Annotated in this window: 49 protein-coding genes and 1 tRNA gene (1 of these 50 running past the window's edge); 30 read left to right on the top strand and 20 right to left on the bottom strand. The window is 67.7% G+C overall.

Annotation, left to right across the window (positions count from 1 at the left end; genetic code table 11):
* Positions 1-94: 94 nt before the first annotated feature.
* The 3 genes from KQH53_04535 to KQH53_04545 all read left to right on the top strand — a co-directional run bounded on the left by KQH53_04535 (position 95) and on the right by KQH53_04545 (position 2,598).
* Positions 95-280, top strand: a complete 186-nt coding sequence (locus KQH53_04535; GenBank protein MCB2225925.1) for a DUF2080 family transposase-associated protein — start codon at positions 95-97, stop codon at positions 278-280.
* 10 nt (positions 281-290) lie between these two features.
* Positions 291-1,223, top strand: coding sequence for a DUF89 family protein (locus tag KQH53_04540; GenBank protein ID MCB2225926.1), 933 nt, complete (start codon positions 291-293; stop codon positions 1,221-1,223).
* Positions 1,224-1,353: 130 nt separating this feature from the next.
* The gene (locus tag KQH53_04545; GenBank protein ID MCB2225927.1) at positions 1,354-2,598 is read left to right on the top strand and encodes a Tm-1-like ATP-binding domain-containing protein; all 1,245 of its coding nucleotides are present in this window, start codon (positions 1,354-1,356) and stop codon (positions 2,596-2,598) included.
* Positions 2,599-2,839: 241 nt separating this feature from the next.
* Here KQH53_04545 and KQH53_04550 read toward each other — a convergent pair.
* The 8 genes from KQH53_04550 to KQH53_04585 form a co-directional block, all read right to left on the bottom strand.
* Positions 2,840-2,914: transfer RNA gene (locus KQH53_04550), tRNA-Val, on the bottom strand.
* Positions 2,905-3,720, bottom strand: a complete 816-nt coding sequence (locus KQH53_04555) for an rRNA pseudouridine synthase (protein MCB2225928.1) — start codon at positions 3,718-3,720, stop codon at positions 2,905-2,907. Before KQH53_04555 ends, KQH53_04550 begins: the two co-directional genes overlap by 10 nt.
* Before the next feature lie 5 nt (positions 3,721-3,725).
* The gene (gene scpB / locus KQH53_04560; GenBank protein ID MCB2225929.1) at positions 3,726-4,610 is read right to left on the bottom strand and encodes an SMC-Scp complex subunit ScpB; all 885 of its coding nucleotides are present in this window, start codon (positions 4,608-4,610) and stop codon (positions 3,726-3,728) included.
* Positions 4,607-5,377, bottom strand: a complete 771-nt coding sequence (locus KQH53_04565; GenBank protein MCB2225930.1) for a segregation/condensation protein A — start codon at positions 5,375-5,377, stop codon at positions 4,607-4,609. The genes scpB and KQH53_04565 overlap by 4 nt, the downstream gene beginning before the upstream one ends.
* A gap of 15 nt (positions 5,378-5,392) precedes the next feature.
* Complete coding sequence (locus tag KQH53_04570) at positions 5,393-6,064, bottom strand: site-2 protease family protein (GenBank protein ID MCB2225931.1); 672 nt, start codon at positions 6,062-6,064, stop codon at positions 5,393-5,395.
* Complete coding sequence (locus KQH53_04575; protein ID MCB2225932.1) at positions 6,064-8,640, bottom strand: CBS domain-containing protein; 2,577 nt, start codon at positions 8,638-8,640, stop codon at positions 6,064-6,066. The genes KQH53_04570 and KQH53_04575 overlap by 1 nt, the downstream gene beginning before the upstream one ends.
* 90 nt (positions 8,641-8,730) lie before the next feature.
* Positions 8,731-9,651, bottom strand: a complete 921-nt coding sequence (gene xerD, locus KQH53_04580; GenBank protein ID MCB2225933.1) for a site-specific tyrosine recombinase XerD — start codon at positions 9,649-9,651, stop codon at positions 8,731-8,733.
* The gene (locus KQH53_04585) at positions 9,635-10,738 is read right to left on the bottom strand and encodes an aminopeptidase P family protein (GenBank protein MCB2225934.1); all 1,104 of its coding nucleotides are present in this window, start codon (positions 10,736-10,738) and stop codon (positions 9,635-9,637) included. The genes xerD and KQH53_04585 overlap by 17 nt, the downstream gene beginning before the upstream one ends.
* A 147-nt stretch (positions 10,739-10,885) precedes the next feature.
* Here KQH53_04585 and KQH53_04590 point away from each other — a divergent pair, with 147 nt between their 5' ends.
* The 4 genes from KQH53_04590 (at position 10,886) to KQH53_04605 (ending at position 15,456) form a co-directional block, all read left to right on the top strand.
* The gene (locus tag KQH53_04590) at positions 10,886-12,292 is read left to right on the top strand and encodes a sigma-54 dependent transcriptional regulator (GenBank protein ID MCB2225935.1); all 1,407 of its coding nucleotides are present in this window, start codon (positions 10,886-10,888) and stop codon (positions 12,290-12,292) included.
* Between the two features lie 76 nt (positions 12,293-12,368).
* Positions 12,369-13,181: a pyrroline-5-carboxylate reductase gene (gene proC / locus KQH53_04595; GenBank protein ID MCB2225936.1), complete on the top strand. Its 813-nt coding sequence runs from the start codon at positions 12,369-12,371 to the stop codon at positions 13,179-13,181.
* A gap of 46 nt (positions 13,182-13,227) precedes the next feature.
* Entirely contained in the window at positions 13,228-14,517 is a 1,290-nt protein-coding gene (locus tag KQH53_04600; GenBank protein ID MCB2225937.1) for an IMP cyclohydrolase, read from the top strand.
* A gap of 18 nt (positions 14,518-14,535) precedes the next feature.
* A complete protein-coding gene (locus KQH53_04605; GenBank protein ID MCB2225938.1) occupies positions 14,536-15,456 on the top strand; it encodes a mechanosensitive ion channel family protein in 921 nt (306 codons plus the stop codon).
* Between the two features lie 7 nt (positions 15,457-15,463).
* Here the strand turns inward: KQH53_04605 and KQH53_04610 are convergent, their stop codons facing one another.
* Positions 15,464-16,810, bottom strand: coding sequence for an ATP-dependent 6-phosphofructokinase (locus tag KQH53_04610; protein ID MCB2225939.1), 1,347 nt, complete (start codon positions 16,808-16,810; stop codon positions 15,464-15,466).
* Between the two features lie 196 nt (positions 16,811-17,006).
* Between KQH53_04610 and KQH53_04615 the strand changes: the two genes are divergently transcribed.
* The 4 genes from KQH53_04615 to recN are packed head-to-tail and all read left to right on the top strand — an operon-like array spanning position 17,007 to position 21,889.
* Positions 17,007-18,167, top strand: coding sequence for an iron-containing alcohol dehydrogenase (locus tag KQH53_04615; protein ID MCB2225940.1), 1,161 nt, complete (start codon positions 17,007-17,009; stop codon positions 18,165-18,167).
* 28 nt (positions 18,168-18,195) lie between these two features.
* Complete coding sequence (locus KQH53_04620) at positions 18,196-19,389, top strand: DegT/DnrJ/EryC1/StrS family aminotransferase (GenBank protein MCB2225941.1); 1,194 nt, start codon at positions 18,196-18,198, stop codon at positions 19,387-19,389.
* A 2-nt stretch (positions 19,390-19,391) separates the two neighbouring features.
* Entirely contained in the window at positions 19,392-20,138 is a 747-nt protein-coding gene (gene kdsB / locus KQH53_04625) for a 3-deoxy-manno-octulosonate cytidylyltransferase (GenBank protein ID MCB2225942.1), read from the top strand.
* A 44-nt stretch (positions 20,139-20,182) separates the two neighbouring features.
* Positions 20,183-21,889 carry a DNA repair protein RecN gene (gene recN, locus KQH53_04630; GenBank protein MCB2225943.1) on the top strand — a complete coding sequence of 569 codons (1,707 nt, stop codon included), beginning with the start codon at positions 20,183-20,185 and terminating at the stop codon, positions 21,887-21,889.
* A 74-nt stretch (positions 21,890-21,963) separates the two neighbouring features.
* Here the strand turns inward: recN and KQH53_04635 are convergent, their stop codons facing one another.
* The 5 genes from KQH53_04635 to KQH53_04655 all read right to left on the bottom strand — a co-directional run bounded on the left by KQH53_04635 (position 21,964) and on the right by KQH53_04655 (position 28,588).
* Complete coding sequence (locus tag KQH53_04635) at positions 21,964-22,926, bottom strand: hypothetical protein (GenBank protein MCB2225944.1); 963 nt, start codon at positions 22,924-22,926, stop codon at positions 21,964-21,966.
* A gap of 86 nt (positions 22,927-23,012) precedes the next feature.
* Positions 23,013-23,291: an acylphosphatase gene (locus tag KQH53_04640; protein MCB2225945.1), complete on the bottom strand. Its 279-nt coding sequence runs from the start codon at positions 23,289-23,291 to the stop codon at positions 23,013-23,015.
* Positions 23,292-23,294: 3 nt separating this feature from the next.
* Positions 23,295-25,658: an NAD-dependent DNA ligase LigA gene (ligA, locus tag KQH53_04645; GenBank protein ID MCB2225946.1), complete on the bottom strand. Its 2,364-nt coding sequence runs from the start codon at positions 25,656-25,658 to the stop codon at positions 23,295-23,297.
* A gap of 44 nt (positions 25,659-25,702) precedes the next feature.
* Positions 25,703-27,457: a sensor domain-containing diguanylate cyclase gene (locus KQH53_04650; GenBank protein MCB2225947.1), complete on the bottom strand. Its 1,755-nt coding sequence runs from the start codon at positions 27,455-27,457 to the stop codon at positions 25,703-25,705.
* Between the two features lie 72 nt (positions 27,458-27,529).
* Positions 27,530-28,588 carry a DUF1786 domain-containing protein gene (locus KQH53_04655; protein MCB2225948.1) on the bottom strand — a complete coding sequence of 353 codons (1,059 nt, stop codon included), beginning with the start codon at positions 28,586-28,588 and terminating at the stop codon, positions 27,530-27,532.
* Positions 28,589-28,832: 244 nt separating this feature from the next.
* Between KQH53_04655 and ffh the strand changes: the two genes are divergently transcribed.
* From ffh to KQH53_04735, 16 genes are all read left to right on the top strand, one after another.
* The gene (gene ffh / locus KQH53_04660; protein MCB2225949.1) at positions 28,833-30,173 is read left to right on the top strand and encodes a signal recognition particle protein; all 1,341 of its coding nucleotides are present in this window, start codon (positions 28,833-28,835) and stop codon (positions 30,171-30,173) included.
* Between the two features lie 53 nt (positions 30,174-30,226).
* Positions 30,227-30,502 (top strand): 30S ribosomal protein S16, encoded by a 276-nt coding sequence (rpsP, locus tag KQH53_04665; protein MCB2225950.1) that lies wholly within the window; start codon positions 30,227-30,229, stop codon positions 30,500-30,502.
* Positions 30,503-30,572: 70 nt separating this feature from the next.
* Complete coding sequence (locus KQH53_04670) at positions 30,573-30,803, top strand: KH domain-containing protein (GenBank protein ID MCB2225951.1); 231 nt, start codon at positions 30,573-30,575, stop codon at positions 30,801-30,803.
* Positions 30,804-30,805: 2 nt separating this feature from the next.
* Entirely contained in the window at positions 30,806-31,354 is a 549-nt protein-coding gene (gene rimM, locus KQH53_04675; GenBank protein MCB2225952.1) for a ribosome maturation factor RimM, read from the top strand.
* Positions 31,351-32,097, top strand: a complete 747-nt coding sequence (gene trmD, locus KQH53_04680; GenBank protein ID MCB2225953.1) for a tRNA (guanosine(37)-N1)-methyltransferase TrmD — start codon at positions 31,351-31,353, stop codon at positions 32,095-32,097. Before rimM ends, trmD begins: the two co-directional genes overlap by 4 nt.
* An 85-nt stretch (positions 32,098-32,182) precedes the next feature.
* Positions 32,183-32,530 (top strand): 50S ribosomal protein L19, encoded by a 348-nt coding sequence (rplS, locus tag KQH53_04685; GenBank protein ID MCB2225954.1) that lies wholly within the window; start codon positions 32,183-32,185, stop codon positions 32,528-32,530.
* Between the two features lie 3 nt (positions 32,531-32,533).
* Entirely contained in the window at positions 32,534-33,169 is a 636-nt protein-coding gene (locus KQH53_04690; GenBank protein ID MCB2225955.1) for a ribonuclease HII, read from the top strand.
* The gene (locus KQH53_04695; protein ID MCB2225956.1) at positions 33,166-33,534 is read left to right on the top strand and encodes a YraN family protein; all 369 of its coding nucleotides are present in this window, start codon (positions 33,166-33,168) and stop codon (positions 33,532-33,534) included. Before KQH53_04690 ends, KQH53_04695 begins: the two co-directional genes overlap by 4 nt.
* A 2-nt stretch (positions 33,535-33,536) precedes the next feature.
* The gene (gene rsmI / locus KQH53_04700; protein MCB2225957.1) at positions 33,537-34,691 is read left to right on the top strand and encodes a 16S rRNA (cytidine(1402)-2'-O)-methyltransferase; all 1,155 of its coding nucleotides are present in this window, start codon (positions 33,537-33,539) and stop codon (positions 34,689-34,691) included.
* A 20-nt stretch (positions 34,692-34,711) separates the two neighbouring features.
* The gene (gene ptsP / locus KQH53_04705) at positions 34,712-36,475 is read left to right on the top strand and encodes a phosphoenolpyruvate--protein phosphotransferase (GenBank protein MCB2225958.1); all 1,764 of its coding nucleotides are present in this window, start codon (positions 34,712-34,714) and stop codon (positions 36,473-36,475) included.
* 9 nt (positions 36,476-36,484) lie between these two features.
* Positions 36,485-36,940 carry an SsrA-binding protein SmpB gene (gene smpB / locus KQH53_04710; GenBank protein ID MCB2225959.1) on the top strand — a complete coding sequence of 152 codons (456 nt, stop codon included), beginning with the start codon at positions 36,485-36,487 and terminating at the stop codon, positions 36,938-36,940.
* A gap of 246 nt (positions 36,941-37,186) precedes the next feature.
* Complete coding sequence (gene mnmA / locus KQH53_04715) at positions 37,187-38,221, top strand: tRNA 2-thiouridine(34) synthase MnmA (protein ID MCB2225960.1); 1,035 nt, start codon at positions 37,187-37,189, stop codon at positions 38,219-38,221.
* 9 nt (positions 38,222-38,230) lie between these two features.
* On the top strand, positions 38,231-38,683 hold the full coding sequence (locus tag KQH53_04720) for an Rrf2 family transcriptional regulator (GenBank protein MCB2225961.1): 453 nt from the start codon (positions 38,231-38,233) through the stop codon (positions 38,681-38,683).
* A 39-nt stretch (positions 38,684-38,722) separates the two neighbouring features.
* Complete coding sequence (locus tag KQH53_04725) at positions 38,723-39,901, top strand: homocysteine biosynthesis protein (GenBank protein MCB2225962.1); 1,179 nt, start codon at positions 38,723-38,725, stop codon at positions 39,899-39,901.
* 32 nt (positions 39,902-39,933) lie between these two features.
* Positions 39,934-40,341 (top strand): 4Fe-4S binding protein, encoded by a 408-nt coding sequence (locus KQH53_04730; GenBank protein ID MCB2225963.1) that lies wholly within the window; start codon positions 39,934-39,936, stop codon positions 40,339-40,341.
* Between the two features lie 73 nt (positions 40,342-40,414).
* The gene (locus tag KQH53_04735) at positions 40,415-43,747 is read left to right on the top strand and encodes a glycosyltransferase family 39 protein (protein ID MCB2225964.1); all 3,333 of its coding nucleotides are present in this window, start codon (positions 40,415-40,417) and stop codon (positions 43,745-43,747) included.
* Positions 43,748-43,749: 2 nt separating this feature from the next.
* On the opposite strand, the gene KQH53_04740 is transcribed toward KQH53_04735, so the two are convergent.
* The 4 genes from KQH53_04740 to KQH53_04755 all read right to left on the bottom strand — a co-directional run bounded on the left by KQH53_04740 (position 43,750) and on the right by KQH53_04755 (position 50,765).
* On the bottom strand, positions 43,750-46,815 hold the full coding sequence (locus KQH53_04740) for a hypothetical protein (protein ID MCB2225965.1): 3,066 nt from the start codon (positions 46,813-46,815) through the stop codon (positions 43,750-43,752).
* Positions 46,812-49,238, bottom strand: coding sequence for a hypothetical protein (locus tag KQH53_04745; protein MCB2225966.1), 2,427 nt, complete (start codon positions 49,236-49,238; stop codon positions 46,812-46,814). The genes KQH53_04740 and KQH53_04745 overlap by 4 nt, the downstream gene beginning before the upstream one ends.
* Positions 49,235-49,699, bottom strand: coding sequence for a hypothetical protein (locus tag KQH53_04750; protein ID MCB2225967.1), 465 nt, complete (start codon positions 49,697-49,699; stop codon positions 49,235-49,237). Before KQH53_04750 ends, KQH53_04745 begins: the two co-directional genes overlap by 4 nt.
* A gap of 79 nt (positions 49,700-49,778) precedes the next feature.
* Positions 49,779-50,765 (bottom strand): flippase-like domain-containing protein, encoded by a 987-nt coding sequence (locus tag KQH53_04755; GenBank protein MCB2225968.1) that lies wholly within the window; start codon positions 50,763-50,765, stop codon positions 49,779-49,781.
* A 151-nt stretch (positions 50,766-50,916) separates the two neighbouring features.
* Between KQH53_04755 and asnB the strand changes: the two genes are divergently transcribed.
* The 3 genes from asnB to KQH53_04770 all read left to right on the top strand — a co-directional run bounded on the left by asnB (position 50,917) and on the right by KQH53_04770 (position 55,712).
* The gene (gene asnB / locus KQH53_04760) at positions 50,917-52,782 is read left to right on the top strand and encodes an asparagine synthase (glutamine-hydrolyzing) (GenBank protein ID MCB2225969.1); all 1,866 of its coding nucleotides are present in this window, start codon (positions 50,917-50,919) and stop codon (positions 52,780-52,782) included.
* A 440-nt stretch (positions 52,783-53,222) separates the two neighbouring features.
* Positions 53,223-53,615, top strand: a complete 393-nt coding sequence (locus tag KQH53_04765; GenBank protein MCB2225970.1) for a hypothetical protein — start codon at positions 53,223-53,225, stop codon at positions 53,613-53,615.
* A 9-nt stretch (positions 53,616-53,624) separates the two neighbouring features.
* Positions 53,625-55,712, top strand: coding sequence for a flippase-like domain-containing protein (locus KQH53_04770; protein MCB2225971.1), 2,088 nt, complete (start codon positions 53,625-53,627; stop codon positions 55,710-55,712).
* A 280-nt stretch (positions 55,713-55,992) separates the two neighbouring features.
* On the opposite strand, the gene KQH53_04775 is transcribed toward KQH53_04770, so the two are convergent.
* Positions 55,993-56,955: a hypothetical protein gene (locus KQH53_04775; GenBank protein MCB2225972.1), complete on the bottom strand. Its 963-nt coding sequence runs from the start codon at positions 56,953-56,955 to the stop codon at positions 55,993-55,995.
* Between the two features lie 5 nt (positions 56,956-56,960).
* A protein-coding gene (locus KQH53_04780; GenBank protein MCB2225973.1) for a DUF362 domain-containing protein crosses the window boundary here: on the bottom strand, positions 56,961-57,059 show its 3' portion. 963 nt of this gene lie beyond the right edge of the window; 99 of the gene's 1,062 nt are visible here — the last part of the coding sequence; its start codon lies off the right edge, out of view — the gene reads right to left on this strand; the stop codon is at positions 56,961-56,963.

Below are 57,059 nucleotides of genomic sequence, written 5' to 3' on the forward strand. Positions count from 1 at the left end.
CGCCACCGGGGTCACCATCGACGAGCTGCCCATCACCCCGGAGCGAGTGCTCATGTCCCTGAAACGTAAAGGTCTGGGGAAGTAGGGGGGAGTCATGGAGCGGGCCGCCAAACCGACCTGCCGCCGGGGAGCCGAGAAACCCCGGGTACGGCCGGTGCGCTTCGAGCTCTACGGCGAGGAGATCGTGGAGAAGCAGGTGGCGGCCAGCGGCAAGAGCGGACGGGTATACCTGCCCGTGGAGTGGCTGGGCAAGAGGGTGAAGATAATCAGGGTGAATTGATAGGGAGGGCATGACTCAGTCGCCTTTTGAGCGGGGGCAATTTCTTAAGCCATTTCCCACGTGCCGCCTGTGTCTGGAAGAGCTGACCAATACCGCGGCGGAGCTGGCTGCCGGAGACGACCCTGAACTGCGCCGCCGGGCTCAAACGGCGGCAAGGGCGGCACTGGGGCAAAGCGAAGGCCCGCGCCTGTCCTCGCCCGAGGTGGCCAACCGCATCCTGCGCGCCATTCGGCAAGAGACCGGAGTCCAGGACCCCTACCAGGACTTCAAGGCCAAGGAGCAGGCCACCGGCAAGCAGGTCGCCGCCCGGGCGCGGAAGCTGATAGGCGCCGACCTGGAGTCCCTGGTCAAACTGGCCGCCCTGGGCAACAGCCTGGACTTTTTCAAGCCGCCGCACGAGGCCATGGCCGAGGTGGAGCGCAACCTCGCCGCTGGGGTGGAGTTGCATCGCAACGACATCCCCCGTTTAGATCAGTTCTTGGCCCAAAAGCGCGGGACGGCCCTTTACCTCACCGACAACTCGGGCGAGATATTCTTCGACCTGCCGCTGTACCAGCACCTGGCCCGCCATTTTGAACGGGTGGTCCTGGTGGTCAAGGGAGGCCCGGCCCTCAATGATCTCACCCGGCTTGACTTGCGAGCCTCCGGTCTCATGCCGATGTTCCCCCATCTGGCCGACACCGGAGTCGATGGCGCCGGGGTGGAATGGAACCTGGCCTCCCAGGAGTTCAAGGAGCTGGTGGCCCGGGCCGATCTGATCGTAGCCAAGGGCATGGCCAACTTTGAAACGCTATGCCCCCTCAACCTGCCCGGTCCGTTTTTTCATATATTCCGCGTCAAATGCCAGCCCATGCGCGATTATTTGCACGCTCCTCCAGAAAGCCATTGGGCCCTGTGGCGCGAGGCCGGCACGGCCTGCCAAGCTCCGGAATCCGAGCCCTAGCCCGCATATTTTCTGAGGATTGGGCGGCAATGAGCGGCGAACCTGTATTCATGGGGCCTTTATAAAAAGGCGCCAGGGTGATTGGGATCATGCGGGCTGGCAGCCTGGAGGGGGGGTAGGGGAGATGGTTATGGGGGACGATCCGCGGGTTCTTTTGTTGGCCACCATGGACACCAAAGGCAACGAGGCCATTTTTGTGCGCGACTGCCTGTGCGGGGCCGGTGCGGCGGTGCGAGTCATGGACGCGGGCATACGGGGCCAAAGCCCGGTTCCCGTGGACATAAGCCGGGAGCAGGTGGCCTCCGCCGCCGGGACCACCTTGGAGCAGGTGCAGAAGGTGGGGCACGAGGGGAAGGCCCTGGACTTCATGATCGCGGGGGCTACCACCCTGGCCAAGCAGGCCTATGAAAGCGGCGAAATCGCCGGGGTACTGGCCCTGGGAGGGTCCATGGGCACCACTTTGGGCACGGCAGTGATGCGCGTTTTGCCTCTGGGCGCACCCAAGGTGATGATCTCCACCATGGCCTCGCGGGACACCCGGGCCTTTGTGGGCACCAAGGACATCATGATGCACCACGCGGTCTGCGACCTGGCGGGCCTCAACCGCATCACCCGTATGGTGCTGCGCAACGCGGCCCTGGCCATGGCCGGCATGCTGCGGGCCGGGCCCCAAGAGACCGCCCCGGTCCGCCCCTTGGTGGCCCTGTCCACCCTGGGCACCACCGAGGCCTGCGCCCAACTGGTCCGGGCGCGTCTGGAGCAGGCCGGCTTCGAGGTGGTGATCTTCCACACCGTTGGCTCAGGTGGCCAAGCCATGGACGAGTTCATTGCCAGCGGCCAGGTCGACGCAGTGGTGGATCTATCGCTTCACGAACTGGCCGACCATGCATTTGGCGGCGATTATGACGCCGGGCCGGAACGGGCCAAGGTGGGCCTGTCCCGGGGCCTGCCCACCGTTCTGATCCCGGGCAACATCGATTTTCTGGTAACCGGCCCCATGCATCATGCCGAGCGGCGCTTTCCGGGGCGCCAGTATCACGCGCACAACGCGGCCATAACCGTGGTCAATAGTCAGACAGAGGAGCTGGTAAAAATGGCCGCTGTTTTGGGCGACCTGCGGGCCGGAGCTTCTGGTCCGGTGGAGGTCATGATCCCGGCCAAGGGGCTCTCCGCCTTTGGCGCCGAAAAGGGCCCCTTTCACGATCCGGGTAATATGACGACGTTCATCGAGGCGGTGCAATCCCACCTCGGGGAAAAGGCGACGATTTTACCCTGGCATGTCAATGACCAGGAGTTTGGCCTAGCTGTAACTGAAGCCCTGCTGCGTCTCTTGGGGCATGAAAATAACAATCTTCCGTCAGGGAGTATCGTATGAGGCCTAAATTGTCGGGTGATTACCGTCACGGAACAAAAAGGTTAGTCGGATTGACGGCTACCGGCATGCCAAGCGCTGCCTAGAACTCATTGGGGCCGAGATTGATGATGATGTGTTCAACTTGCTATGATTTGGGGGAAACCAAATAGCCTGCGGATAGCCTACAGATAGCCTACATTTTCACGCCGAAAAACGGAAAGGAGTTAGCCCCAAATAGAAGCTAACTCCTTAATATTAATAATGGTAGGCCGGACGGGATTTGAACCCGTGACTTCCACCGTGTGAGGATGGCACTCTCCCGCTGAGTTACCGGCCTTTATGTGCTTTCCCAGAGGGGCTTCCGCCGCTCCGAGGGCTCTTTTTTACACCATCATCCGGTGCTTTGCAAGAGGTCTTAAGCCCTGCGGCCCGCTTAAGTGCGGCCAACTCGCCGCCCTTGAGCTGGCGCGAGGCGCCCACCGGCAGGTCGCCCAGGCGCAGGGGCCCCAGGGACATGCGCACCAGGCGCTTGACCGGATGGCCCACCGCCGCGCACATGCGCCGGATCTCGCGCTTTTTGCCCTCGATGAGGGTGAAGCTCAGCTTGCTGCCGCTCTTGGTGGCGGATTTGATGCCCACCTTGGCGGGCGCGGTCTTATGTCCGCCGATCTCCACCCCGGTGCGCAGGGCCTCCAGGGCCCGTTGGCCCGGGCGGCCTTCCACCCAGACCAGGTAGCGCTTTTCCACCTCGTGGCGGGGGTGCATCAGCCGCTGGGCAAGCTCGCCGTCGTTGGTGAGCAGGATGAGCCCCTCGGAGTTGAAGTCCAGCCGCCCCACGGGATAGAGCCGGGCATCGGCCTCCGGGGGCAACAGGCCCAACACAGTGGGCCGCCCCTCGGGGTCTTCCACCGTGCTCACCGCCCCGGCGGGCTTGTGCAGCAGCCAGTATTGCTTGTGCTCGGGCGGGGGCAGGGGCTTGCCGTCCAGGGTGATGCGCTGGCTGGCCGGGTCGGCCGAAGCGCCGGGCTGGTCTTGCACCACGCCGTCCACCGCCACCCGTCCGGCGGCGATGATCTCCTCGGCCGCGCGGCGGCTGGCCACGCCGGCCTTGGCCAGAATCTTTTGCAGGCGTTCGCTGGGCATGGGCCTCAGGCCGTACGGGGTTCCGGATCGGGTTCGGGCTCCGGATCCGGATCGGGTTCGGGCTCGGAGGGGGCCTCCGGGGCTGCTTCCTCGGTGGGCTCGGGCTCGGGGGCGGCAGCCTCCTCCGCCGCGGCCTCCTGGAGCTCGGGGGACGCGGCGGCCTGATCGCCCTCGGGCTGGGGCGGCTCCAAAAGGGGCTTGCGCACCGGCTGGCGGGCCACGGCGGCGGCCTCCTCCAGCACCTTTTGCTCCGCTTCGCTCAGGGGCTTAAGCGGGGTCTCCAAGGGGATGAGATCGTCCAGGGAGGGAGCGGCGGGCACGCCCAGGGGCAGGCCCGGGGCTTCGTCGTCGGTGGGGTCGCCGTCGATGCCGGCCAGGTTCTCCAGCTCCTCCACGGTGGGCAGGTCCTTCAGGTCCTGAAGGTCGAACACCTCCAAAAAGCGGCGGGTGGTGGAGTAGATCAGAGGCTTGCCGGGCAGGTCCTTGCGCCCCGCCACCCGGATGAGGCCCTTTTCCATGAGGGTGCGCAGGATGCCGCCCACCTCCACCCCGCGGATGCGCTCCACCTCGGCCTTCAAGACCGGCTGCTTGTAGGCCACGATGGCCAGGGTCTCCAGGGCGGCCTTGGACAAGCGGGTGACCTGCTGCTTGCGGAGCTTGCGCAGCCAGTAGGCCAGGTTGGGCTTGGTGCGGAAGCTGAAGCCGCCGGCCACGGCCACCAGCTCGAAGGAGCGCTCCATTTGCTGGTACTCCTCGATCAGCTGGTCCAGGGCCTCCTTGACCGCCGCCCGGTCCTCGGCCTCCATCACCTGGCAGATCTGGGCCAGGCTCAGGGGGCTGTCCGAGACGAACAGCAGCGCCTCCACGATTCTTTTGGTGTCCCGGCTCAAGCCTCGCTCTCCCGTTCTCCGGCCGAAATTTGGAAATACACGCGCAGCACGCCCCACTGGGCTTCCTGGCCCGGCGGCGCGGCCATCCGCTCCTGGTAGAGCCGGATGAGGCCCAGGCGGGTCAGCTCCAGGAGGGCCAGGAAGGTGACCACCAGTTGGGGCCGGGAGCGCGCCTTTTCGAAGAACTCTTCAAAGGTCATGGTTTGGCGGCGGCGCAAAAGTTCCAGCATCTGACTGATGCGGTCCTCCAGGGAGACCCGGTCCTTGGGCAGCTCCAGCACCATCTGCTCGTGGCGGCGGGTCATGAGCTGGCGGAAGGCCTCGATCAGCTCGAAGACGCCCGCCTCGATGACCTCCTCCTGGTCGGCCTTGGCCTTTTCCAGCTCCTTGTGGCCGCCCCCGCGCGCGAACACGTCGCGGTCCAACCACACCCGCTGCTCCAGCTTGTCGGCCGCGGCCTTGATGCGCAGGTGCTCCTTGAGCCGCTCCACCAGGTCGGTGCGGGGGTCGTCCTCCTGCTCGTCCTCGCTGGAGTCGTAGGAAGGCAGGAGCATCCGGCTCTTGATGTGCAGCAGGGTGGCGGCCATGACCAGAAAGTCGCCGGCCACCCCGATGGACAGATCGCGCATCAGGTCCAGGTACTCCAGGTACTGATGGGTGATCAGGGCCACCGGGATGTCGTAGATGTCCACCTCGTTCTTGCGGATGAGGTGCAACAGAAGGTCCAGGGGACCTTCGAAGATTTCTAGTTTGACGGCTACATCCATGCCCGGCCCACCTCTTTAGTAGGGCAACAACAGGTTTAGCACGGAATGGGCCGGATAGAGAACCAGGATGCTGATGAGGTCCGGCATCCCCGGCAACCAGCGGGGCAAGAAGATCAGGGCCAGCAGGATGACGAAGCCGTAGCGGCTTAGCTCCTGGTAGCGCATCGCCGCCCGGGGGCTGAGGAGCCCGGCCAGGATGCCCGAGCCGTCCAGGGGCGGCAGGGGGATCAGGTTGAAAAAGGCCAGGATCACGTTGACCGTGACCCCGGTGAGGAACATCTGGGCCAGGAACCACTTCCAGGTGGCGTAGCCCGCGAAGACCCCGCTGCTAACCAGGAAGTAGAGCACCACCGCGATGACGATGGCGAACAGGATGTTGCTCACCGGCCCGGCGGCCGAGATCCAGATCATGTCGCGGCGGGGATCGCGCAAGCGGCGTCCGTCCACGGGCACCGGCTTGGCCCAGCCGAAGCCCGCCCCGAACCAGGCGGTGACGAAGAACACCAGGGTGCCGGCCGGGTCCAGATGGCGCAGGGGGTTTAGGCTCAGGCGGCCGCGCATCTTGGCGGTGCCGTCGCCCCGAAGCCAGGCCACCAGGGCGTGGGAGGCCTCGTGCACCGTGAGGGCCATGAGGATGGGCGGGGCCAATACGGCCACCTTGATGAGGAAATCGGTTATGCCACCCATTACGCCGTCGACTCCTCCGGAGAAAATTCGCTATGCACCAACTGAACCTCCTGCTCCTTGGTGAGCACTTCGCCGTCCAGGCGGGCCGCCTGCACCCGGTCCAAGATGCGCTTGAACAAGGGGCCGGGCCTGAAGCCCATGGCCTTCAAGTCGTCGCCGCCCAGCTCGGGCCGCACCCGGGCCAGGCTGGTCAGATATTGGCTCACCGCCCGCTTGGCCCACTGGCGGGTGGCTTTGGCCATGATGAACAACTGATACTCCGGGGCCAGGGGATGCAGCCGGAAGTATATCTCCGAGGCGCAGGGTTTCTTGCGCTGCAACAGGTTGAGCGATTGCAGGGCCCGTTGCAGCTCGGCCTCCATCTCCTCGCGCTGCTTGGGCGAAAAGCCCAAACGGCGGCCCAGGGCCTGGCGCTGATCCGCTTCCAGGCAGTCGCCCAGGCCCAGGTAGTATACCAGCCATTGGCTGACCGGCTGGTCCAGGAAGGAAAGGCGGTGCCAGGCCAGGGCCTCTTCCAGGTCCTCCAGCAGCTCCTCATCTTTGGGCAAGATCTTCAGCTCGGGGTTGAACACGTACAGGAGCTTGAGCTCCCGAAGGCGGCGCAGGCAGTCCACGGCCCGCTCTTCCTCCAGCATCTGGCGGAACTCGCCGAAGAGCCGCCTGCCGGAGAGGCGCTTGAAGGCCTGAATCTTGTTGGCGTTCTTGATCAGCCCCTCGGTGAGCTTGCCGATGCGGAAGCCGAAGCGCTGCTCAAAGCGCACCGCCCGGAACACGCGGGTGGGGTCTTCCACAAAGGAAAGGTTGTGCAGCACCCGCACCGCCTTTTCCTTGATATCGCGCAAGCCGTCGAAGAAGTCCACCAACTGGCCGAAGCCCTCGGGGTTGAGCACCACGGCCAGGGTGTTGATGGTGAAGTCACGGCGGTAAAGGTCCAGCTTGAGGCTGGACATCTCCACCACCGGCAGGGCGGCCGGGGAGTCGTAGTACTCCAGGCGGGCGGTGGCCACGTCCATGCTCAGGCCGGACTCGAAGGTGAGGTTGGCGGTGTTGAACTTCTTGTGGGTGCGCACCTTGACCCCGGGGTGCAGCTCGCCGTAGCGGCGGGCAAAGGCGATGCCGTCGCCCTCCACCACGATGTCCAGGTCCAGGTTCTCCCGCCGGAGGAACAGATCGCGCACCGAGCCGCCCACCAGATAGGTCTTGAACTCCAGGTCCCGGGCCACCGAGCCCATCTCCTTGAGGATATTCATGACCCGCCGGGGCAGGCGCTCGCCCATGAGGCTCTTGATGTTCTTGTTGCGCACCGGGCGGGGGGCCTCGTGGCGCTCGGTGATCAGCGGGTTTTCGATCAAGGTGTTAAGCAGGTCGGTGCGGGTGATCACCCCCAGGAGCTTGGGGCCGTCCATCACCGGCACCAGGCGCATGCGGCGCTCCACCACCGCCTCTTCCACCTCCACCAGGGTGGCGTTGGGCGAGAGCACCTCCACGCCCGGGGTCATGTACTCCACCACCGAGAGATCGCCCAGGCCGTGGAACACCGCCTTTTCCACGGTCATGCGGGTGATGATGCCCCGCACCTCGCCCCCGCCGCTCACCGGCATGACGTTGACGTTGTAGCGGGTGAGCACCTGCTCCGCCTCCTTGAGGGTGGTCTCGGGCGGCACGGTGATCACTGGGCTGGTCATCAGGTCCTTGGCCAGGATGGTGGGGTTGATGGAGCTGAGCAAGAGGCTCTTGAGCCGCTCGCCAGCCTCCACCAGGGTCATGTCTTTGAGGGTGGCGCTGGCCGCGCTGGGGTGGCCGCCGCCGCCCATGGCCGAGGCGATGGTCCCGGCGTCCACCTCGGGCAGGCGGGAGCGGGCCACCAGGTAGATGCGCCCCTCCATGCGGGCCAGGGCGAACAGGGCGTCCAGGTTCTCCATGTCCATGAATTTGTGCACCAGCACCGCGAACTCGGGCACGTAGGTATCGCGGCTCACCTGGCTGACCACGATGGAGATCCCGCCCACGTTCACCGTCTCGGCCGCCTCGATGAGGTCGTGCAACAGGCCCACTTCGTCGGCGCTGAGCTCCCGGGTGATGAGGTCGGAGATCACGTTGAGCATGGCCCCCTGGCTGACCAGCCAGGCGGCGGCCTCGAAATCGGCCGGGGTGGCCGAGACGAAGTGGAAGGAGCCGGTGTCCTCGTAGATGCCCAGGGCCAGAATGGTGGCCTCGTCCTCGCTGAGGGCGATGCCCTCCTTGCGCAGCAGCTTGGTCATGATGGTCACCGTGGACCCCACCATTTCCACGATCTGCAAATCGGCCTGAACGTCGTTGTCCGAGTCCGGGTGATGGTCGTAGGCGATCACCTCCACCTCGGGTTCGTCGGCCAGGCGGGCCAGCTCGCCGATGCGGTCCTTTTGGCGGTTGTCCACCAGGATCAGGCGGCCCACCCGCTCAAAGGGCACCTGCTTGATCTTCACGAAGTTGTAGAGAAAGCTCACCGACTCCACGAAGAAGTTGCGCAGATTGCGCTCCTGGGCCCCGGGGAAGACCAGCATGGCCTCGGGGTAGAGCTTGGCCGCGGCCAGCATGGAGGCCAGGGCGTCGTAGTCCGCATTGACGTGGGTGGTGATCACTTCCAGGTCGCGGGGCGGTTTTTTCTGGGTGTCGCTCACTAGGGGCTAGCCTCGCGGGTGGAAGCGGTGGTGCACCTGGACCAGCCGCTTGGTGGTGACGTGGGTGTAGACCTGGGTGGTGCCGATGTCCGCGTGGCCCAGCATGAGCTGCACCGAGCGCAGGTCGGCCCCGCCCTCCAGCAGATGGGTGGCAAAGGTATGCCTGAGGGTGTGGGGGGTCACCGGGCCGGTGACGTTCGCCAGCTTGTAGTACTTGGTGACGATCTTCCACACTCCCATGCGGCTTAAGCGGCCGCCCCGGTTGTTGAGGAATATCTCCTCTTGCCGCCGGCCCTTGAGCAGGCGCTGGCGCGCTCCCTCCAGATACTCGGTGAGCACCTTGAGGGCCGTCTCGTGCACCGGCACCAGACGCTCCTTGTCGCCCTTGCCCCGCACCAACAGGCAGCCGATCTGAAACTGCACGTCGCCCACTCCGATGCCCAGCACCTCGCTGACCCGAAGCCCGGCCGCGTACATCAGCTCCAGCATGGCCCGGTCGCGCGCCCCCAGGTCGGTCTTGGGGTCGGGCGCGGCCAGGAGGCGCTCCACTTCCTCGCGCGAGAGGAAGTAGGGCAGGCCGCCGGGCAGGCGCGGGCCGCTGAGCCCGGCCAGGGGGTCGGCCCCCAGCTCCTGGCGCTTTTGCAGATAAGCCACCAGCCCGCGCAGGGCCGAGAGCCGCCGGGCCCGGGTGCGCGGGGCCAGGCCCTTTTTGGCGGCCTGGGCCAGGTAGCCCACCAGATGCAGGGGCTCCACCTTGTCCCAGGCGTTCAGATCCTGCGCCAGAAGATAGCCGGTGATGTCGTGCAGGTCCTCGGCATAGGCTTGCACCGTGTTGGGGCTCATGCCCCGCTCGGCGGCCAGGTGCTCCAGATAGCGGTCCACCGCCTGGTGCAGGGCCGGGATCGGAGCATCAGGGTTGGAGGTCATAATAGCGGTCCAGGCTCCCCAGGCGGCGGCAGCCGTCCTCGGTGAGCAGCACCATGTCCTCCAGGCGCACCCCGCCGTAGCCCGGCAAATAGATGCCCGGCTCGATGGTGAAAACCATGCTTTCTTCCAAGATGTCGTCGGCCCGGGGGCCCACCCGGGGCTCCTCGTGGGTGGCCAGGCCCACCCCGTGGCCCAGGGAATGACCGAAGCGGGAGCCGTAGCCCGCCTCGGCGATGACCTGGCGGGCGATCTCGTCGGCTTCGTTGCCGGTATAGCCGGGCATGATCTCGGCGGTGGCCTGGTTCTTGGCCGCCAGGGTGATGGCGTAGATCTCCTTGAAACGCTCGTCCGCCGCCTCCAGGCCGCCGGCCACCACGGTGCGCGAGATGTCCGAGCAGTAGCCGTTCAGGCGCGCGCCCACGTCGAAGACCACCGGGTCGCCGCGCTCTATGATGCGCTCGCCGCTCTCGGCGTGGGGCTCGGCCCCGTTGGGCCCGGAGGCCACGGTGGGCGGGAAGGCCACGCCCTGGGCCCCGGCGTCCTCCACCGCGCGGGCGATGGCCAGAGCCAGATCGCGCTCCCGCTTGCCCACGATGTCCGTGGCCAACACGCCGTCCAGCACCTTTTCCATGAGGGCCAGGCTGGCGGCCAAGGCCTCTATTTCAGCGGAGTTTTTGCGCACCCGCCATTGGGCGACCAGGCCCTCGGTGGGCACCATCTCCACCCCGTCCAGCTTGGTCTCGATGCGCCGCCGCCAAAGGTCGAGCATGGCCTCGGACTCGTAGGCCAGGGTCTTTACCCCTAGCTCGGGCAGCACCGCGCCCAAGAGCAGGGGCAGGCCCTGCTGGTAGATTATGGTCTCGAAATAGGTGGCCTGGGCCCGCGCGGTTAGCTCGTAGCGGAAGTCGGTGAGCAGCAGGGCGGCGTTCTGGCTGATCAAAAGCGAGCCCGAGCTTTCGCCCCATTGGCCGTCTTCGGCGGCAAACCCGCTGAGATAGCGGCGGTTGGCCGGCAAAGTGACGAGCACGGCGTCCAGGCCCTCTTGGGCCAGGAAGGCGCGCAGCTTGGCCAGGCGGGTTTTAATCATGGTTTCGCTCCGGGCTCTTTGGCGATTTATACAGCCTGAATAAGATTTTATAGCATCGGGCCCCCAGCCTGGCAAGGGCGGCTCCGGCTTGCCAGGCCGCCCCGAGCTGGGGTATTAAATAACAACTTTGCCTTGATGGGGGAGCCTTTGCAACCAGTCCAACGAGTAGCCCTGGCCGCCGCCACGGACCTGGCAGCCTTTCTGGGCGGGGAGGCCGCGGCGCCCCGCCCCCGGGTGGCCCAGCGGGCGCGGCCCCTGCCGCCCATGGAAAGCCTGGCCCCGGAGCAGCGCCAGGCCCTCAGGCAATTGGCCTCGGCGGTGGTGGAACTGGTGCTCTCCCTGGCGGGCAAGCGCCTGGCCCTGGGCGAGGCCGAGACCGCGGTGCGCCGCGAGGTGCACAAGCGGCTCATGGCCAACCCTGTCCTGGAGCGGGCCGTGGCCGCGCGCATGGAAGCGGCATTGCCCGGGCTGATGAACCTGGAGCGCCTAGCCGCCCTGGCCGGGGAGGGGATGAACGCCCCGGCCCTGGCCGCCCTGGAGCCCGGCGAGGCTCTGGTGGGCTCCTCGCCCGCCTTTGCCAAGGTTCTGGAGGACTTGGCCCTGGTGGCCGGGACCGATTTTCCGGTGCTGATAACCGGGGAGAGCGGCACGGGCAAGGAGCTGATGGCCCGGCGGCTGCACCGCCTGAGCCCCCGTCGGGAGGGTCCCCTGGTGGTGGTGAACTGCGCGGCCCTTCCGCCCAATTTGCTGGAGAGTGAGCTGTTCGGCCACGAGAAGGGGGCCTTCACCGGAGCGCATGAGGCCCGGCCGGGCTATGTGCGCTCGGCGGCCGGGGGCACCCTGTTCTTGGACGAGATCGGCGAGGCCCCTGCCGAGGTGCAGGTGCGCCTGCTGCGGGTATTGGAGAGCCGGGCGGTCACTCCGGTGGGCGGCGGTCGCGAGCTGCCCGTGGACTTTCGTTTGGTGGCGGCCACCCACCGCGACCTGGGCGCGGCGGCTGAGCGCGGCGAGTTCAACCAGGCCTTGCTCTACCGCATCCAGGTGGTGCCCCTGGACCTGCCGCCGCTCCGAGCGCGGCAGGGGGACCTGGACCCGCTCATCGACCATTTTCTAGCCCAGGCCTGCTCTTTGACCGGGCGGCGGGTGAGCCTGTCGTCCGAGGCCCGGGAACTCATGAAGGCTTACGCCTGGCCGGGCAACGTGCGCGAGCTGATCAACCTGGTGCAGCGCCTGGTGGTGCTCTGCCGGGGCGAGGAGATCACCTCGGCCTCGCTGCCGCCCCATCTCTGCGGCGGCCAGGGCGACGAGGCCCGCTGGCTGAAGGCCTTGGCGGATGTGGAAGGCATCGCCGAGGCGCGCAAAGCCCCCTTGGCCGGGGTGTTGGCCCGCTGGCAGGGCCGCGAGCTGGCCAACCAGGACTTGCGCTCCGAGCTGGGCTGCTCCGACTCCACGGCCAAGAACATCCTGGCCGCCCTGGCCGCGGCGGGATTGGCCCAGGCCAGCGGCCAGCGGGGAGGGCGGCGCTATTGCCTGGAAGAGCCTCCCGGAGCCTGACCCCTGGAGCGCGGGGCCGCCAACGGCTATAGTAAGATACGTACCCGGCGACGACCGCCGGTGAGGAGAAAAAATCATGGCGCTAAAGGGACGCATAGGCCTGGCCGGCGGCGGCAACATGGGCTCCGCCCTCTTGAAGGGCATGCTCAACGCCGGGCTGGTGGAGACTGGCCAGGTAGTGGTGGCCGAAAAGCTGGCCCCTAGAGCCGAGCAGCTCCGCACCGAGCTGGGGGTGAGCACGGTGGGCTCGATCTCGGAGATGGGCTCGCTGGAGGTGTTCATCCTGGCGGTGAAGCCCGCGGACGTGCCCTCGGCGGCGGCCGACGCGGCCGGGTGCCTTTCGTCCGAGACCCTGGTGATCACCCTGGCCGCCGGGGTGAAGCGGGAGACCGTGGCTCAGGCGCTGCCCTCGGATCAGCCCCTGGTGCGGGCCATGCCCAACACCCCCGCCCTGATCGGCGCGGGCATCACCGCCATCTGCGGCGGGCCCGGCCTGGACCAGGCCCACCTGGAGACCGCCGAGCAGGTCTTCGGCGCGGTGGGTCCGGTGGTGGTGGTGGACGAAAAGCTCATGGACGCGGTCACCGCCGTGTCGGGCTCGGGGCCGGCCTACGTGTTTCTGATCATCGAGGCCCTGTCCGACGCGGGGGTGAACCAGGGGCTGGACCGGCAGACCGCCACCGCCCTGGCCGCCCACACCGTGGCCGGAGCGGCTCGCCTTTTGATCGAAGGCGGCCAGCATCCCGGCGAGCTCAAGGACATGGTGACCAGCCCCGGCGGCACCACCATCGCGGGCCTGGCCGAGCTGGAGCGGGGAGGGGTGCGCGCCGCGCTCTACAACGCGGTGGAAGCGGCCACCCTGCGGGGCAAGACCCTGGGCAAGAAATAAACTTATTCAGCACGCGCCGGTCTTTGGGGCCGGAAGGAGATAGGCAGTGGCAGACATCAAGGCTCAGTACCGCACGGTGATGGCCGATCATTTCCCGCCCGAGGTGAAGCTCACCGTGGGCGACACCGAGCTGGTCTACGCCAAGCGGGCCTGGAAGCTGGCCGACGACAAGGGCGAGCTGATCGAGAAGGGCCTGCGTTACGGGGAGAACCCGGGCCAGGAGGCCGCGCTCTACGAGCTGAAGTCCGGCCAACTTTCCGTGGGCGAGGTGGAGCTGATCGGCGCGGGCTCGGGCCTGGTCAGCGCCATCGACGAGGCCCAGATGCTGCAAGCGGGCAAGCACCCCGGCAAGACCAACCTCACCGACGTGGACGGGGCCCTGCACATACTGCGCTACCTGACCGGCAAGCCGGCCTGCGCCATCATGAAGCACAACAACCCCTCGGGCGCGGCGGTGGCTGATACCATTTCCGAGGCCTATGAGAAGGCCTTTTTGGCCGACCTCATCGCGGCCTTCGGTGGCGCGGCGGTCTTGAACCGGCCGGTGGACAAGACCACGGCCGAGATGATCAATGAGCTGTACCTGGAAGTGGTGGCCGCCCCTGACTACGAAGAGGGCGCCTTGGACATCCTGAAGAAGGCCAAGAACCTGCGCATCCTGGGTATGCCCCGCATCGCCCAGCTGGCCGAATGGCGCGACCGCCGCTTCCTGGACATCAAGTGCCTCATCGACGGCGGCATGGTCTTGCAGACCAGCTCCTTCAACCCCATCAAGGGGCCGGGCGACCTCCTGCCCGCCCAGTGCGAGCACAACGGCGAGATGGTGGAGCCCATCCGCCAGGCCACCCCGGCCGAGCTGGAGGACGTGGTCTTTGGATGGGCGGTGGAGCAGGGGGTGACCAGCAACAGCGTAATCTACGTTAAGGACGGCTGCACCGTGGGCATCGGCACCGGCGAGCAGGACCGGGTGGGCGTGGCCCGCATTGCGGCGCAAAAGGCCTACACCAAGTACGCCAACAAGCTCTGCTGGTTGCAGCACGGCCTGAAGTACGACGAGCTGGCCCTGGCCGTGGCCGAGGGGCGCGAGGACGCCGCCAAGATCAAGGCCATTGACGATGAGACCCAGCGCGACAAGGGCGGGCTGCCCGGCTCCATCATGATCTCCGACGCCTTCTTCCCCTTCCGCGACGGGGTGGACGTGGGCCTGGCCGAGGGGGTGAGCTGCATCGCCCATCCCGGCGGCAGCCTGCGCGACTGGGAGTCCATAGAGGCCTGCAACCAGGCCGACCCGCCGGTGGCCATGGTATTCACCGGACAACGGGCCTTCAAACACTAGGCAAGCCGAGAGGCGCGCATGGCACAGGACTGGCTACAGTTCAAGCACCTGCTGAACCCGGGCACTGTTTTGGGCATGGTGGCCCTGGCAGTATTCCTGTTCCTGTGCGCCTTTTTCGCCTCCCGCCTGCTCACCCAGATCCTCAAGCGCTCCAATTGGGTGATGGGCCACCTGGGCCGCCGGGTGGACCAGACCGTCATCGCCTTCACCCTGCGCCTGAAGTCGGTGGTGATCTACCTGGCCGCCATGGTGCTCTTCGCGGCCCTGGTGCCCCAGCTGCGGGGTCTGTTGGGCACGCTGGTGGCCGGCGCGGGCATCACCGCCATCATCGTGGGCTTCGCGGCCAAGTCCTCCCTGGCCAACGTCATCGCCGGGGTTTCCCTGGCCATCTACCGGCCTTTTCGCATCGGCGACAAGGTGACCATTGAGGACGAGTACGGCACGGTGGAGGACATCACCCTCCGCCACACCATCCTGCGCACCTGGGAAAACAAGCGGCTGATCCTGCCCAACGAGAAGATCGACTCAATGAGCCTGCTCAACCACTCCATCATCGATCCCAAGATTCTTCTGCGGGTGGAGTTCGGGGTGAGCTACGACACGGACATCGATCTGGCCCGGCGGCTGATCCTGGAAGAGGCGGCGCGCTGCCCTCAGCGCCTGGCCGACAGCCTGGCCCCGGAGGAGCCGGCGGTGCGGGTCATCTCCCACGGCGACTTTTCCATCGGCCTGCGTTTGTTGATGTGGACCGCGGACATCGCCGAGGCCTGGTCGGCCCGCTGGTGGCTGTTGGAGATGGTCAAGAAGCGCTTCGACGCCGAGGGGGTGGAGATTCCCTTCCCCTACCGCACCCTGGTCTACAAGAAAGAACTGCCCCCCGCCCGCCACGAGGGCGATGCGGCCGAGGGCCCAAGCCCCGGCCAGCCCCCCAAGCCCTGATTCTCTTTTATTTGGTTCCCATCGGGATATTGACCAGGGAGTCCTGGCCGGTGGCCTCGCGCACCGCGCGCCACAGCCCGCCCTGGAGGTCCACCCTGCGGCGGTGGTCCACCGCCAGGGGGATGGGCACGTGCACGAAGTGGTTGTTCCACATGGACACCAACATGCCGGTGCGGCCGCTCATGCCCGCGTGCACCGCATGGTGGCCCAGGAAGCCGCAGTAGACCCGGTCGTCGCTGCTGGCCGGCACCGAGCGGATCAGGTAGCTGGGGTCGATGTACTTGAGGTTGATCTCGCGGCCTTCCTTGGCGAAGTGCTCCTTGATGCGGCCCTTCAGATACACCCCGATGTCGCCCAGGACCGGGTTGCCGCTGGCGTCGCGCCCCAGGTCCTGGTCCACGAACAGGTCTTGGCCCGCGCCCTCGGCGGCCACGATCACCGCGTGGCCCCGCTCGTCGAGACGCTGGCCGAGCTGAGCCAACAGGCCCAGCTTTCCCTCCAAGTCGAAAGGCACCTCGGGGACGAGGCAGAAGTTGACCTCGGTGAGGGCCAGGGTGGCGTGGGCGGCCACGAAGCCGGAAAGGCGGCCCATGAGCTTGACCAGGCCGATCCCGCCGGGCAGGCCGGTGGCCTCGTTGTGCGCCCCCAGGATGGCCCGGGTGGAGGCCTCCACCGCGGTCTCGAAGCCGAAGGTGCGCTCCACGAAGCAGATGTCGTTGTCAATGGTCTTGGGGATGGCGATGACCCCCAGCTTGAGCTTGCGCTTGGTGATCTCCTCGTAGATGGCCTGGGCCGCCCGCAGGGTGCCGTCGCCGCCGATCATGAACAACAGGCCGATGTTGGAGCGCTCCAGGGAGTCCACCACCTCTTCCATGGGCTGGGGCCCCCGGCTCATGCCCAGGAAGGAGCCGCCACGGCCGTGGATGGCCTGCACCACCGGCGGGGTCAGCTCCATCATCTCGTGGCCATAGCGGGGGCTGAAACCTTGCAGGCCATAGCGAACCCCCACGATGTTGCGCACCCCGTAGATGTAGTAGAGCTGCAAGACGATGGCCCGCACCAGGGAGTTGATGCCCGGGCACATGCCCCCGCAGGTGACGATGGCCGCCTTGACCTTGGTGGGGTCGAAGTACACGTTGGCCCGGGGGCCGGCCAGCTCGAAGCTGGGCAGCTCTTTCCGGCCGTGCACCGCCTCGGGGTAGGGGTTCACCAAGATGCGGTCGTTTTCGTTCATAAAGGTGCAGGTGCTGCCGTCCGGACCGCACATGCTGGTGGCCGGATTGGGTATCTTGGCCGGTCCCAGGATGGGTATCTTGGTCTGGGATGCCTTGACCGTATGGGCTTCTTCGCGCACGCTGCACCGCCTTGGGGAAAAGTAGGGTGTTTCTGGGGCCATGCTAGCGCCGCTACTCAGGGGGGTCAAGGGCCCGGCGCTCTTTACAAGCCGTGGAGTTGTGCTACCATCAAAAAGCTCGCCATGGGCGGGCTTTAGCGATAAAAATCCCATCCGCCATCCCGCCAGACCGGGGGGCGGGAAAGGTTGCATTCACATGGCGAATCAGTTCGCGACCGAGGGCATCAAACGCATGGTGTTCGGGCGGGGCAGCGCGGCCAAGCTGGGCGAGGAATTGGGCCTGATCAAGGCCGAGAAAGTTTTGCTGGTCCTGGACCCCAACCTGGCCGAGAGCGATATAATCAAGCCCGCCCTGGACAGCCTGGCCGCGGCCGGCATCTCAAGCGAAGTCTTCAGCGACCTGACCCGCGAGCCGGAGCCGGCCGAGGCCGACGCCGCCGCCGCCCAGGGCCGCGCCTGCGGGGCTCAGGCCGTGGTGGGCATCGGCGGAGGCAGCGCCCTGGACCTGGCCAAGGCCGCCGGGGTGCTCATCACCAATCCGGGTCAATGCACCGACTACGTGGGCCTGGACAAGGTGACCCAGCCCGGCCTGCCGGTAATCTGCCTGCCCACCACCGCGGGCACCGGCAGCGAGGTGACCTTCACCGCCGTGTTCACCCGGCGCTCGGACCAGTTCAAGGGCGGCATCAACGGCCGTCTGCTCTACCCCCACGCCGCCATCCTGGACCCCCTGCTCACCGTGAGCTGCCCGGCCTACGTCACCGCCATCACCGGCATGGACGCTCTGACCCACGCCATGGAGGCCTTCACCAGCCGCAAAGCCCACGCCCTGAGCGACCTCAACGCCCTGGCGGCCATCGAGCTGATAGGGCGGCATTTGCGCGCGGCCGTGGCCCACGGCGAGAACCTTCAGGCCCGCGAGGGCATGATGCTGGGCTCCCATCTGGCGGGCCTGGCCCTGGCCCAGGCCGGGGTGGGCGCGGTGCACGCCATGGCCTATCCCCTGGGCGCCTTCTATGACATCCCCCACGGCGAGGCCAACGCTCTCTTGCTGCCCTACGTGCTGCGCTTCAACCTCATGGCCTGCCCCGAGCGTTTCGCGGACATGGCCTACGCTCTGGCCGAGCTGCCCGACGATCTGAGCACCGCCGAGGCGGCGGCCGCTTGCATCGAGGAGGTGGCCGAGCTGGGCCTGGACGTGGGCATCCCCACCAGCCTGCGCCAGCTGGACATCCCCGAGGATTCGGTGCCCAAGATGGCCGAGAAGGCCATGACCGTGGCCGTGCCCATCGCCAACAACCCGCGCCAGGTCACTGCCCAGGACCTGGAGATCATCTACCGCGAGGCCTTCATCTAAACCCAGCAGCCTTTGAGGAGAATAAGCCATGCCCGGATTCGAGTGGCTCGGCAAGGAAGAAAGCGACGCGGTCGCCGAGGTTATGCAGCGGGGAGTGCTCTTCCGCTACGAGTTCGATGAGCAGCGCCAGGGCATCTACCTGGTCAAGCAATTTGAGGAGCAGATGGCCGCCTACACCGGCGCGGCGGCGGGCTGCGCGGTCAACAGCGGCACCGCCGCGGTCAAGGTGGGCCTGGCCGCCCTGGGCGTGGGCTACGGCGACGAGGTGATCACCCAGGGCTTCACCTTCGTGGCCACCTGGGAAGCCATCATGGACTGCGGGGCCAAGCCGGTGTTCTGCGAGGTCGACGAGACCCTGTGCATGGACCCCAAGGACCTGGAAAAGAAGATTACCGACAAGACCAAGTGCATCGTGCCGGTGCACATGATGGGGGCCCCGGCCCGCATCAAGGAGATCAAGGCCATTGCCGACGCCCACGGCATCGCGGTGATGGAAGACAGCGCCCAGGCCCTGGGCTGCACCCTCGACGGCCAGCACGTGGGCACCTTCGGGGACATGGGCTCCTTCAGCTTCGACGCGGTGAAGACCCTGACCACCGGCGAAGGCGGCATGGTCATCAGCAAGGACCCCAAGCTGGTGCTCAATGCCAGCGAGTACCAGGACCACGGCCACGACCACAAGCCTGTGGGCCGGGGCAACGAGGGCCGCCGCTTCATCGGCTTTAACTACCGCATGATGGAGCTGCAAGGCGCCCTGGGCCTGGCGCAGCTCAAGAAGCTGCCGGACATGGTGGAGACCATGCGGGCCAACAAGGCCGCCCTTAAAGAGGCGCTCAAGCGGGTACCCGGCGTCACCTTCCGCGAGGTGCTGGACGAGGCGGGCGACTCGGCCACCTTCATCGCCTGGTTCCACGAGACCCCGGAGCAGACGGCCAAGTTCGCGGAGCTCCTGGCCGAGCACGGCGCGCCGGCCATCCCCTGGGGGGCCAACACCTGGCACGCCTATCCCCACTGGGAGCACCTGCACGCCGGAGCCAGCCTGCCCAGCGGCGGGTGGCCCTTTGCCCGGCCCGACGGCCCGGCCGAGTACGATCCGGCCGCGCTGCCCCAGACCGAGGCCATCCTCTCCCGCTGCCTGAGCTGGCAGATCATGCTGGGCTGGGACGAGGCCAAGCTCAAGCAGATGACCGAGGCGATCAACAAGGCCGTGGCGGAATTTTAATAATGGCCCTGCACGTGATCATCCCGGCCCGTTACGGGTCCAGCCGCTTCCCGGGCAAGCCCCTGGTTTTGATCGCGGGCAAGCCCATGATCCAGCACGTGATGGAGCGGGCGGCCAAGGCCCAGGGCGTCCGGACCGTGGCCGCGGCCACGGACGACCGCCGGGTGGCTCAGGCGGTGGAGGCCTTCGGGGGCACGGTGCTCATGACCCCCGAGGCCTGCCGCAGCGGCTCGGACCGGGTGGCCGTGGCCGCCGACATGCTGGGCCTGGGGCCCGACGAGCTGGTGGCCAACGTGCAGGGCGACCAGCCCCTGCTGCCGCCCGAGGTGCTGGAGCAGTGCGCCGCGCCGCTCATGGCCGAGCCCGGCCTGGGCATGTCCACCCCGGTGGTGGCCATCAAGATCCCCGGCGAGATAAACGACACCAACCATGTGAAAACGGTAATGGGCGCCAATGGCGACGCCCTGTACTTCTCGCGCCTGGCAGTGCCCTTCCCGCGCGACGGCGAACAGATCACCTATTACAAGCACCTGGGGGTCTATATCTTCCGGCGCTCCTTCCTGGCCGAGTTCGCGGCCCTGCCCACCGGCCGTCTGGAACAGTACGAGAAGCTGGAGCAGCTCCGGGCCCTGGAATACGGCCACGCGGTACGCTGCGTGATAACCGACTACGACTCTCCCGAGGTTGACCGCCCGGCCGACGCCAAGCGGGTGGAGGCCATCCTGCAGCAGGCCGGGGAGGGCTGGTAGGCCGCCCTTGCCCCTGGGGGCGGGGCGGTGGCAGACTAGCTGGAATGTTAACCTTCCTCGCCATCAAGAACTTCGCGCTCATTTCCAGCCTGGCCATGGAGCCGGGCCCGGGCCTCACCGTGCTCAGCGGCGAGACCGGAGCCGGCAAGTCCATCATTCTGGCCGCGGTTAACATGCTCATAGGCCAGCGGGCCGACTCGGAGCTGATTCGCTCCGGAGCGGACCAGGCCGTGTTAGAGGCCCAGTTCGAGCTGGAGCCGGCCAGCGACCCGGCCCGCCGCCTGCACGACGAGGGCATGGAAGGCGACCAGGGCGAGCTGGTGGTGCGCCGCTTGGTGAACCGCGAGGGGCGCAACCGGGTGCAGGTAAACGGCAACCTGGCCACCCTGGGCCTGCTGGCCGATTTGGGCCCCGAGTTGGTGAGCATCGTGGGGCAGCACGCCTCGCAGGCGCTCTTGAGGCCCGAGGAGCAGCTCTGGCTGCTGGACGCCTTCGGCGGCCTGGAGGACCAGGTGGCCGAGGTAGGCAAGGCCGTGGCCGGGGTGCGCGAGATCGACAAGGAAGTGACTCGCCAGGAAGAGGCCCTGGCCCGGCGCGAGGAACGGCGCGAGGAGCTGGCCAGCCTGGTGGCCGAGCTGGAGGCGGCTGGGCTCAACCCCGAGGAGGAGGCCGAGCTAAAGGCCGAGCGCCAACTCCTGGCCAACTCCGAAGAAGTGGCCACCCTGGCCACGCAGGCCCACCAGGGGCTCTACGCGGCCGACGGCTCGGCCATGGAGGTCCTGGACCGGCTGCGCGGCCTGGTGGATGATTTGGCCCGCCTGGACCCCCGGGTTACTCAGGCCTCCGAGCGCCTGAACGAGGCCTTCTACCTGGTGGAGGACGTGGCCCATCAGGTACGCGACTACGAGGCCGGCCTGTCGTTCGATCCTCACCGCCTGGATTGGGTGGAGCAGCGGCTGCACGAGATCCGGCGCATCACCCGCCGCCACGGCGGCAACGCGGCCGGGGCCCTGGAGGTGCTGGCCGCCGCGCAAGACGAGCTGGCCGGCCTGGACAGCGGCGAGGAAAAGTTGAACCAATTGCGGGCCCGCCGCGAGGAGGCCCTGGGCGCGGCAACCGATCTGGCGCTCGAGCTGGGCAAGGCCCGGCGCGAGGCTGCTAAGCGCCTGAGCGCGGCGGCCGAGGCCGAGCTGGCCGAGCTGGGCCTGGAGGCTTGCCGTATGCGCCTGGACTTCGCGCCCCCGGCCGGGGGCATGGACACGCCCCAGGGGCCGCTGAGCAGCCGGGGCCTGGAGGCGGCGGAGATCATGATCGCGCCCAACCCGGGCGAGGGCTTCCGGCCGCTGAGGCGCATCGCCTCGGGCGGCGAGCTTTCGCGCATGCTCCTGGCCCTGCGCACCCTGGTGGCCCGCCGCCACAGCGCACCTACCCTGATCTTCGACGAGGTGGACGCCGGCATCGGCGGGGCCACCGGCGCGGCGGTGGGCAAGAAGCTGGCCCGCCTGGCCACCCGGGGCCAGGTAATCTGCATCACCCACCTTCCCCAGATCGCGGCCTGGGCCGACGTGCATTACGCGGTGGAGAAAAAGGTGGAGGACGGGCGCACCGCCACCCGCCTGGCCCGCCTGGACGAAGACGGCCGCGAACAAGAGCTGGGCCGCATGTTGGCGGGCATCGGCACCGGCGAGGCGGCCCGCAGCCACGCGGCCCAGATGCTGGCCGCCGCCCGCCAGGCCAAGCAAGAGCTCTAGTTCATCCCCCCAAAAATGCAAGGACGGCGCGGGGCCATCCCCACGCCGTCCGTGTTTTTTTGCTCAGGCCGAATCTAGCGGGTGCGCAGCACCTGGCCAGGCTGGAAGGAGAACTTGCTCTGGGGCGCGTCTTTTTCGCCTTCCTTCTTCTCCTGTTTGGGAATCACCGGCACGGCCCAAGCGGTGCGCGACTCGAACTCCACCAGCTTGAGGCGGCCCACCGGCGGGCCGGGCAAATAGATCATGCGGCCGCTGCCGGACTTGATGCGCTGCCCCTGGGAGTAGACCACCAGCTCGGCGCCCATGGCCAGGCCGGTGTCGCGCCCCACGGTCACCTTGACGCGGCGCTTGTCCACCGCCAGGATGAAGCCCACCCAGGCCTGGGCCGAAACCTTGTCGCTCACCCAATCGAGAGCGGGCTCCACCAGCTCGGCTTGCAGGATGTTGACCACCTTGGCCGGGAAGGGCTTGCCCAGGCGGATGTTGGAAGCACCGGTCTCGGTGAGCTTGACCCTGCTGGCGATGGAGGTCTCGCCCAGGAGCACTCCGGTGGCCACGTCGATGAGCTTCAGGTCCAGCTCCATCAGGCCGAAGGGCTCGTTCTCCCGGAAGCCGTAGATGCCGGTCTTGTCGTACTGCACCGAGAGGTTGACTATGGCCCCGCTGAGCACCGTGTTGAGGCCCAGGCCGCGGGCCGCGTCCACGATGCGGTCCTCGCTGTTGCTGATCTTGGGGTTTACCTTGGCCAGGGAGGAGCGCAGCTCGCTGAACTCCACCAGCACCACGCCGCCCTGTTTTTCCAGGCGCTGGCTGATGGCCTTGCCCACCGCCTTGGCGCGGTCTTCCATGCCGGGCAGACGGCTGAGGAAGGGAGCCACCACCACCCGCTTGCGCAGGTTGGTGTCCTGGCTGTCCATGAGGTCGTGCCAATAGTCGGTCACCGTGTTGGTGATGCCGCAGCCCACCAGGGACACCAGCGCCAGGGCGATTATGGTCAGCGGCAACCAGCGCCGCGAAGTTTTAGACTGAGGGTGCATGTTTTCACTCCCGTTGCGAACCAAATATCTCGGCATTATCGCCGCCAGGGGGGCGCTTGTAAACACCCTGGCGGCAGGGGCGGGGCTCATCGCCGGATTTCGAAGCCCCTGAGTTCGGGGTCCGAGTCGTACCAGGAGACGTCGACCTCGCGTACCTCGGCCCCGGAAGGGCCCTGATGACACCAGGCCAAAGCCTGCTCCACTTTTGGGCGCGGTCCCTGGAACACCGCCTCCACCTTGCGCAGGGGCAGGTTGCGCACGTAGCCGCTCAGGCCCAGCAAATCGGCCTCGCGCTTGGTGGAGGCCCGGAACCAGACCCCCTGCACCCGCCCCTTGATCAGGGCCACGGCTCTCACCATCTCCATGCCTCATCCCCTCCGGTCGAACAGCGGGCCGGGCGATTCTCCGGGCGCGGCGGCTTTGGCCTCGGCCACCAGCCCCAGGAAGTCATCCTGGCCGACCATCTTTACATTCAACTTTTGCGCCTTGTCGGCCTTGGAACCGGGCCCCTCGCCCACCACCACCAGGAAGGTGCTCTTGCTCACGCTGGAGCTTACCTTGCCCCCCAGGTCGCGCACCATGGCCGAGGCCTCCTCGCGGGTCAGGCCCTCCAGCGCGCCGGTGAACACCACGCTCTTGCCGCTCCAGGGCAGCTCCTCGGCCTGGCCCGCGCCCTCCACGGGAGTAGGCTGCACCTCGGCGGCTAAATCTAGAGCCACCTTTTTGGTCTCTGGTTGAGTAAAGAAGTCGGCGATGGACTCTTTCAGTGTTTCGCCGATATATGGAATGTTTTTCTTTGGGCCTAAAGCTAAACCTTTAATTTTATCCTTTTGCATATGCTCATTAGCCGCCTCTGCGATTACTTGTAAAGAGTTATGCGTATCTAGTAATTTAATGGCAGTCTTCCTTTGTATACCTTTTATTTTGATAAGTGTAGATATAGCCGCATTCTCAGTAATATTATGATTGGCTAATAACAAACGTGCATTTGGTTTTGAAAAAAACGCAATTACATTTTTTACATAGTCCTCTGATAGTCCCGGCAGCTTCGCAAGCTTTCTCTTTTCATGTTCTTCTTCTGCGGCAGCCATGATAGTTTTGAGGTCCCCCAGGTGTTCGGCTAGGGAACGAGCCGATATGTCTCCTAAGTTGGGAATGCCAAGGCTGAATATGAATCTGTCTAGTTTGGCTCCTCTAGTATTCTCAATCGCCGCAATTAAATTGTTGGTACTTAACTCACCCCATCCTCCCAACTTAAATATTTCGCCTTTGTGTTCTTTAAGATGATAGATAGAAACCAGGTCTGTAAGTAATCCACGTTCTCTAAAATCGATGATTGTTTTTTTACCCAACCCTTCAATGTCCATTGCGCCACGACTAGCGTAGTGTTGAATAGCCCTCTCGATCTGCGCAGGGCAAGCCAAATGATTAGCGCAGTAATGGTTTGCTCCGGGAACGAGCTCGCTATTTTCTTCAACCAGAGGGCGCACCACCTCCCCGTCGCAAACAGGACAATTTGTCGGAGGCAAAATTGGATTGCCCCTCGGCTCTCCTTTTTTAACAACCTCTACAACTTTCGGTATCACATCACCGGCGCGTTCAATCCGCACCGTGTCTCCGATACGAAAATCTTTTTCCTGAACTAATATAAAGTTGTGCAGCGTGGCCCGGCTCACCGTGACCCCGCCCACGTCCACGGGCATCAAGAGCGCCACCGGGGTCAGCTTGCCGGTGCGCCCCACTTGCACCGCGATGTCCTTGACCACGGTCTCTTCCTGGCGGGGCGGGAACTTCCAGGCCACGGCCCAGCGCGGGGTGCGCGAGCGCGCGCCCATGACCTCGCGCAGGGCCAATTCGTCCACCTTGAGCACCACCCCGTCGATCTCAAAGGGTAGCTCGTCGCGGTTTTCTTCGTAATAGGCGTGGAACTCCTGAATGAACTTCTCGCCCTTGCCCGCCTGCTGGTGGTCCCAATCCACGGGGAAGCCCCAGTCGCTCAAGAGCTTTAAGGCCGCGTGGTCGCTGGCCAGTCCCAGCTCGTCGGCATTGCACAGCTCAAAGGGGAAGAACCTCAGAGGCCGCTCGCTGGTTACGTTGGGGTCGAGCTGCCGGAGGCTGCCGGCCGCGGCGTTGCGCGGGTTGGCGAAGCCGTCGCCGCCGCGCTCCACCAGCTTGCGGTTGAGCTCTACGAAGCCCTCGCGGTGCATGTACACCTCGCCGCGCACCACCACCACCTCGGGCGCGCCGGGCAGATGCTGGGGGATGTCTTTTAGGGTGCGCAGGTTGGGGGTGATCTCCTCGCCCACCGTGCCGTCGCCCCTGGTGGAGCCCACGCTCAGCAGGCCCGACCGGTAGACCAACTCCACGGACAGGCCGTCGATCTTGGGCTGGGCCAGCATGGGAGGCTCGGGCCTCCCCATCTGCTCCAGGCGCTTGAACAGGTCCTGGACCACCGTGAACTCCACCTTGGACTCCAGGCTGAGCATGGGGCGGTAGTGGGTCACCGGCGCGAAGCTGGAGTGCAGGGGCGCGCCCACGGTCTTGGTGGGCGAGTCGGAGGCGGCCAGGACGGGGTAGCGCTCCTCCAGCTCTTGGAGCTCGGCCAACATGCGGTCGTATTCCGCGTCGGCCGTGTCGCTGGCGCCCACGTTGTAATACAGGTGGTTGAGGCGGCGCAGCTCCTTGGAGAGCGTGGCCACCCGTTCGGCGGCTTGTGCTTGGGTCTCGGCCATGGGTTGATTTAAACCTTATAAGGGCGCGGCGCGCAAGGGGGCGCTCACGACTGGGCGCAACGGTTGCCTCCGTCGCGCTTGGCCCGGTACATGGCCGCGTCGGCCCGGCTCATGAGCTGCTCCGGCGAGTCGCCGGGCTGCAACTGGGCGGTGCCCGCGCTCAGGCTGGTCCACACCGTGGCTTCTCCGCCGGGCTGGAAGGGGTGGTCGTGGAAGCCGGTGCGCACCCGCTCGGCGGCCAACAGGGCCTGGGCCGGCTCGGTGCCGGGCATGATCACCACGAACTCGTCGCCGCCGTAGCGGCAGGGGAAGTCGCCCGCCCGGATGCGCTCCAGCATGATGCGGGCCAGGATGCGCAGCACCTTGTCGCCCTCGGTGTGGCCGTGGGCGTCGTTGTAGCCCTTGAAGTCATCCACGTCCACCACCAGCAGGGACAGGGGCTGGCCGGTGCGCGTGGCGTGGTCCATCTCGCCCTTCAGGCGGCTGTCGAAAAAGCGCTTGTTGTACAGGCCGGTGAGCTCGTCGGTCATGCTCATGTGCTGGAAGCGGCGCTCGCGGCGGGCGGCCTCCTCGCCCCGGTGGCGCAGGTTGCGCACCCGCTCGGCCAGGGCCAGGGACAACAGCACCGCCTCCACCGCCGTGGCCAGGGGCATGGTGTAGGTGGAGCTGAGCGCCTGGGGCAGGTAGCCCAGGCCCTTCACCGCCAGCTGGAAGGTGGCCAGCATGAGGATGGACCAGGCCAAGAGGAAAAAGCGCGCCGGCCAATAGCCCCGCCGCCAGGCCAGCACCGCCGCCCACAGGGCGAACACCGGTCCGGTGAGGCCCAGCAGGTGGGTCAGCGCCGTGGCCCAGAACAGGGAGCCGGACAGGGTCATGGCGATGACGATGATCCCCCCGGCGATGATGGCCAGGAACACCTTGTCCAGGCGGGGGGAGTACTGCTTGGTGCGCAGGAAGGAGCGGGTGAACAGGGCCGCGAAGATGGTGAGCAGGCCGCTGGCCACCCAAATCCCGGTTTGCCCCGAACAGACGTTACCGGCCAGCCACATATCCCAGTGGCCGTAGAGGCAGGCTTCGAAGGCCAGCATGGAGAGCACGTAAAGCACGTAGAACAAATAGACCGGGTCGCGCAGGGCCAAGAAGAAGAAGAAGTTGGTCAGGAGCATGGCCGCCAGCACCCCGTAGATCACCCCGAAGAAGATGTTGTCCTTGTTCAGGTGGCTGCTCAGCCCCCTTTCGGACCACAGGTAGGGACGCACGATGATGCTGCCCGAGTTGGTCAGGCGAAGATAGAAATCCTCCTGGGGGGGCGCTCCGCCGTGGATGGGGATGAGAAAGGTGCGGTAGGGCAGGGGGCGGCCGCCCGAGGGATGGGACGCGCCGGCCTCCACCTTGCGGTAGAGCGTCTGGCCGTCTGGCCCGGTGCCGGGCTGGGGCATGAAGGCGTCGACCTGCTTCAGCTGGGCGCTGTCCAGCTCTAAATAGTAGCTGCGGTCCTTTTCCAGGCCGCTGAGCCGAAAGCGCAGCCACACCGCCGCGCTGGTGATTCCCAACCGGAGGGTGGGGGAGTCGTTGGCCGGCATGAAGCGGCCCGACCAGGGCGGACGCCGCACCTGATCCAGGGTGAGGGCCCGGGTGTGGTCTTCCAGAACCTCCATGTAGGGAGCCAGCAGATAGGAATCCTGGCCCGGGTGCACCACCAGGGGGCTGTTCGCCTGGGACGGGCGCGGGGCCAGGGCCAGGCCGCACAGGAGCGCCAGCAGAAGCAACCAGGCTAGGAATTTCGGCTTACACCACATGCACGCGCCCCACCCAACGCCAAGAGCCGCGCCTGGCAAGGCGCGGGGTATCTCGTAATAATAACGATTGTCTTAGGCCGAGGGCAACAAAGCCGCTTCGCCAAAATGATTGCGGGCCGCGGCCAAGAGCCCGAAACAGCCGGAAAGCATCACGTCGCCGTGGGGCACCGCCGTGGCCCAGCCCAGGCCCTGGGCCAGGCGGCGCTGGGGGCCGGTGATCACCGGCTGGCCGGGCAGGCTTTGGGGCGCGTCGGCCAGGCGGGCCATGCCGTGGCCCTGGGTGGCGAAGACCTCCTCGTCGCCCAGCTCGCCCCGGATGAAGCGCTCCACCTGGTCGGATAGGCGCATGGTGTCCAGGCAGCCGGTGTGGTGCTCGTAGATGCCCAACACCCGCTGCCCTTGCACCAAGAAAGCCACGGTGTGCATGTTGCCCAAATTGACGATGCACACCCCTTCGCTCGCCGCGCGCGCCGCCACGGCCGGGTCTTGCAGGGCGCCCCAGGCCGCCGCCGCGGCGGTGTCCATGAGCAGGCAGCCCGGAGCCTGGCGCGAGAGCGCTTCCAGCCGGGTCATGTCCGGGGGCGGCGTCTGGCTGATCAGACCGGCCAGGAGCCCGCCGCCCTCCAAAAAGCGCCGCCACATGTTGAAGCGGAACTTGCGGTTGGAATACCCGGGGCTGTAGCCGTGGTCGCACACCGCCAGGGCCAACTGGCGGGGCAGCTCCACCTCGAAGCGGGCGCAGGCCTCGGCCAGCTCGGCCAGGTTCAGGTCTCCCAGGGATACGGCCAAGGCGCCGGGTGGAGCGTCCTCGACCGCCTGGATACCCATGGCCGCCACCTTGGCCGGGTCGTCGGAAAAGGTGGCCCCGGCCCGGGCGGTGGCGTAGACCTTTAGCCCGGCGGCCAGGTGGGCGTCCACCGCCTTGTGGATGGCCCCGCCGCCCATGAGTTCGCCGCGCAGGAACACGTCGCGGTTCTGGGCCGTGGCCCGGCGCACCCGCGCGGCGGCCACCTGGGTGGGCGCGGGCAAGACCAGCTTCACCGCGTTTTCCAGGTTTTGCTCGGCCCGCCAGAGCAGGATGTCCTGGGTGCCGCCCCCGATGTCTATGGCCAGGAGTTCATTTAGTGACATACCTTGTATATACCGTGGGAATGGGGGAAAGCCAAACGACATCGTCCGGGCCCAGGTGGCGATTGAATCCCAGCGGGCGGGGGTGGTATTATCGGGCCAGCCTTGATTAAGAGCTTGGAAAAACTTGGCACTTCGGTTGACGGAACCAGGGTGGTGCCCTATAATCGCTACTTTGCCCGGCCCGGCTAAGGCCGGAGGTGATTTAGTGCGCGCATTTCGCGGTTGACGTGGTGGAACGGTAGATATGTTCGACAACCTCAGCGACCGGCTGGCAACGACCTTCAAGGCCCTCAAGGGTCATGGCAAGCTCTCGGAAAAGAACATTTCCGAGGCCTTGCGCGAGGTGCGCCTGGCCCTGCTGGAAGCCGACGTCAACTACAAGGTGGCCAAGAACTTCATCGCCTCCATCAAGGAGCGGGCGGTGGGCCAGGAGGTGATGAAGAGCCTCACCCCGGCCCAGCAGGTGATCAAGATCGTCCAGGACGAGCTGACCGCCCTCATGGGCGGGGAGGCCGAGCCCCTGGACCTGGGCGGCAAGGCCCCGCACGTGTTCATGATGGTGGGCCTGCAAGGCTCTGGCAAGACCACCACCAGCGGCAAGCTGGCCCTCATGCTGCGCAAGATGGGCCGCCAGCCGTACCTGGTGCCGGCCGACACCCAGCGCCCGGCGGCCATCCAGCAGCTCAAGAAGCTGGGGGCCCAGATCGACGTGCCGGTGTTCGACAGCGACCCGGCCCAGGACCCGGTGGACATCTGCCTGCAATCGCTTTCGGGAGCCTCGCGGGCGGGCTGCGACGTGATCATCCTGGACACCGCCGGCCGCCTGCACGTGGACGAAGAGCTCATGGCCCAGCTGGAGCGCATCCAGGGCAAGCTCAAGCCCCAGGAGGTGCTCCTGGTGGCCGACGCCATGACCGGCCAGGACGCGGTGAACGTGGCCGAGTCCTTCCACCAGAAGCTGGGCCTCAGCGGCGTGGTGCTCACCAAGGTGGAGGGCGACGCCCGGGGCGGCGCGGCCCTGAGCATCCGGGCGGTGACCGGGGTGCCAATCAAGCTGGTGGGCGTGGGCGAGAAACTAGACGCCATCGAGGCCTTCCACCCGGACCGGCTGGCCGGGCGCATCCTGGGCATGGGCGATGTGCTCACCCTGGTGGAGAAGGCGGGCGAGGCCTTTGAGGCCGAGCAGGCCGAGGCCCTGGCCAAGAAGATGGCCACCGACAATTTCACGCTGGAGGACTTCGCCGAGCAGCTCCAGCAGCTCAAGAAGATGGGCTCCCTGGACGGCCTGCTCTCCATGCTTCCGGGCGCGGGCAAGCTCAAGGGCCTGAAGAACCTCCAGCCCGACGAGAAGGAGCTGGTCCGCACCGAGGCGATCATCAAGAGCATGACCCCGGGCGAGCGGACCAACCACCAGATCATCAACTCCTCGCGGCGCAAGCGCATCGCGAAGGGCTCCGGGACCACGGTCTCGGAGGTAAACCGGCTGCTCAAGAACTTTGCCCAGGCCCGCAAGATGATGAAGGGCATGGCCAAGATGGGCGGCAAGCGTAAACAACTGGCCCGCATGTTGGGGTCCATGCAGTAGACAGCGAGCTTGTCTCGCGCGGATAATAATGCATAGGCGGAAAGTATAGATCAATGGCAGTGCGAATCAGACTGACCCGCAAGGGCGCCAAGAAGAAACCTTTCTACCGCATCGTGGCCGCGGACTCCGAGTCCCCGCGCGACGGCAGCTTCCTCGAGGTGCTGGGCACCTATGATCCGGTCAAGCAGCCGGCCGAGGTGAAGGTGGACAACGCGGCGCTGCAGAAGTGGCTGGACCGGGGCGCCACCGCGTCGGACACCGTGGCCAGCCTGCTCAAGGCCGAGGCCAAGAAGTCCGCCGCGCCCGAGGGCGAGACCGCTTCGGCCTGATCCCGGCTGCCCATCGGGGCCGGGCGGTGGTTTTGGTTGTATTGCTCTCTCGCGACTGTGGAGGTACGCAATGAAGGAGCTCATCAAGTACATCGCCCAAGCTCTGGTGGACAATCCCGAACAGGTAGAGGTCAATGAGATCGAGGGCGAGCAGACCTCGGTGATTGAGCTCAAGGTGGCCAAGGAGGACCTGGGCAAGGTGATCGGCAAGCAGGGCCGCACCGCCCGGGCCATGCGCACCATCCTCAGCGCCGCCTCAACCAAGATTCGTAAGCGTTCGGTGCTGGAGATCCTGGAATAGCCATGACCCAACCCGGCCTGATCCTCATGGGCCGGGCGGCGGGAGCCTTCGGGGTCAAGGGCGAGGTGAAGCTCACCTCCTTCGCCCGCGACGACACGGTTTTCCTCCGGGCCGGCCTCATTTTCGTCGGCGCGGACCCGGCCACGGCCAGGCCCCTCGCCATAACCGGAGCGCGGCTGCACGGCGGCCGCCTCCTGTTGCGCCTGGAGGGGGTGGAGAGCCGGGAAGATGCCGCCGCCCTGGGCGGGGCCTGGGTCTACCTCCAGCGCGAGGACCTGGACCCCCTGGGCGAGGACGAGTACTACTGGTTCCAGCTCACCGGGGCCGAGGTGAGCACCACCGGCGGACGCCGCCTGGGCACGGTGGCCTCGGTGTTCGAGGCCGGGGCCCACGATTTGTTGGTGGTGGCCAGCCCGGGCAAGCCCGAGCTCTTGATCCCGGTGACCGCCGAGACGGTGCCGGTGTTGGACCCGGAAGGGGGCCGGGTGGTGGTCAATCCCCCGGAAGGCCTGTTGGAGGCCCAGGGCTGGGAGGAAGAGGAACCGGCGTGATCTTCGACATCCTCACCCTCTTTCCCCAGGCTTGCGCGGCCTACTTGAAGGCCTCCATCCTGGGCCGGGCCCAGAAGGCCAAGCTGATCACGGTCCGCCTGACCGACGTGCGCGAGTTTTCGTTTGACCGCCACCGCACGGTGGACGACGCCCCTTACGGCGGGGGCGACGGCATGGTCATGAAGGTGGAGCCGGTGGTGGCGGCCCTGGAGAGCCTGCCCGGCGCGCCGAGGCCGCGCATCATCCTGCTCTCGCCCACCGGGGTGCCCTTCACCCAGGAGGTGGCCCGGGAGCTGGCCGGCCTGGAGCGCCTGGTGCTCATCTGCGGGCGCTACGAAGGGGTGGACGAGCGGGTCCGCCAGTTGGCGGTCGACCAGGAGATTTCCCTGGGCGACTTCGTCCTGAGCGGGGGCGAGCTGCCCGCCCTGGCCGTGGTGGACGCGGTTAGCCGCCTGATCCCCGGCGTGTTGGGCGGGGCGGATTCCGCCGCGGCGGATAGCTTCAGCGACGGGCTTTTGGAGCATCCGCACTACACCCGGCCGCCGGAGTTCCGGGGGCTGGAGGTGCCCGAGGTGCTGGTGAGCGGCAATCACGCGGCCATCGCCCGTTGGCGCCGCAAGGAGTCCTTGAAGCGCACTTTGCTTCGCAGGCCCGAGCTATTGGAGCGCGCTCCCTTGGAGCCGGAGGACCAGAAGCTCCTGGCCGAGATAGAGGAAGAACTACAGGCGGCCCAGCCCGAGTAAGGACTGGCAAAGCCAAGGATATAGGGTAGAATACGCGGGTCCGGCCGGGTTAGAGTTGGCCGGTTTCCCCAGGAGGCTTAGAAACATGGATCCCATCGAGCAGATCGCGCTGGAACAAGTCCGGGTAGACATTCCCCTGTTCCGCGCCGGTGATACGGTAAAAGTTCACGTCCGCATCAAAGAGGGCGAAAAAGAGCGCATCCAGGTCTTCGAGGGCGTGGTGCTGCGCCGCCGCGGCGACGGCCCCGGGGCCACTTTTACCGTGCGCAAGATTTCCTACGGCGTGGGGGTGGAGCGCATCTTCCCGCTGAACTCCCCGGTCTTGGACAAGGTGGAAGTGGTCACGCGCGGCAAGGTCCGCCAGGGCCGCATCTACTACCTCCGGGGCCTCCGGGGCAAGGCCGCCCGCATCAAGGAGGCCTCCCGCAGGTAGGTCATGTCCGCCGCGCCCGCCGGTCCCAGCCTGGTCCGGGAACGCTCTTTGGCGCGCTCGGGCCATCGTTTGGTGGCTGGGACGGACGAGGTGGGGCGCGGCTGCCTGGCCGGGCCGGTGGTGGCGGCGGCGGTTGTGCTGACCGACCCCTGGCCCGTGCGCGGAGTCAACGACTCCAAGAAGCTGGACCCGGCCAAGCGCCGGGTGCTGGCCGCGGCCATCAAGCAGAAGGCCGTGGCCTGGGCGGTGGCGGGGGCCACCCCAGCGGAGATAGACCGTCTGAACATCCACCGGGCCAGCTTGCTGGCTATGCGGCGGGCGGTGAACGCCCTGGCGCCCTCACCGGACTATCTGCTGGTGGATGGGCGTTTTGTTTTGGAGCTCAGCCTGCCCCAGGAGGCGGTGGTGGGCGGCGACGCCAAGTGCCTGTCGATCTCGGCGGCCTCCATCTTGGCCAAGGTGGAGCGTGACGCCCTGATGCAGGCCTGGCACTGGATTTGGCCGCAGTACGGTTTCGCGGGCAACAAGGGTTATCCCACCAAGGATCATCAGCAAGCCCTGCGCGACCACGGACCCTGCCCCTTGCACCGCCGCTCCTACGCCCCGGTGGCCCAGCGCTGTTTGGAGCTGGGCTTTTGAGCCGGCGAGGCGAGGCCCTGGGGCGCGAGGCCGAGGCCCTGGCCCGGGGCCTGCTGGAGCGGGGCGGGATGCGGGTGGCGGCCAGCCGCCTGCGCACCGGGGGCGGCGAGTTGGATCTGGTGGCCTGGGATGGGGCCACCTTGGTGTTCGTCGAAGTGAAGGCCCGGAGCAACCCGGGCCACGGGCGGCCGGAAGAGGCGGTGGATCGCAAAAAGCGCGAGCGCCTCACCGCCGCGGCCGGGGCCTACCTGGCCGGCCTGAGCGGGCCCGCGCCGGCCTGCCGCTTCGATGTGGTGGCGGTGGATTTCGGCCAAGACGGGCCGGTTGTGCGCCATCTGCCCGACGCCTTCCGGCCGGGGGACTGATCATGGCCAGGCTTTTTGTGGTGGCCACGCCCATTGGCAACCTGGAGGACCTGGGGCCCCGCGCGGCCCGGGTGCTGGCCGAGTCGCCGGTGGTGGCCGCCGAGAGCGTGGAGCGCACCAAGAAGCTCCTGGCCCATTTGGGCCTGAGCGGCAAGCGGCTGGTCTCCTGCCGCGAGGCCAACCGCCGCCAGGCCGCGGCCAAGGTGCTGGAGGCTCTGGGGCAGGGCCAGGACGTGGCCCTGGTCAGCGACGCGGGCACCCCCGGCCTGAGCGACCCGGGTTCGGCGGTGGTGGAGGCGGCCAGCGCCCTGGGCTACGAGGTGAGCCCGGTGGCCGGGCCCAGCGCCCTGGCCGCCGCCCTGAGCGTGGCCGGTTTCGCCCAGGTGCCGTTCAGTTTTTTGGGGTTCCTGCCGGCCAAGACAGGGGCGCGGCGCAAGCTACTCACCCTGGCGGCGGCCACGGGATGGACCCTGGCCCTGTTCGAGGGGCCCCACCGCCTGGAGGCCACGGCGCACGACCTGGCCGAGCTGATGGGCGAGCGGCAGGTGGTTATCTGCCGGGAGCTGACCAAGCTGCACGAGCAGGTGGTGCGCGCCACCTGCGCGGAGCTGCCCCGGCTCTTGGATGAGCTCCAAGTGCGCGGCGAGTTCACCCTGGTCATCGGGCCGGGGGAGCCCGAGGGGCCGGACCCGGACGAGGTGGAGAGCCTCATCGACCAGGGCCTGGCCGAAGGCGAGCTCAAACCCAGCGCCCTGGCCAAACAGGTGGCCGGAGCCACGGGTCTGAACCGCGAGGAAGTTTACCGCCGCATTCTGGCGCGGCGAGATGAAGTGGCCAACGAGGAAGAAGCCGATTCCATGACCCCCGGCCTTTCAGAAGAAGCCGAGCCCCGGGAACGGGAGCTGGTGGTGGCCAACAGCCTGGGCCTGCACGCCCGGGCGGCGGCCAAAATCTGCGAGACCCTGCGCCGCTTCGAGGTCGAGGTGGTGCTGGTCAAGGGCGGCGAGGAGGCCGATGCGGCCAGCGTGCTCTCCATCCTGGGCCTGGACGCGCCCAAGGGGAGCCGGGTGACCGCCCGGGCCACCGGCCCTCAGGCGGCCGAGGCGCTCATTGCCCTGGATGAGCTGTTCGCCGGATTGTTCGGAGAGGGATCTTGAGCACGGCCAAGCAAAAAACCTTGAAGGGCGTGGGCGCCAGCCCGGGCATCGTCATTGGGCGGGCCCTGGTGGTTTCCAAGAGCCCGGTTCGGGTGCCCTACCGGCCGGTGGCCGGCGGGAGCGAGACCGAGCGCGAGGTGGAGCGCTTTCGGGGCGCCCTGGCCGCCGCCCGCGACGACCTGATCAAGGCCAAAACCGAGTTGGGGCCGGACCTGGCCGACTACGCCTACATCATCGAGGCTCACCTGGGCATCCTGGGCGACAAGATGATCTCCCAGCGCAGCGAGGACCTCATACGCTCCCAGGGCATCAACGCCGAGTGGGCCCTGGGCCTGGCCGAGGCCGAGGCCAAGAGCATCTTCGAGAACGTCAAGGACGACTACATCCGCTCCCGCGCGGCCGACGTGGAGTACGTGGCCGGGCAGGTGCTCAAGCACCTGGCGGGTAACAACGGCATCGAGCTCTCCACCATCCGCGAGAAGGTGGTGGTGGTGGCCCATGACCTCAGCCCGGCCGAGACCACCCAGATGGACCTGAGTTGGGTCATGGGCTTTGTCACCGACATGGGCGGGCCCACCAGCCACACCGCCATCATGGCCCAGGCCAAGGCGGTGCCCGCCGTGTTGGGCCTGGAACGGGTCAGCCAGGTGGTCAAGAGCGGGGACTTCCTCATCGTGGACGGCAGCGCCGGCCAGGTGATCGTCAACCCCGACGAAGAGACCCTGCACGACTACCGCGACAAGCAGGAGGCCTACGAACTCTACGCCCAAGAGATCCTGGCCCAGGCCCACCTGCCCACCAACACCACCGACGGCCGCCGCCTGGAGGTGGGGGCCAACATCGAGCTGGCCGAGGAGCTTTCCACCGCGCTCAACTACGGCGCCGAAGGGGTGGGGCTGTTCCGCACCGAGTTCCTCTACGTGAGCCAGAAGACCCTGCCCACCGAGCAGGAGCTCTTCGCCAACTTCAAATCCGTGGCCCAGCGCCTGAACGGCCGGCCGGTGAACATCCGCACCCTGGATATCGGGGGCGACAAGTTCGCCAGCTCGGTGGAGCTGGCCCCGGAGATCAACCCCGCCCTGGGGCTTCGGGCCATCCGCTACTGCCTCAAGGAGCCGGCCCTGTTCAAGACCCAGCTCCGGGCCATCCTCCGGGCCAGCGCCTACGGCAAGGTGCGGGTGATGTTCCCGCTTATCTCCGGGGTGGGCGAGCTGTTGCAGGCCCGCGCGGTGCTGGAACAGGTGCAGGCCGAGCTGGCCGACCAGGGACAGGCATTCGACCCCAAGCTGGAAGTGGGCATCATGATCGAGGTGCCCTCGGCCGTGGCCGTGGCCGACCTGTTGGCTCAGCACGCCGACTTCTTCTCCATCGGCACCAACGACCTGATCCAGTACTCCCTGGCCATCGACCGGGTCAACGAGTACGTGGCGCACCTCTACCAGCCCCTGCACCCGGCGGTGCTGCGCATGATCCGCCAGGTGGTGGACGCGGGCCACGCGGCGGGCATCCCCGTGGCCATGTGCGGCGAGATGGCCGGCGATGCCCGCTCGGTGCCGCTGCTCTTGGGCCTGGGCCTGGACTCGCTGTCCATGAACCCCCTGGCCATCCCCCGGGTGAAGCAGGTGCTCAGGCTGGCTTCGGCCAAGGAGTGGGGCCGCCTGGCCAAGAGCGCTCTGGGTTTCGCCACCGCCGCCGAGGTGAGCCGCTTCATTGAGAAGGAAATGAGCGCGCGCTTCTCCACGGTGCTCGCCGCCCGGGTTCCCTTGCCGGACCACACCGGTTAGGGGCGCTCCATGGAAGGCGGCCAGATCAAAATCATCGCGCGCAACAAGAAGGCCCGTTTCGATTACGAGCTAAGCGACCGCTTCGAGGCGGGCCTGGTTCTCACCGGCACGGAGGTCAAGTCTCTTCGCATGGGCAAGGCCAGCCTGGGCGAGGCCTACGCGCGCATCAAAAACGGCGAGGTGTGGCTGGTGGGCTGCCAGATCCAGCCCTATCCCTTTGCCTACTACGACAACCACGACCCCACCCGGCCGCGCAAGCTCCTATTGCACAAGCGGGAGATCAAGCGCCTCACCGGCAAGTTGGCCGAGCAGGGCTACAGCCTCATCCCCGTGGCCATGTACTTCAAGCGGGGCAGGGCCAAGCTGGAGCTGGCCTTGGCCAAGGGCAAGAAGCGCCACGACAAGCGGGCGGCCATTAAAAAGCGCGAACAGGACCGGGAGATGGCCCGCGCCCTCAAGCGTTAGCAGGGTCCGGCTGACCCGCCGAATGCCCAGCAAGTCCACCGAGATAATCTGTCCCGATTACCTAGTATAAAAAGTTAGTTAGTTTGTCCGGTTAGAGCGGGGCCGCCGATGCGGGCCGCGCCAATGGTAATATTCCATACGGATATTCAAGGTTTTTTGTTTGACAGCTAAAATCCCTGCCTATATATTCATATTCTCCCTAATGACCATGCCGATGATATGAATTACAGCAGGGAGGATGAGACGTTGGGCGTGATAGCGGTGGCCATGAGCGGAGGGGTGGACTCCTCCCTGGCCGCGCTTTTATTGCAGCGGGCCGGGCACCAGCTTTTGGGGCTCAGTCTGCGCTTGGGGGCCGGGCCGGACCAAGGCTGGCAAGCCGGGGCCCGCGCGGCGGACCAGTTGGGCCTGCCCCACCGGGTGGTGGAGGTGAACGGGCCCTTTGAGCGGCAGGTACTGGCCCCGGTGGCCCAGGCCTACGCCGCCGGCCGCACCCCCAACCCCTGCGCCTGGTGCAACGCCCGGGTCAAGCTCCCCCTGTTGTGGCAAGCCGCCCAAGAGCGTGGTTGCGAGGCCCTGGCCACCGGACATTACGCCCGTCTGGTGGAGCAAGGGGGGATTCGCCTGTTGGCCGAGGCAGGCCACCGGGCCAAGAGTCAGGCCTACTTTCTGGCCCGCGTGAGCCCGTCGCTTTTGCCCCGCCTGCGTTTCCCCCTGGGAGAGATGGACAAGGAGCAGGTGCGCGCCATGGCCGCCGAGGCGGGCCTGGAGGCGGCCGAGCGGTCCGAGAGCCAGGACGCCTGCTTCCTGCCCCCCGGCGGGTGGGACGAGTTCATGGCCGCGCGCCGCATGGTGCGCCCCGGCAACCTGGAAGACGCCGGGGGCAAGGTGCTGGGAAGGCACCAGGGCCTGCACCAGTTCACCGTGGGCCAGCGCCGGGGCCTGGGCCTGGCTTTGGGCGCCCCGGTGTACGTCACCGGCCTGGACGGCGAGCGGGCGGCGGTGAGGGTGGGCCCCAAGCCGGAGCTGGCCACCCGGGGCCTGAAGGGCGTCGGCGCCCGCTGGTTCCTGGAGCCGGGCGAGGACGAGACTATTTCGGTGCGCTTCCGCTACTCCCACGCCGGAGTGCCCTGCCGGGCGCGGCGGCAAGGGGAGAAGGTGGAGGCGCTTTTTGAAAAACCCCAGGGCGCGGTGGCGCCCGGACAACTGGCGGTATTCTTCCGCGGCGAGGCCATGTTGGGCTCCGCCTGGATAGAGGAATCGCTGCCAAGCAACCAATAGAGGAACACCATGAAACTATCCACAAGAGGACGTTACGGCGTCAGGGCCATGCTCGAGTTGGCCATGAATACCGGCAAGGGCCCGGTGCCCTTGCGTGACCTGGCCGCGCGCCAGGAGATTTCCGCCAAGTACCTGGAGCAATTGCTCATTCCCCTCAAGGGCGCGGGCTTGGTCAAGAGCGTGCGCGGCGCCCGGGGCGGCTATCTGCTTTCCAGCGACCCCTCCGCCATCTCCCTTTACGACATCGTACGCAGCTTGGAAGGCCCCCTGGCCCCGGTGGAGTGCGTGCAGGACGCCAACTACTGCGACCGGGTGGGCGGCTGCACCGTGCACATGGTCTGGGGTGACATGGGCCAGCTTCTGGTAGATTTCTTGTCCAACATCTCCCTGGCCCAGATGGTGGAGCGCCAGAAGGAGAAAAACCACGTCTGCCTCGCGGTCGCGCCGGAGGCGGCCAACTAGGCAGGCATCGTTCAAGCAGGCATCATTAGGAGTGCGACCATGAGATCCATCGAGGAGATAAACGCCAAGATCAAGGCGGGCAAGGTGGTGGTGGCCACGGCCGAAGAGGTCGTGGGCATCGTGAAGGAACGGGGCGTCAAGGAGGCGGCCCGAATGGTGGACGTTGTGACCACCGGGACCTTCGGCCCCATGTGCTCCTCGGGGATTTATTTCAACATCAAGCAGACCACGCCCAAGATCAAGTGCGGCGGCGGGCGCGTGCTGGTGGATGGCGTCCCCGCCTATGCCGGCTGGGCCGCCGCGGACATCATGCTGGGCTGCACGGCTCTGCCCGAGGACGGGCCCCGCAACGCGGTGTACCCCGGCCTGTTCAAATACGGCGGGGCCCACATCATCGAAAAGCTGGTCAAGGGGGAGAAGGTCAAGCTGGAGGTGAAGACCTACGGCACCGACTGCTACCCCCGCAAGGAGTATACGGCCGAGCTCGGCCTGGACGACCTCAACGACGCGGTGATGTTCAACCCGCGCAACTCCTACCAGCTCTACAACGTGGCGGTGAACTTCTCCAAGCGCACCATCTACACCTACATGGGCGTGCTCAAGGGCCGCCTGGGCAACGCCAACTTCGGCACCACCGGGGCCCTGAGCCCCTTGCTCAACGACCCCGAGCTGCGCACCGTGGGCATCGGCACCAGGGTGTTCTTCTGCGGGGCCCAGGGCTATGTGGCCTGGCCCGGCACCCAGCACGTGCCCGAGCCCGCGCGCCTGGAAGGCGGCCTGCCGGCCAGCCCCTCGGCCACCCTGGCCCTGATCGGCAACCTCAAGGAGATGGACCCGGCCTATCTCAGGGCCGCCTCCATCGTGGGCTACGGCGCCTCCCTGGCCGTGGGCTACGGCCTGCCCATCCCGGTGGTGGACGAGCAGGTGATGGCCCAGTGCGCGGTGAGCGACGAGGACATCACCTATCCCATTGTGGATTACTCCGAAAACTATCCCCTGGGGCGCTCGGCCGATCTGGGCCGGGTGAGCATGGCCCAGCTTATGAGCGGAAGCATCGAGATCGACGGCAAGAGCGTTCCCACCGGCGGCATGGCTAGCCGGGCGCGGGGCCGCCAGATCGCCGGCGAGCTCAAGCGCCGCATCGAAGCGGGCCAGTTCCTGCTCGCGCGTCCGGTGGCCGCCCTGCCCGGGGCCACCCTGGCCGAGGCTCTGGCATAGGCATCATCAGGCAAGAGAAGGGATAGACCGCCGTGGCCAAGAAAAAACTGGTATTCAGCTTCCCCCCCCTGCTCATTCATGAGCCGGTGACCAGCAACCTGATCCGCAAATACGACCTGGAGGTGAACCTCCTCCGGGCGCGCATCCAGCCCCGTGAGCAGGGGCGCATCGTGGCCGAGCTTTCCGGCACTCCGGAGAGCATCAGCGCCGGAGTGGCCTACCTGGAGAACCAGGGCGTGCAAGTGGACACCCTGATCCAGGAGATCCGCCACTACAGCGACCGCTGCATAAACTGCACCGCCTGCACCGGGGTTTGCCCCACCGACGCGCTCACCGTGGACCCCGAGAGCGACGAGGTGGTGTTCGAGGCTTCCCATTGCATCATGTGCGAGGCCTGCCTGGCCGCCTGCTCCTACGGCGCCATGGAAAGCCTTTTCTAGACCGCTCCCCATGTCATAATCCGGGCCGCCGCCGCTTGACCCCGGCGGCGGCCCGGCCGCACAATGAACCGGCATGAGTCTGATCCGGCACATACCTCCCCGCCGCGCGGTTTTGGCCGCGCTGCTTTTGTTGGGCCTGGCGCTCCGGCTCTGGGGCCTGGCCTGGGAGGCTCCGCCTCCGGGCGGGGACATGGCCGAGGACTGGGGCTGGCGGGCCATCGACTCCCTGAGCTGGAGCCAGCCCTTCTGGCCCGGCCTGTGGCCCCAGGCCTTTTTCTCCCTGGCCGCCCTGGTGCAGGGCGCGGCCACCCTCTTGGCCGGGGGCCTGAGCCTGCTCACCGGCGAGACCCGCTTCATGGCCGAGCTGGCTCTGGACCCCCGCCTGGCCGGCCGCCTCACCGCCGCCCTGCTGGGCGCGGCCCAGATACCCCTGGCCTATCTCCTGGGCCGCCGCTGCTTCGACAGCGTGGCCACCGGGCTCCTGGCCGCCGCCCTGGTGGCGGTGAGCCCCCTGCTGGTGGCCCAAAGCCATTACCTGTGCGTGTCCGCCGGCCTGGGCCTGCTCCTGTTGCTCTCCGCCTGGCTGGCCTGGCTGGTCATGGAGCGCCCCCGCCCCGGCCTGTGGGCTGGCCTGGGCCTGGTCATGGGCCTGGCCGCGGCCACCCACACCCTGGGCCTGGGCGTGTGGCCGGTGGGCCTGGCCGCCGTGGCCATGGCCGCCTTGAGCACGCGGGCCTCGCTCTCGCGGCGCTGGCTGCTCTGGCCCCTGTGCCTGCTGGCCGGGCTGGTGCTGGGCTTGGCCCTGGGCGCGCCGGGCCTGTGGCTCCAGCCCTGGGAGGCGAGCCGCACGGCGGCGGAAGGCCTTTCCCTGGCCGGTCCGATCCAGCCCTGGCTGGCCCGGGGCCTGGCCCGTCTGGCCGGTCAGGGCCGCCTGCTCCTGGGCCCCGAGGGCCTGGTGCTGTGCGTGCTGTGGATATTGGGCGTGGCGGTGCTCATCCGGCGGGGTCTCAAGCGCCGCCTGGTGGTGGCCCTGGCCCCGCTGCCCATGATCGTGCTGGGCCTGGTGCCCAACGGCCTGGACGCCCAGGCCTGGACCGCCGCCTGGCTGCCCGGCCTGGCCGCGGCGGCGGCCTGGCCCCTGGTGCTGCTCTGCCGCCGCTTGCCCGCTTTTGCCTGGCAGGTGGCCGCGGTGGCCTGCCTGCTGGCGGCCGTCGTGGTGCTGGGCGGCTGGCGCTCGGCCGGAGTCAGCTATCTTTTCTGGCAGCAGGGAACTCCGGCGGCGGCCCGCGCCTGGCTGGGGCACAACCTCCCGCCCAAGGCCCGGGTACTCCTGGGGCCCGGCGCGCCCCTGGACCTGTTCGCCGGGGCCCGCCAATGGCGCCCGGGAATGCCTCCGGGCCAGGACTATCTGGTAGTCAACCACGCCTCCCGCGCCCCGGGCCCGGCCGGGGACGAGCTGGCCCGCCGCCAGCCCCTCAAGCGCTTTTTGTTCAGCCCGGGCTGGGAAGAGGGGCCCTGGGCCGCGCGCACCGGCTTCCCGGTGGGCCTGAACCCGCCGCTGAGCGTTTACGCCCCCCAGGCGCGGCGCGAGGTGCTGGTGCCCCTGGCCCTGCCCCGGCCCCTGGTGGGCCTGGAACGGCCCTACGCCCTGGTCTATCTGGACAACCCCGCCTATAGCCGCGATGCCTCCGGGGCCCTGCTGGCCGGGGCGGGCGGCCGCGCCCGCCGGGTGCTGCACCCCTCGGGCAGCCTGAGATCATTGGGCCTCCGACTGCGCAACCTGGGCGAGGGCCTGGCCCGGGTGCGCCTGAGCCGGGGGCTGTGGCCCCGCGACTCCCTGGTGCTCTACCCCGGCCAGCAGCGCGACCTGGTGCTGCCCGCCAGGGCCTGGCCGCCGGTGGTCTCCGGGCTCTATCCCCTGGGAGTGGAACTGGTGGAGGGGGATTCCCTCTACACCCGCCTGGTGTCGGACCCCGTGCTCTTGGGCAAGCAGGAGCTGGAGGCCGGGCGGTGGGAAGCCGCCGGGCGCTGGCTCGGCCAGGCGGCGGCGGGCGACGAGAGCTTCGAGGCCCTGGCCATGTGGGCCGGGGCCCTGGCCAGAGGGGGCAAGACCGAGCGGGCCGCCCAGGTTCTCTCGCGCTTGGACGGGCGGGTGGCCTGGGAGTACGCCGCGTTGGCCGCGGGCGAGCCCGGACCGGAGTGGGACGCCAAGCTGGGCCGGGTCACAGGCTATCATCCCGGCCTGCTGCGCCAGGCCACCTCCAAGACCTACGAGCTGCGCGGGCCCCTGTGCTTGGCCGACGGTCGTCCGGTAAGCCTGAGCGGCCGGGGCTACACCGGCAGCTTCTACCGTCACCACGGCCAGCCGGGCGCCATCCTGGTGATGCGCCCGTCCGCGCATTGGCCCCAGGGCAGCTGGCGGGCCGAGCTGAGCCTCAAGGCCCCGCCGGGCGGAGAGCCCCGCCAAGTGCTGGCCCGTGCCTCAATCTGGGCCTGGGCCGCCGTGGGCGCCAGCCTGGTGGCCCAAAAGGACATCACTGCCGGAGACCTGGGGGGCGGCAAGGTGAGCCTGCCCTTCGTGCTGGAGGACGACGGCACCCGCCTGGAGCTGCGCCTGGAGTTCACCACCCGCCAAACCCTGAACCTGGAGAAGTTGGTTCTGGGGGCCGACATCCGGGCCCACATGCGCGCGGTGCTGGCCTGGTATCAGAACGCCCGAGGGCTGGTGGCCTTGCGCAACAAGCGGTACCAGGCAGCGGTGGATGCCTTTCAGGGAGAGCTGAAGCTGGCTCCCGGCTCATCGGCTGCCTATTTGCCCCTGGCCAAGTCCCTGGTGGAGGTGGGCCAGCTGGAGGCGGCCTATGTGGTGGCGGTGCGCGCCGAGGAAGCCTACCGCGCCTTCCCGGACCAGCTGGAGCAGGTGGCCGCGCTGTACAAGGCGCTGAGCAAAAAGGAAGACCTGGCCCGGGTGGAGGAAAACCTGAGCCATCTGCGGCCTTCCTTGCAGCGGGTCAGCCGCTTTGCCGACGGCCTCACCCTCCTGGGCTACGACCTGCCCAAGGCCAAGGTGAAGCCCGGCGGCAAGCTGGAGATCAACTTCTACTGGCGGGCCTGGCAGCCGGTGCCCCTGGACTACACCATCTACCTGCATTTGCGCGGCCCGGGGCGCACCCTGAACTACGACCACCATCTGGACCACGCCCGAATGGCCATGCCCGCCCTGAGGCCGGGCCGGGTGGTGCGCGAGGACTTCAGCCTGGATATCCCGGCCGACGCGCCCAAGGGCAAGTACAAGGTGGTGCTGGGGTTGTGGGACCCGGAGCTGTCCCCCGAGGCGGTGGAGATCGTGGGCGGCGAGGACAAGGGCGGCCGCGACGTGAACCTGGCTGAAATCGAAGTGCAGTAAGGCTAGGGCAGGGGGCGCACCGAGGCTCCGGCCACCCGCAGGGTGCCGCCCTGCTCGAAGCGCACCCGAAGGCCCAGCTCGGCCCGGCGCTTGAGCTCGAAGGGCACCACGATCTCCTGATAATCAGCGGACAGATCGCGGCCGCGCACCGGCTTTAGGGCCAGGGGCAGCCGTCCCAGGTCCGTGGCCACCACCAGGCTGGCCACCAGAGCCCCGGCGGGGAGCGCGCCTTCCCCGGCCAGGCGGAAGCGGGCCTCGTAGCGTCCCGGCGCGTAGGTCTGCTGTGGCCCGTGCATGAGGTACAGCGGCGGGTGCCAGCCCGCCCGGCCGCGCACCGCCAGGCCGGTGGGCACGCGGGAGTCGGCCACCAGCTCGCCGGTTTGGCGCCACAAGCGGCTGGCCGGGTAGAATCCCTGGGTGCGCTCCATGCCCGCGAAGTTGATCAGCACCACGTCCAGGGCCAAAGCCGCCTTGCCGTTGTATCCGGTGCGCAGGTCCAAGGGGGCCACTTCATCCAAGCGGAAGGGCACGGCCACGTCGTGCCACTGGCCGTCCACGGGCAGGATCTCGGGCGATAGGTCAGTGGCCGAGAGCAGCCGCCCGGTGCCCGCGTCGCAGACCTCCACCCGGCCCGCGTCGGCCGGGCCCGGCCCCCGGCGCAGGCGGAAGCGGGCCACGTAATCCCCCGGCGGGAAGGGCCGTCCCGGCCCCCGGCTCAGCCAGCCCGGTGGGTCCACGCCTGGAGTGGCGGCGCGCAGGTTGCCCCCGGCGCGCGGCAGGCGCGGCCCCAGGGGACCGCCCAGGGCGGCGGCTTCTTCGAACATCAGGCCCCAGCCCGAGGCCCCGCGTTCCTCGATCACCCGTCCCACCTTGCCCCGCAGCCACTCGCCCTCCCACAGGCTGGTGATGGGCGAGACCTCGGTCGTGGCGTCGCGGGCCGGTCCCTTAAGGCCGGTGGGCTCCATGAGCCACACGTTGCCCGCTTGCAGGGTGGGCCGTAGCAGGCCGCTGGCCGCCAGGCGGCGGCGGGCCAGCTCGGGCGGGAAGGGCGACACCTTGCGGGTGTAGACCTCCTCGTCTTCGTAGAACGCCACCAGCCCCACCTTGAGCTTGTCCAGCACCTCCCGCGCCGCTGGCGTCACCCAGCCGAAGTCCAGGGGGTAGAGCGGCCAGAACACCTGGTCCACATAGGCCTGGGGCACCTGGGGCGAATATCCGTTGACCATCTTGGCCCGGGTCTGGACGATGAGCAGATCATAGGCCGAGGACTGATGCGAGTCGCCCGGCCAGATGGGCAGGCCCAAGACTCTCTGCGGCGCGTCGGGCCCCATGGGCAGGCTCTTTTTCACCTGCGCGGCCAGGGGGCCGGGAGGGGCGATCAGGCAGAGGCCGGGCTGCTTGGCCGGCCAGAAGTCCCAGGCCACCAACAGAGCCACCAGCACGGCCAACAGGGCCGCCGCGCCCTTGCGGCTGCCCCAGGCGCGGGCCAGCTGGCCCAGGGCCCAGCCGCCCAACAGGCCCATGAACAGCACCGCGAAGATGACGATGCGGCCGGGCACCCGGGGGTAGTTGAAAAAGGGCACGTGGTCGTAGAGCCAGGCGTAGAGCGGCAGCTGGGGCAGGTTGGGCCCCAGGCAGAGCAGGGCGGACACCAGCCCCAGCCCGGCCCACAGGGGCGCGGCCCCGCCTTGGCGGCGGCTGAAGGCCAAGAGCAGCAGCCCCGCCCCGGCCAGCACCAGGAGCACCAGGCCCAGATAGACCACCTGCTCGGAATGGGCCGGGGAGATGCGGAACAGGTCCGCGGTCTGGGGCGCGAAGAGCTTGACCTCGCCCAGGGAGCGCCCCTTGCTGGCGATGGAGGCGTCCAGCACCCGGGCCTTTTGCACCAGCATGGCCGCCACCCCCAAGCCCCAGCCCAGGCCCAAGGCGACGAGCGGGGGCCAAGTGCCCACGGGCAGGCCGGGCCAGGAGCGCGCCCGCCACAGGGGCGGCACACAGCGCCAGGCCCCCCAGAGGAGCAGCGCGGCCACGATCACCTTGCCCAGGTGGGGTGCGTCCAGCCAGAACTGCACCGCGTAGAGCGGGCTGAGGATCAAGGGAGCCAGGCCCTTGGCGATGAGGGCGCGGGCTTGGCCGGTGGGCAGCTTGCTCAGCCCGGCGGCCAGCCAGGCCAAGAGCAGCCACACGCACCAGAGCAGCACCAGGCCCAAGCCCAGGCTCAGCGGCAGCTGGCTCCAGCCCACGCCCCCGCCTCGCGCGGCGGCCAGGTGCAGGCTTAGCCCCAAGGCCGACCCGGCCCCGGCCACCCACCAGGCGGCGGCGGGCGAGTAGGCGTCCTCGCCGCTGTCCGGTTGCTCCGCGCGGCCCATGGTCAGCAGCCGGAGCGGCACGTAGAGCCCCAGGGCCAGGGTGCTGTAGAAGAGCAAATGCCCTTCCATGAGCCCCACGGCCGTCAGGCACAGGCCGCCCAGGGCCCCCCAGAGCCAGGAGCGCCGCGCCCAGCCTTCCTCCAGCAGCCAAAGGGTCAGGGGAAGCATGAAGGCGATGAAGCCGTAGAGGTGGCCCGAGAGGCTCTGCGAGGCGCGGAAGGGCAGTAGGGCGTAGATCAAGGCCAGGGGCAGGGCGGCCAGGGCGCTGCCCAGCAGGCGGCGGCCCAGGGCGAAGGCGGCCAGCCCGGCCAGCAGATAGCAAAGGATGGTCACCGCGTTATAGGCCCATAGGCTGCCCAAGGGCTGGAAGGCCAGGTAGAGCAGGGAGAAGGGGAAATTGGCGTAGAGCGCGGTGCCCCCAGGGTTCAGCCAGGTGTTGAACTCGTAGGGGTTGGAAGGAAAGCTCGAAGCCCCGAAGAGGTTGTCCCCGAAGAGCCAGGACCAGTAATAGAACTGCAAGTGGTCGCCGGGCATCTCCGGCACCAGCTCCCAGCCGGGCGAGGGATGGTACACGTAGGGGATGGAGCCGTTCCAGTGCGCGGCCAGGGGCCAGGTGTGGGCCAGGGCCAGGAGCAAGAGCAGCGCGGCCACGGCCAGGGCGGCCCGCCAGGCGGGGGCGCGTTTCTCCTGGGCGTTCACGGCTCCACCCTCACGATGGCCATGGACTCCACCCTCAGCGGCGCAATGCCGGTGCTCCCCACCCGGAACTCCAGGTTGGTGGCCCAGCGTTTCAGGCTGAACTCGATGGCCGCCGGCTTGCCCAGCTCAGCGCCGGTCAGCTTGATGCCGGTCATGATCCTCTGGCCCTTGTCCTGGCTAAGGTCTAGCCAGGCGGCCTGCTCCGGCCCCTGGTAAGGGCTCTTGATCAGGGCCACGGCCCGGTAGCGGCCGGGCGGCAGGGCCAGATACTGCCCCCACACGTAGAGGCCGGGCTTGACCCCGGCCGGGATCTCCAGGGCCTCCTTGGAGCCGGGCGCGGTTTTGGCAGCGCCGTGCTGGTAGCGGGCCGGGGGCAGGGGCAGCTCCATGAGCGCCGAGGGCTCCACGCCCGAGGTCCCCAAGTGCAGGCTGCCGCCGCCCGGGGGTAGGTCGGAGAGCCGGTTCCACAGCACCACCCGCTGGGCCGGGTTGCTCAGGTTTAGCACGCCGTCCCCGATGCGGTCGGCCAGGGCCCCGGCTCCGCCCACCAAGACAAAGGCCAGGCACAGGCCGGCCAGGGCCCGCGAAGGTCCGTAGACCTGGTTACCCAGCTGCATGGCCACCAAGGCGGCCAGGGCCACGAAGGCCCACACCAGGGCCAGGTCCGCGTTCACTTGGGGCGCGGTGTAGTTGTAGATGAAGGCGGGCAAGAGGTTCTCGATGAGTGGGAACTGGAGCCCGCTGCCCAGCACCACCTTGTGGCCGTACACCGCCGAGGGGAAGCGCATCACCCAGAACGAGGCTCCCAGGGAGGCCAGGCCCAACACGGCGGTGAAGACCCCATAGCGCGGCGGGCCCCAGCGCAGGCCCGCGGCCAGGCCCACGGCCAGGAAGGGCACCGCCGCCACCAGGTAGCGCGAGGGCGGGTTGATGCCGCCGTGCCAGTCCGCGAAGAGCCCGGCGATCAGGTAGGTCGCCCCGGCCATGACGATGGTCCAGAAGCCGTCGCCCACCCGGCGGCGGAGTAGCCAGAAGAGCCCGGCCAGGGCGGCCAGCCAGAGAGCCCCGTAGGTCAGGAGCCCCTCGCCCGCGTCCAGCCACAGGCCGCTGAGGCCTTCCCACATGCCCCGGGGATTGAGGTAGTGCCCCTGGGCGTGGATCTCCTGGCCCGGGAAGGGATGGCCGTAGAGGTATTGGAAATAGGCCAGCAAGAGCCCGGCGGAAAGAACGCAGGGCAGCAGGAAGAGCAGCACGCCCCGGAAATAGCGCCAATGGCGGAACAGGCAGTACAGTCCCAGGACAAGGGCCAGCAGCACGAAACGTTCGTGGAACCAGGCCAGATATCCGGTGAGCACCCCGGCCAGGAGCATCAGGCCCCAGCGCCCGCGCTGGGCCGCGCCCAAACAGCGGAAGGCGCTCACCGCGAAGGCGGCGGCTCCGATCTCCGCGAAGGCCAGGTTGCTGTAGATGAGCGTGGGCAGACACAGCGCCGCCGCCCCGGCCGAGACCAAGGCCGGGCCGTCGCGGCCGCTCTGGCGGCGGGCCAGCCAGAACGCCTCGGTGACCATCCAGGCGGCCAGGAGCCACAGGGCCATGGTAGCGGTTTTGCGCGGCCCCTGGCCCAGGTACAGGCCCCAGGAATAGAACGGCGCCATGAGCACCGGCAGGCCGGGGCGATGCTTGGATATCCAGCGCCCGTCCTTGGTCCAGCCTCCGTGCCCGCCGATCACCTTGGCCGGGTCGATGAAATAGGAGTTTTCCCGAAGGAAGATGTTCTCGGCCAGATCCAGGTCGTGGTCCACGGCCAGGCTGTGGGTGTTGAACAGATACTGCGGCTCGTCGCCGCCCATGAACTTGCCAACTTGGTTGCTCACCGTGGTGAGGCGCGCCCCCACCCCGGCGAAAAGCGCCAGGGCCAGGAAGAACACCATGGGCGATAGCCACACCCGGTGAATCTCGTCGCGCTTGCGGATGATGTCCGGCGCGGCCAGGCGGGTCTGCACCAGCACCACCCCGGCGGCGGCCAGGGCGGCCAGGGGCCAGGCCTCGCGGGCCAGGGCCAGGGGGGCCAGGCTGGTGCCCAGCAAGGGGGGCAACAGCTCGGCCAGGGGCACCAGAAACAGGGCCAGGGAGGGCAGCCAGGCCAGGGCAGCCAGATGGCGGGCGCGGGATCTGTCCAGGCCCTGGCGAGCCAGCCAGCGGGTCTGCCAGGCCGCGACCAGCGCCTGCAAGACCCAGACGCCCACGCCCAAACCCAGCCAGATGTACCAGGGGGGCAGCCGCCAGATCACCGCCGTTTCGCCGTGGGCCGTGGCGGCCAGGGCCACCGCCCAGCGGGTGGCGGCCAACAGGCCCCAGGCCACCCCGGCGGCCATCACCACGGGATGCCCCGAACCGTTGAACTTTAGGGACGGCGCTTTCACCTTGAGGGCAGCCCGAAGCGCTCCCGCCAGGGGTCCCACAGGCGGGATCTAGTCATGTCCAGATACAGGCGCTTGTTGTCCTGTTTGGCCCTCTCCAGGGCGCGGCCGGCCCGGTCGAGGTCTCCGGCCCGGGCCTCCAGCCAAGCCAGCTCGATCCAGAAGAACACGGGGTAGGTGCCCTGGTAGGCCTCCACTTCCTTCCAGAGCTTGTCGCGCTGATCGCGGGAGAGCGCTCCGCCGCTGGCCACGCTCTGCTGGTGGGCCACGCCCAAACGGGGCAGCAGGCGGTAGTCGGGCCGCCAATTGGTTTCAATGCGTTTTTGGGCCGCGATGCGCCTAAGCTCCCGCCCCTGGAGCCAGGGCCAGACCAGGATGCCGCCCAACACGATCACCACCAGCCATATCAGCCAGGGGGGCGGTCCGTGGCGTTCGCTCACCGGGGGGAGGGGGCTTAGGTCCAAGGTATAAGGCTCCGATAAAACCAGCGATTGGGGACGGGAACCAGCCTGAGAGCCATTAGACCACGCACACCGGGGAGCGTCAAGAAGCCCCGGGATCGGGCGGCGGATCAGCGGCTGAACGCATGCCGCCGCGCAGATACATGGGCACCGCTGGCAGAGCGCTGATCATGGAGCCCACGTTGACCAGGAAGCCGATGAGGAAGGCCGGGGTGGCTCCCACCCCCACCAGGCGGAAGAAGGCCACGTAGAGCCCTTCCAAGACGCCGAAGCTGGAGAAGCTCACCGGCAGGCGGGCCAGGAAGAACACCACCGGGGTCACCGCCGCCGCCTGCAAGAGGCTCAGGTCGATGTGAAGGGCCTTGGCGGTGAGCCAGTTGAAGACAATGGGCGCGCCCTGCTCCAGGAAGGAGAGGAACACGAACCAGAGCAGCACCCCGCGCTTGTGGCGGTAGGCATGGTAGGCGGCCACGAAGTCGAAGAACCAGGCCAGGAGCTTGTTCTTCTCGCGCCAGCGGGCGGCGGCGCTGGCGTGCAAACGGCCCGCCCAGGCGCTGAAGGAGAGGATCACCGCCAAACAGGCGGCGCCCAGGAACCCAAAGGACCACCAGAAGAACTCGACGGGCAGGTCGGTGGATATGCCCGCCAGGAGCACCAGGCCGATGATCGCTGCCAGGGCGGCGGCCACGAAACCCAGGGCCCGCTCCAGGAAGATGCTGGCGGCCACCGCCTGGGAGGGGCGGCCCGGCTTGGCGAAGAGCCCCACCCGCACCGCGTCGGCCCCCAGGGTGCTGGGCAAAAAGCAACCCGCGAAGGTAGCCAGATAATAGGCCTTGAGCGACTCGCCGTGCCCCGCCTCGTAGCCCTGGCTGAGCAGCAGCAGGCGCCACTTGTAGCTCATGAGCCAGCGGTCCAGGGTGAAGGCAATGATGAGCAGAACCAGGAATTCCCAGCGGGCGTGGGCCACGGCCCGCGCGGCCTGCTTCAGGTCCACGAAGAACACCAGCAGGACCACGAGCAGGCCCAGGCTTATGCCCATGCGCAACCAGGTTTTGGCGGATTTGCCCAAGCGGCCTCCCGGAGGGGTTAACGGGCTCAAGGTATCACCCGGCCCCGGCCCCGTCAAACCTTCGGATGTTGCACAAAACGCCAGGTTTCATTAGGCTTACACATTTCCAGCGCCCGGCGATTTCCTCCGGGCCGGCTCGGCGAAGGACGCTATGTGCGGCATCAACGGATTTTCCTGGCAAGACCCTGAGCTGATCCGGGCCATGGGCGACCGGCTGACCCACCGGGGGCCGGACGACCGGCACGAGATCACCGCCTTCGGCGCCTCCCTGGGCCAGACGCGGCTGTCCATCATCGACCTCTCGGCCAACGGCCGCCAGCCCATGGTCAACGAGGACGGCCAGGTCTACGTGGTGGTCAACGGCGAGATCTACAACCACCTGGACCTGCGTTCGGAGTTGATCGCCGCGGGCCACCAGTTCACCTCCAACTCCGACTCCGAGGTGGTCTTGCACGGCTACGAGCAGTGGGGGCCCGGGGTCATCGAGCGCCTGAGCGGCATGTTCTGCTTCGCGGTGCTCGACGGCAAAAACCGCCGCATAATGCTGGGCCGCGACCGCCTGGGCATCAAGCCCCTGTACTATCATCACGCGGGCGACAAGCTGATCTTCTCTAACGAGATCAAGGCCCTGTTGGCCTGGCCCGGCCTGGAGCGCCGGGTGGACCCCCAGGCGCTCTACCAATACCTGGGCTACGAGTACGTGCCCGCCCCGCGCACCCTGTTCGCGGGCATCAACAAGCTCCAGCAGGGGCACTACGCCATCTTCGACATGGCCAGCGGCCAGCTCACGGACAAGCAGTACTGGGACGTGAAGTTCGCGCCCCGCTTCTCCCGCCCCGAGGAGGCGGTGGAGGAGCTGCGCGGCCTCTTGCGCCTGGCGGTGAAACGCCGCCTCATGTCCGACGTGCCTTTGGGCGTGTTCCTCTCCGGCGGCCTGGACTCCACCACCGTGGTGGCCCTGATGCGCGAGCTGGGGGTGGAGCATCTGCGCACCTATTCCATCGCCTACCCGGACCCCAGCTTCAGCGAGCTGGAGTACGCCAACGACATGGCTCAGCACTACGGCACCGACCAGACGGTGCTGATGATCGAGGGCCTGTCTTTGGAAGACCTGGAGACAGCGGTTTATCACCTCGACGAGCCCATGACCGACCTCTCGGCCATTCCCCTGATGCTCATCTGCCGCGAGGCCAAGAAGACCGCCACCGTGGTGCTCTCCGGCGAGGGCGGCGACGAGATCTTCGCGGGCTACGACCGCTTCCGGGCCTCCAAGGCCGCCGGGTATTTGGGCCGTTTGCCCGGCTGCGCCCCCACCCTGAACCGCCTGGCTTCCCTTTTGCCCGACCAGCCCCAGAAGAAGGGCGCCATCAACGTGGCCAAGCGCTTTTTGGAGGGCTGCGTCCTGCCCCGCGACGGCGAGCATCTGCGCTGGCAGTACTTCCTGCCGCCCTCCCTGGCCGGGCAGCTTTTCCGGCCCGAGGTGGCTGCCCAGGTGGGCATCGACGACCCCTTCGCGCCCATCCGCAAGGTGCTCTCCTCCTGCAACAGCACCGACCGCCTGGACCGCGAGGTGTACCTGGACCTCAAGCTGGCCATGGCCGACAGCGTCTTGATGAAGGTGGACAAGATGTCCATGTCCACCTCCCTGGAGGTTCGGGTGCCCTTCCTGGACCACGAGGTGGTGGAGTTCACGGCCAGCCTGCCCTCCTGGTTCAAGCTCAAGGGCTTCACCACCAAGTACATCCTCCGCCAGGCCATCCGGGGCCTGGTGCCCGACCGGGTGGCTTTCCGGGGCAAGCAGGGCTACTCTCTGCCGGTGAAGAATCTGCTGCGCGACCAGCTCCAGCCCCTGATGCGCGATCTCTTGTCCACCAGCCCCCTGGTGAGCGAATTCATGAACCGGGCCACGGTGGACCGGCTCATGTCCGAGCATTTGGCCGGCACCCACAACCACAACCACGTCTTGTGGGCCCTGATGAACGCGGCCCTGTGGCACCGCCGCTTCTTCGAAAACTAGACTTCTTTCAGGGGGCGTGATACTTTTTCTAGGCAATCTAACCTCCCGCTGAGCAAGGGAATTTCATGACCGAGCCCAAGCAGGAATCCTACAAGACCCACCAGATGGCCACCTCCGGGGGCAGCGCCCTCAAGCGCTACCAGGAGCTCATCGTGGGCTCACGCTCCCTGGGCCGCCTCATCTACTTCGAGCTGTGCATGCTGGTGACCAACCTGCGGGGCGCCCTGGGCCTGGTGCTGCGCAAGCTGCTGTGGCCGCGTTTGTTCGGCTCCTGCGGCAGCGGGGTCACCTTTGGGGCCGGGGTGGTGCTTCGGCACCCCCAGCGCATCCACCTGGGCCAGAGGGTGGTGGTCTCCGAGGGCTGCATCCTGGACGCCCGCGACCCGGACAGCGAGCGGGTCATCGTCATTGGCGACGACGTGAACCTGGCCAACGAGGTGATGCTCTCGGCCAAGAAGGGCTCCATCGAGATCAAGGCCAACTGCGGCCTTAACGCGCGGGTCATCATCCACTCCGTGGCCGGGAACCCGGTGAGGGTGGCCGAGGGCGTGGTGATCGGGCCGCTGTGCTATCTGGCCGGGGGCGGCGACTACCACACCGACCGCCTCGACATCCCCATCGGGCAACAGGGCATCAAGGACCTGGGGGGCATCTCCGTGGGCTCAGGGGCCTGGCTGGCCGCCTCGGTCACGGTCACCGACGGGGTGAGCATCGGGCAGGGGGCCATCGTGGCCGCCGGGGCGGTGGTCACCAAGGACGTGCCCGACCTGGCCGTGGTGGGCGGGGTGCCGGCCAAGATCATCAAGAGGCGGGGGGAGCCGGAGAGCGCCTAGGTGCCCGCCATGAATCCCAACCAAACCAAGCCCAAACGCCGCCGGGCCACGGCCTGGCTGTCGCTGGTGGCCGCCGCGTTGGTCACCGGCGGGCTCTTGTACTACCTGGCCCGGGCCACCACCCTGGACGACTGGGTGCGGCTCTACCAGGGCCTGGCCTGGAGCATGTTCGGGGCCTACCTGGCCTGCTTCCTGGGCTCCATGCTGCTCAAGGCCCTGCGCTACCGCATCCTGCTGGACGCCTCGGGCGAGGGCCAGGCCCCGCGCTACCGCGATCTGCTCACCCTGACCTTTGTGAGCAACCTGTTCGTGGACTTGCTTCCCGCGCGCTCCGGCAGCCTGGCTTACATCGTGTTCCTCAACCGCAAGCTGGAGGTGGGCCTGCCCGCCTGCTTCAGCTCCTTTGCCTTCAGCTTCATCTTCGACCTCATCGGCATGTTGCCCCTGTTCTTCACGGCCATCATTCTCTACGGCGTGGCCGCTGGGCAGCACGCGCCCCTGCTGTGGGCCCTGTTGGCCGTGTTGGCCGTGATCGCCCTGTTGGCCCTGTTCCTGCTGGAAAAGGTGCTGGCCCTGGGCGAGGTGATCGTGGCCTGGCTGGCCCAGCGCCTGCCCGGCAGGCTGGGCGACTGGGGCTGGCGTGGGGCCCAGGAGCTGGGGGCCATGGCCAGCGACGTGAGCCGCATCAAGGGCCAGGGGGTTTATGGCCGGGTGCTGGTGGTGTCGGTGGCCATCCGGGCGCTGAAATATCTGGGCCTGTATCTCTTGGTGGTCGGGTTGGCCGCCCAGTGGCCCGCCGAGGCGGCGCGCCTGTCCTTCCCCTTGATTCTCTTTGCCCTGGTGGCGGCCGAGGCCACGGCCAGCCTGCCGGTGAGCGGCATCGCGGGCTTCGGAGCCTATGAAGGAGTAATGATGGCCACCTTGCGCGGAGCCGGCCTGGCCCCCACCCAGGCGGCCTTGATCCCCTTTGGCCTGCACCTGCTCACCCAGACCGTGGACTACCTTTTGGGCGGCGTGGCTTTAATCGTGCTGAGCCTGATCAAGCCGCGCAACGGCGGCGAAGCGCCCGCCGCCCATCCCAAGCGGCGGCGTTGGCTGGCCTGGCTGGTCGCCCTGGGCGCGGCGGCAGTGCTCCTAGTGGGCGGGGTGCACTTCGGGCCGCGCCTGTTCTACCAGCACTTCGGCGGCATGGTGCTGGCTCCGGTGGGGGGCGGCCTGAGCCCGGAGCAGCAGGCGCTCATAAGCGCCCAGACCCAGGGCCTCAAGGCCAAGGTGGTGTGGTCCTCCAGCCGCTCCGGCAACCACGAGCTGTATCTGCTCACCCTGCCCGAGCTCAAGCTATATCGCCTGACCTCCAACGACCGGGTGGATTACTACGCCCGCTTCTCGCCCGACGGCAAGCGCCTGGTCTTCGCCCGCTCCCAAAAGCCCTGGGTCAGCGAACGCGACGAGATTCCTTGGGACGCCTACGTCCTGGACCTGGCCAGCGGCAAGGAGAGCCTGGCCGCCAACAACGCCAACTATCCCCAGTGGGCCGGGGAAGGCAAAATCAGCTTCATGCGCGGCGGCCAGACGGTGCTCAAGGACCTGGCCACGGGCAAGGAGAGCGTCATCTACGACGCCTCCGGCCCGCCGGTGCAGGGCGTGGCCCAGACCCCGGAGCTCTCGCCCGACGGCAAGCTCCTGGCCTTCACCGCGCGGGGCAAACAGCGCGGCACCATGGTCTACGACCTGGCCTCCAAGGAGCTACGCACCATCGCGGGCGGTTGCGAGATCACCTGGTTCCCCGGCGGCCAGGAGGTGCTGTGGGTGGAAAACGGTGGGCACGGGGGCAATCAGATATTGGCCTCGCGGCTCAGCCCGGTGAAGCCGCGCGTGTTCATGGACCTGCCCGGCGCGCACAGCCACGAGTACTTCCCGCGCCTGTCGCCGGATGGGCGCTGGCTGGTGTGGGGCGCTTCGGCCAAGGGGCACGAGCACGACATCGCGGATTACGAGATATTTCTGTGGAAGGTGGGCACGCCCTGGGAGAAGGCCCTGCGCCTGAGCCGCAACGCGGCCAATGACCGCTGGCCGGACATCTTCATTGAAAAGTAATTGGGGCCTTAGGCCGGGGGCCGAGAGAAAGAGTTTGTGAAGGAAGGAAAAGGGGCGGTTGGTGAATCAGGGCATGTTGCGCGGGCCCCGGCGAGGCGGGCACGCATCCTTCCGGCCAGGTAAATGCTACCTGGCACGAGTCCCGGCCGTCCCCATGGCGACCGTGTGACCGCCTAATCGGCGCTAATCGCGGCACCCCGCCGGTCCGGCCGAACTAGGCCCGCGAGTTTTCCCCTTTCCAAACCTCTTATTCAGGGCTGCGCCCAAAGACGACGCCCGGTCATTTGGCTTGGAACAGCTCCCAGTCGATGCGCGCCCCGCGCAGCATGGCGTTGATCGCCGGGCCCAGCTCCTGCCAGTCGCGCTCGCCCCGGGCCCCGCGCAGCTCGCCCCATAGCCAGATGCGCTCGCCGCCCTTGAGCGGCTTTTGCACCAGAGCCAGGCGCTCGAAGATCAGCGTGCCCCGCTGCTCTCGCTTGCGCTCGTGGACCGTGCACAAATACTTGCCGATGCGGCTGTGCCCCAGCAGGCTCCAGCCGCTCAGTTCCGGGGCCGGGCCCTTGCGCCAGCCCACGGCCATTTCGCCCTCTGCCCCAACCGGGCCGCGCCAGGAGCGGCCGCCGGGCACGGCCTCGCCGCGCCAGTCCCAAGGCAGATTGATATACACCCCGCCTTTTTCCACCAGGCGCCACTGCGAGCCCAGCACGAAGAAAAAGGGCTCAATGCGCAGGGACCCCAGGATGGCCTCGCGCCAGGCGCGGGTGCGCTCCCACAGCTCTGGGCCGCTGTCAGCCACGGCCCACAGGCGCTTGCCGTCCACCAGCGGTTGGTCCAGCACCAGGATGAGCCGTTGCCGGGCCCACTGCGTGCCCGCCAGCTCGTGCTGCTCGAAAGCCTGGGCCGGGCGCCCGGCCAGGGTGCTGGGCCCCAGGGCCTTGGTGTTCACCTGGCCCTCCCGTCCCGGCAAGGGCGGGCCGTCCATCTCGAACAGGGAGAACTCCATCTCCGTGAACAGGGGGCCGGTCTTGCGGGCCCACCAGCCGTAGAGCGGCCGAAGGCCCACGTAGAAGAAGCCGTACCAGCGAGAGGGGACGGCCAGGCTCACTCCCCGGCTGTCGTAGAGCCGCCACTGTTCGCCGGGCAGGGGGGCGTGGGGCCCGGCCAGCACGTCCTGCTCCGCGCTCGCGGGCAGGGCGGCCACAAGCAACAGCAGGGCCAGCACGGCGGCACAGGCGCGGCGCACGGCTCTCAGGCCCTCCGCCCGGCCAGGCCGGGCAGCGCGGCGAACTGGGCCCCCCAGGGCGAGCCCTGGAGCACCCGCTCCAGATGGCCCCGCCCGGTGCGGCG

Source organism: Desulfarculaceae bacterium (assembly GCA_020444545.1).
Classification (GTDB): Bacteria; Desulfobacterota; Desulfarculia; order Desulfarculales; family Desulfarculaceae; genus Desulfoferula.

What these genes read in the sequence shown, in the direction of transcription:
- KQH53_04535 (MCB2225925.1), top strand. Translation starts at nt 95, where the DNA reads ATGGAGCGGGCCGCCAAACCGACCTGCCGCCGGGGAGCCGAGAAACCC.
- KQH53_04540 (MCB2225926.1), top strand. Translation starts at nt 291, where the DNA reads ATGACTCAGTCGCCTTTTGAGCGGGGGCAATTTCTTAAGCCATTTCCC.
- KQH53_04545 (MCB2225927.1), top strand. Translation starts at nt 1,354, where the DNA reads ATGGGGGACGATCCGCGGGTTCTTTTGTTGGCCACCATGGACACCAAA.
- KQH53_04555 (MCB2225928.1), bottom strand. Translation starts at nt 3,720, where the DNA reads ATGCCCAGCGAACGCCTGCAAAAGATTCTGGCCAAGGCCGGCGTGGCC.
- KQH53_04565 (MCB2225930.1), bottom strand. Translation starts at nt 5,377, where the DNA reads ATGGATGTAGCCGTCAAACTAGAAATCTTCGAAGGTCCCCTGGACCTT.
- KQH53_04570 (MCB2225931.1), bottom strand. Translation starts at nt 6,064, where the DNA reads ATGGGTGGCATAACCGATTTCCTCATCAAGGTGGCCGTATTGGCCCCG.
- KQH53_04575 (MCB2225932.1), bottom strand. Translation starts at nt 8,640, where the DNA reads ATGCTGGCCGCGGCCAAGCTCTACCCCGAGGCCATGCTGGTCTTCCCC.
- xerD (MCB2225933.1), bottom strand. Translation starts at nt 9,651, where the DNA reads ATGACCTCCAACCCTGATGCTCCGATCCCGGCCCTGCACCAGGCGGTG.
- KQH53_04585 (MCB2225934.1), bottom strand. Translation starts at nt 10,738, where the DNA reads ATGATTAAAACCCGCCTGGCCAAGCTGCGCGCCTTCCTGGCCCAAGAG.
- proC (MCB2225936.1), top strand. Translation starts at nt 12,369, where the DNA reads ATGGCGCTAAAGGGACGCATAGGCCTGGCCGGCGGCGGCAACATGGGC.
- KQH53_04605 (MCB2225938.1), top strand. Translation starts at nt 14,536, where the DNA reads ATGGCACAGGACTGGCTACAGTTCAAGCACCTGCTGAACCCGGGCACT.
- KQH53_04615 (MCB2225940.1), top strand. Translation starts at nt 17,007, where the DNA reads ATGGCGAATCAGTTCGCGACCGAGGGCATCAAACGCATGGTGTTCGGG.
- KQH53_04620 (MCB2225941.1), top strand. Translation starts at nt 18,196, where the DNA reads ATGCCCGGATTCGAGTGGCTCGGCAAGGAAGAAAGCGACGCGGTCGCC.
- kdsB (MCB2225942.1), top strand. Translation starts at nt 19,392, where the DNA reads ATGGCCCTGCACGTGATCATCCCGGCCCGTTACGGGTCCAGCCGCTTC.
- recN (MCB2225943.1), top strand. Translation starts at nt 20,183, where the DNA reads ATGTTAACCTTCCTCGCCATCAAGAACTTCGCGCTCATTTCCAGCCTG.
- KQH53_04635 (MCB2225944.1), bottom strand. Translation starts at nt 22,926, where the DNA reads ATGCACCCTCAGTCTAAAACTTCGCGGCGCTGGTTGCCGCTGACCATA.
- KQH53_04640 (MCB2225945.1), bottom strand. Translation starts at nt 23,291, where the DNA reads ATGGAGATGGTGAGAGCCGTGGCCCTGATCAAGGGGCGGGTGCAGGGG.
- ligA (MCB2225946.1), bottom strand. Translation starts at nt 25,658, where the DNA reads ATGGCCGAGACCCAAGCACAAGCCGCCGAACGGGTGGCCACGCTCTCC.
- KQH53_04650 (MCB2225947.1), bottom strand. Translation starts at nt 27,457, where the DNA reads ATGTGGTGTAAGCCGAAATTCCTAGCCTGGTTGCTTCTGCTGGCGCTC.
- KQH53_04655 (MCB2225948.1), bottom strand. Translation starts at nt 28,588, where the DNA reads ATGTCACTAAATGAACTCCTGGCCATAGACATCGGGGGCGGCACCCAG.
- ffh (MCB2225949.1), top strand. Translation starts at nt 28,833, where the DNA reads ATGTTCGACAACCTCAGCGACCGGCTGGCAACGACCTTCAAGGCCCTC.
- rpsP (MCB2225950.1), top strand. Translation starts at nt 30,227, where the DNA reads ATGGCAGTGCGAATCAGACTGACCCGCAAGGGCGCCAAGAAGAAACCT.
- KQH53_04670 (MCB2225951.1), top strand. Translation starts at nt 30,573, where the DNA reads ATGAAGGAGCTCATCAAGTACATCGCCCAAGCTCTGGTGGACAATCCC.
- rimM (MCB2225952.1), top strand. Translation starts at nt 30,806, where the DNA reads ATGACCCAACCCGGCCTGATCCTCATGGGCCGGGCGGCGGGAGCCTTC.
- rplS (MCB2225954.1), top strand. Translation starts at nt 32,183, where the DNA reads ATGGATCCCATCGAGCAGATCGCGCTGGAACAAGTCCGGGTAGACATT.
- KQH53_04690 (MCB2225955.1), top strand. Translation starts at nt 32,534, where the DNA reads ATGTCCGCCGCGCCCGCCGGTCCCAGCCTGGTCCGGGAACGCTCTTTG.
- rsmI (MCB2225957.1), top strand. Translation starts at nt 33,537, where the DNA reads ATGGCCAGGCTTTTTGTGGTGGCCACGCCCATTGGCAACCTGGAGGAC.
- smpB (MCB2225959.1), top strand. Translation starts at nt 36,485, where the DNA reads ATGGAAGGCGGCCAGATCAAAATCATCGCGCGCAACAAGAAGGCCCGT.
- KQH53_04720 (MCB2225961.1), top strand. Translation starts at nt 38,231, where the DNA reads ATGAAACTATCCACAAGAGGACGTTACGGCGTCAGGGCCATGCTCGAG.
- KQH53_04725 (MCB2225962.1), top strand. Translation starts at nt 38,723, where the DNA reads ATGAGATCCATCGAGGAGATAAACGCCAAGATCAAGGCGGGCAAGGTG.
- KQH53_04735 (MCB2225964.1), top strand. Translation starts at nt 40,415, where the DNA reads ATGAGTCTGATCCGGCACATACCTCCCCGCCGCGCGGTTTTGGCCGCG.
- asnB (MCB2225969.1), top strand. Translation starts at nt 50,917, where the DNA reads ATGTGCGGCATCAACGGATTTTCCTGGCAAGACCCTGAGCTGATCCGG.
- KQH53_04765 (MCB2225970.1), top strand. Translation starts at nt 53,223, where the DNA reads ATGCTCTCGGCCAAGAAGGGCTCCATCGAGATCAAGGCCAACTGCGGC.
- KQH53_04770 (MCB2225971.1), top strand. Translation starts at nt 53,625, where the DNA reads ATGAATCCCAACCAAACCAAGCCCAAACGCCGCCGGGCCACGGCCTGG.